The sequence below is a fragment of the Demequina ureilytica genome (assembly GCF_048553575.1).
Lineage (GTDB): Bacteria > Actinomycetota > Actinomycetes > Actinomycetales > Demequinaceae > Demequina.
Genome location: NZ_JBLZIE010000002.1, coordinates 54962 through 112632 on the forward strand (window position 1 = coordinate 54962; position 57671 = coordinate 112632).

A 57671-nucleotide genomic window follows, 5' to 3' on the forward strand; every position below is an offset into this window, starting at 1 on the left:
CCGCCCTGCAGGGCGAGTTCGACGTGATCCACGACGCACTGTTCGCCGACGGCATGGCCCGCGCGTCCACGCAGCTGTCCGACGACGCGCTCGTCTCGCTCGCCCAGGAGATCGGCCTGGACGCCGAGCGCTTCGAGGCGGACTACCTCTCGGATGCCACGGCGCAGGCGGTCGCCGTCAATCAGCAGTTGGGCCTCGACCTCGGGGCGTTCTCGACGCCGAGCTTCGTCCTCGCTGGACAGCCGCTCGTGGGCGCGCAGCCCACCGAGGTGTTCACCGAGATCATGGAATCGGCGCTCGCCGGCGCTCCGAACGGGGGCTGACCAGTGGAGATCGGTCTCGTCGCCGCGTTCTTGGGCGGAGTCTTGGCACTCCTCAGCCCGTGCGGAGCGCTCCTGCTGCCCGCGTACTTCGCGTCGCAGGTGGGGAGCGGCTCCCGCCGCCTGATCCATGGGCTCGTGTTCTACCTCGGGATCGCCACGGTGCTGGTGCCGCTTGGCGCCGGGGCAGGCGCTCTCGGCCGGATCTTCGCGACCTACCGCGACGTCATCGTCGTCGGCGCCGCGGTCCTGCTCGTAGCAGCGGGCGTCGCCCAGGCCATGGGCTGGGGCTTCGACATGTCCAGGCTGGTTCCCGGTACTCGCTCGGTGCAGGCCCGCGCGTCGCGCAGCGTCGGAATCGTGCGCACCTATCTCCTCGGCGCGGTGGGCGGCGTCGCGGGATTCTGCACCGGGCCCATCCTCGGCGCGGTGCTCACGGTCGCGGCGGCGCAGAACAACGTGGTGGCGTCGAGCGGCTTGCTCGCCGCCTACGGCGCCGGCATCGTCGCGCCGATGCTCGGGCTGGCTACCGCGTGGGATCGCCTGGGCACCAGGGGGCGCACACTGATACGTGGTCGCACGTTCGAGGCGCTGGGCCGGACCTGGCACTCCATGTCCCTGCTGACGGGCCTGTTGATGGTCACCCTCGGGATCATGTTCTGGACGACCAACGGGCTCGTGAGCGCGCCGTCCCTGGTACCCGCCAGCGCACAGGCGTCGTTGCAGTCGGCGGCTTCGTCCATGACCGGCATCGGTGCCGACATCGCGCTCGTCGTGATCGTCATGGCGGTGGCGCTATTCACCTGGCACCGCATTCAGCGCCGACGCGCCGCACGCCGGGCCCGGGCCGAGACGCCACAGCCGACCGCCCCGGCACTCGAGGACAGCCCGTGAGCCGGCCCGCTCGGCGCACGCTCCTCGCGGCGGCGACCGCCGCCGTGGCGGCGCTCGTGCTCGCCGCATGTGCCCCAGGGGAACCGTCCGTAGAGGACGGGTCGCGGGGCTCCGCTCCGCTGAGTCGCGAGCCCGCACCGGGCGCCGACCCCCCAGCCTTCGACACCGCGGGACTGCGTCTTCCCCTGCAGCTGGACGGATCCGACTTCGTCGACCCGGGATGGGAGGTGGAGCCTCAGTACCTTGACGGGATCTTCCTGGCACCTATCGAGACCGGCGGGCACCTCTCCTTCACCGCAGTGAACTCCGAGGGCACGGCCCTGTGGGCTGCCGAGAGGCCGCTCGCGTGTGCCGGGTTCACGCTCGCTCAGCGCCAGGACGGCGTCCCGCTGGCCGTGCTCAACGATTCGGCCCCAACCGACGATGCGATCGCGCAGACCACCGCGACCGCCTACGACCTCAGGACAGGCGCACGGGTGTGGGGACCCGTGGACGTGCCCGGGCCGTATCAGGGCCCTGGGCTCGTCTACGCGTCGCCACCGCCCGAGGCCATGGGAGCCACCGGGCCGCGGGTCGCTCTCGACTCCGCGACCGGCGAGGTCGTCGTCGACGAGAGCGACGGTGCCGCACGCGTCGTCGCAGAGCGCCACGGCATCGTGGTCACCCACGACGGCGCGAGCGTGCGCGGCACGGACGCGACGGGAGCAGTGGCGTGGGAGACGGAACTGCCCGTCGGCGCCGACCAGGCGCAGGCCACGCCGGGCACGGCTCTCGCGGGCACGATGCTGTTGCTCAGCACTGGTGCCGACCGCTCCGCGGTCATCGATCTCGCCACCGGCGAGGCCGTCGCCACAGACGTCACGAGCGCGGCGTTCGACGAGGCCACCGGTTTGCTAATCGCAACCGACGGGGACCGCGCGTGGGCCACGGACGCCGCGACGGGCGACGCCACGTGGGAGATCGAGGCGTCTCCCGAGGCTCGCATCGAGTCGGCCGGCGGAGCGCAGGTCTATCTGCGGGACGGCGACTCCGTCTGGGTGCACAACTCGCTCACGGGCGCGGCGATGCCCGGCTACAAGGCAGAACTGGCGGGGGCCATCACCGTTCCGCTTGCGATCGCCTCGAGCGGCGCCGCGACCCTCGAGCACGAGGGAGGGGTGTTCCTCGCGACGACCCCCACCATTCGCTGAGGCACTCGCGCCCCCGCCGCGGCCTCAGCCCGTACTGACGGCTGCCACCGCAGGCGCGAGGCAGCTCGGCCCGAACGCCGCCTTGAGGTCCCCGAACAGGGCGCTGGACCTGTCGACCCGGAACTCGTCTCCCAGGCGCATGGTGATGGATTCCCCGCTGCCCGTCAGCACCATCCGGACCTCGACGGACCCCGGGTGCGAGCGCAGGATCGCCTTGATCTCCTCGACCATCGCAGGATTGACCCGAGTGGCGGGCAGCGTGATGGACACGGGCGAGTTGTCGACGACAGTGAGGTTCGGCACGCGCAGCTCGACCGCACTGAACTGGAGCCCGCCGTCCCCGCGCTCGCGGGCACGCGCCTTGATGGTGAGCACCGCATCGTCCGCAAGGTCGCGGGCGTACGTCTCGTATGTGCGGCCAAAGAAGGAGATCTCCGCCTCGCCAGTGAGGTCCTCGAGAGTGACGATCGCGTACGCGTTGCCGGACTTGGCCACGCGCCGGTCCACTCGCGTCACAAGGCCCGCGAACACCACCTGCTGACCGTCGCCCACGCCGTTGGCTGGGGTGGCGGCGAGGATCTGGTGCGAGGCCTCCGAGCGAATGATGTGGTCGAGCCCCGCCAGCGGGTGGTCCGAGACGTACAGCCCCAGCATGTCCCGCTCGAGGTTCAGCAGCGTCTTCTTGTCCCACTCCTCGAGCGTGGGGACGATCACCGTCACTCCCCCGCCTAGGTCGATGTCGCCGCCGAACAGGTCGAACTGACCGGTGGCCTCCTGGCGCTTGACCCCCACCACCGAGTCGATGGCCTGCTCGTGGACCGCGTTCAGCGACCGGCGGGTGTAACCCATGGAGTCGAACGCGCCGGCCTTGATGAGCGAGTCGATGGTGCGCTTGTTGCACACCGTCGCGGGCACCTTGTCGAGGAAGTCCTGGAAGGTCTCGAAGGCGCCCTTGGTCTCGCGCGCCTTGATGATCTCCGCCACCACGTTGGAGCCCACGTTACGGACCGCGGTGAGGCCGAACCGCACGTCGGTGCCGACGGCGGAGAAGTACGCGATGGACTCGTTGACGTCCGGCGGCAGCACCGTGATGCCCATGCGGCGGCACTCGCCCAGGTACATCGCGGACTTGTCCTTGTCGGTTCCCACCGAGGTGAGCAGCGCTGCCATGAACTCGGTCGGGTAATGCGCCTTGAGGTAGGCGGTCCAGAACGACAGCACGCCGTACGCGGCCGTGTGCGCCTTGTTGAAGGCGTAGTCCGCGAACGGGACCATCGTCTTCCAGAGCTTGTCGATCGCCTCTTCGGAGAACCCGTTGGCGCGCATGCCGGCGCTGAAGGGCTCGAACTCCTTGGCCAGCACCTCGGGCTTCTTCTTGCCCATCGCGCGGCGCAGCAGGTCGGCGGCGCCCAACGTGTAGCCGGCGACGATCTGGGCGATCTTCTGGACCTGCTCCTGGTACACGATCAGGCCGTGGGTGACCTCGAGGACCTCCTTGAGGGGCTCCTCGAGCTCCGGGTGGATGTAGTCCACCGCCTGGCGACCGTTCTTGCGCTCGGCATAGTTGGTGTGCGAGTTCACGCCCATGGGGCCCGGGCGATACAGCGCCAGGACGGCGGAGATGTCCTCGAAGGAGTCGGGCCGCAGCTGGCGCAGCAGCTGGCGCATCGCCACGCCGTCGAGCTGGAACACCCCCAGGGTGTCGCCGCGGCCCAGCAGTTCGAACGTGGCCTCGTCCGCGAGCTCCAGGTCCTCGAGCACCAGCGGATCCTTGCCGTTGTGCTCGATGTTGTACAGCGCATCGTCCAGGATCGTGAGGTTGCGCAGCCCCAGGAAGTCCATCTTGACCAGCCCCAGCGCCTCGCACGTGGGGTAGTCGAACTGGGTGATGACGGCGCCGTCCTGCTCGCGCCGCATGATGGGGATGATGTCGATGAGCGGGTCGCTCGACATGATCACGCCGGCCGCGTGCACGCCCCACTGCCGCTTGAGCCCCTCGAGGCCCTGGGCCAGCTCGAGGACCTGTTGCGCGTCGGGGTCCGCTTCCAGGATGGCGCGCAAGTCACCGCCCTCGTTGTAGCGCGGGTGCTTGGTGTCGAACAGCCCGGACAGCGGCATGTCGCGGCCCTGCTGCGGCTCGGGGTACGCCTTGGTGAGCTGCTCGCCCAGGCTGAACGGCTTGCCCAGCACGCGCGACGCGTCTTTGAGTGCCTGCTTGGCCTTGATGGTGCCGTAGGTCGCGATCATCGCGACCTTGTCCTCCCCGTACTTGTCGGAGACGTAGCGAATCACCTCGCCGCGCCTGCGCTCGTCGAAGTCGATGTCGAAGTCGGGCTTGGACTCGCGCTCGGGGTTGAGGAATCGCTCGAAGTACAGCTGGTGCGTGAGCGGGTCGATGTCGGTGATCCGCATCGCGTACGCCGCCATGGAGCCTGCACCGGACCCGCGCCCCGGGCCCACACGGATGCCCTGCTCCTTGGCCCACTTGATGAAGTCGGCCACGACCAGGAAGTACCCCGGGTAGCCCTTGTCGGTGATGACCTCGATCTCGGTGTTGGCGCGCTCCTGGACCTCGACCGGCACCGCCTCGCCGAACCGCTCGACGAGCCCGCGCTGGACCTCCTTGACGAACCACGAGTTCTCGTCCTCGCCCGCGGGCACGTCGTAAACCGGCATGTAGTCGGCCTTGGTGTTGAACTCGACCTCGCACCGCTCGGCGATCTCGAGAGTCGAATCGCACGCCTCGGGCAGCTCGCGCCACAGCTCACGCATCTCCGCGGCGCTCTTGAGGTAGTAGCCGTCGCCGTTGAAGGCGAACCGCTTGCCGCCCTGGTCGTACGTGGGCTCGCTGAGATTGGACCCGGACTGGACGCACAGCAGCCCCTCGTGCGCCTTCGAGTCTTCCTTCTTGACGTAGTGGGAGTCGTTGGTCGCCACGAGCGGCGCGCCGATCTGGTGCGCGAGCCGGAGCAGGTCCTCGCGCACGCGCTTCTCGAGGTCGAGACCGTGGTCCATCAGCTCGACGTAGAAGTTCTCCGCGCCAAAGAGGTCCTGGAACTCTCCTGCGGCCCGCAGCGCCTCGTCGTACTGGCCGAGCCGCAGCCGCGTCTGGACCTCTCCCGACGGGCAGCCAGTGGTGGCGATGATCCCCTTGCCGTACCGCTGCAGCAGGTCGCGGTCCATGCGGGGCTTGTGGAACTGCCCCTCGAGGGACGCGTACGAGGACATCCGGAACAGGTTGTGCATGCCCTCGGTGTTCTGCGCCCACATGGTCATGTGCGTGTACGCGCCGCCCGCAGAGACGTCGTCCGACTCCTGGCCGCGTTCGCCCCACTTCACGCGCGATCGGTCCTGTCGCGCGGTCCCGGGAGTCAGGTACGCCTCGACGCCGATGATGGGCTTGACCCCGTGGGCCTTGCCTTTGGCCCAGAAGTCGTACGCCCCGAAGATGAACCCGTGGTCCGTGGTCGCGATGGCCGTCTGGCCCAGCTCCTTGGCGTGCGAGAACAGGTCATCCAGCCGCGCCGCGCCGTCCAGCATCGAGTATTCGGTATGGACGTGGAGGTGGACGAAATCACTGCCGGGCATGGGCCCGATTCTAGGCGTCCCGGCCGACATCAACCCCCACCGCCCCGACAGTGTGAGGCAACTAGTGCGCGACACGCGGCGCGATCTCGGGCGATGGCCTTGAGGGCCCGCGTGTCGGGTCCAGTACTCTCAGGAACGAATGAAGAGGCGCCCGAAGATCTCGCGCAGTTCCGTGCTAACCGTGCTTGAGTGCTCACCTAGCGACTCGCTTGCAGTGTCCCAATCGGGTGTGTTGTCCCGCCAGTCGACAGCAGCTCGCACCTTTTCCGACGTTCTATCGTCTTCGCCGATGTACGACTCAATGGCACCACGAGAGAGCACGTAGATGCCTTCTTCACGCAGTTGTCGCAGCAGTGCGTCACGCCGATCACGGAGTTGGGCGTCCCCGGCTTCCGCGAGCACCCCTAGCCGCTCGTCGCGACGGGTGAAGCGGAAGAAGTCAGCGAGAGCGACTTTTAATGCGTCGTAGTTCTGCACGGCCGAGTCGCCAGCGAACTGCTCCACGATCGATTCCCACTGAGCACGGGCGTTACCGCTCTTGGCTAAGTCACCAGCGTTCGGGCCGGTCTTCGGCGCTGGCTCGCTCGTCTCGGATGCGACCTCGTTGAGGCGATCAATCATCTTGACCCGGAGTTCATCCGCTTGCTCGGATGCCCCGAGCTTGTCAAAGTCCTTGAGGAGAGCATCAAGGTCACAGCAGATTTCCACATCCGTCTTGAAAGCGGTGAAGAACTGTCGGTAGCCCTCGAAGTTCGACTTACCACCGACTCGCGCTATCGCGATCTTCGCCGCGTCGAAGTCCCACTCCGGATCTAGGATGTGAGCAAGATGCTCGATACACACGGCGTCAGAGTCACCTTCGACGAGCAGTACCTTCCGCGCGAAGAAGCCAATACCGTTGTGATCTGTGTTGATCATTTGGAAGTTCTTGCGCAGCGGCAAGTGTTGCAGATCGACAGGAGTCAAGACGCTCTCGGGTGGTCCTTCTTCGAGAACTTGTCTCTTGGAGATCTTCGAGAACACTGCGAGCGACCTCGTATCCAGGAACGCGGGCGTGTGAGTCGTCATCAGGACAAGATGCTGCGAGGAAAACTGAGCCAAGGCAGCCACAAGTTGGCGTTGAGCCCAGGGGTGCAGGTAAAGTTCCGGCTCCTCGAAGAGCAGCCAGTAGGTCGTCGAGGCCTTGCCGGGACTTGGGGAGCCCAGCCCGTCGTTGAGAAGTGCCGAGTACGCTCGAATCAGCGAAAAGATGACCATTCGCTTGAGCCCGTCGCCCTTGCCCTCGAGCGGCCCTTGCACACCGTCATCAACCACGAACCGCGAGCCGCCCAGCACCGTTCGCACCTCAGGAACTGGGACGTCGAGCTGCATTGAGACATCCGGGAAGTTCTCGCGCACGAAGCCCTGCACCAGATCCTCAACAGCTTTGACGGCTCCAAGTCGTTCATCCACGACCGTGCCGTCCGGCCCTGCGACGCGAGACAACTTCTTGCGCAGCGCATCAAAACTCGATGCATAGCCGTCGAGCTCCTGAGTTATCTCCTCCAGGAGAAGTCCCAGCATCTTTCCTAATGTTGCGGTGTCCGTGGTCTTCAGGTCGTCACGAACGTCACGTACAGCTTCCACGTACAGAGGCTCCGGGAGAAACCCGTCGATTGAGTTGTCGATCCCCGAACCAAGGGCGACGTCTTGGTTCTCAAACTCGTCGGGACCGAGTGTCGCGAGCAACTGTTCCAAGGCGCGACCCACCTCGTCGTTGGTGGGCTTCTCCCCCAGGAAAGGATCGAGACCGTCTACCGCTTCGACGAGTGCCTTTCGCTTATCCGCTCCACGTAGTCCCTTCCCAACATCGGCGAGTGCGCTGACGGACAGTCGGGTATCGCGTGGTTGCCGCTGCACGACCTTGAGTTGTTCCTTCTTCGTACTGCCCGGTTCGAACACACGCACGAGCGTCAAGGTTCCGTCCTTGACAGCCTGCTCGAGCCGCGTGCGGTGACCCTCGTTCTCAATCCTTGCAAGATCCTGCTCGTCGATATTGGAGATCGCGAGGGCGATCCGAATCGGCTCACTGAGGTCATAGAAGTCGTGTCGTGAGACCTGGCGCCTCGGGCCGGTCTGGAAGAACACCTGTACTGCGTGTAGGAGGGCAGACTTGCCTGCGTTGTTCTCACCAACGACGCACCCGAATTTGCTAAGTGGTAGATCGACTGCTCGCAGACTCTTGAAGTTCTCGACAGTGAGCTTATCTAGGCGCATAGCTTTCCCCTCATGTTGCACCATCACTTGTTGAAATACTCCCACCATTGGGGGAACCGTGGAACGGCCCCATGGGTGAGGCCGCGCGGATCGGTCACAGATACTGCGACTCCTTGGGACAATGGCTCTCGTGAGCGACCAGTCCCCCCGCAGCACGCCCGGTCGTGAGCCGGCCGATGCGGGTGCAAGTAGCGAGGCGCGTTCCGGTTCCGCGCGCCGGCGGTCGGGACGGCGCCGCGGGCGCGGCGGCGGCAAGCCCACGCCCGAGGTAGCCGCGGCGCCCGCTAAGAGCAATCGGGACCAGGCCGCCAAGTCGAGTGGCCGCAGCGACCCGAGCCGAAGAAGCCAAGGAGCACGCCGCAAGGGCGGGGACCCGCATGCGAAGGTGAGCCGGGCCGCGCTCGACAAGGCCGCCCGCGCCCGCGAGGCCGCCGAGCTCGCCCCCGTCGTCTACCCCGAACAGCTGCCGGTCAGCGCGAGTCGCGAGGAGATCGCGAACGCAATCCGCGACCACCAGGTGGTGATCGTCGCGGGCGAGACCGGATCGGGCAAGACCACGCAGTTGCCCAAGATCGTGCTGGACCTGGGGCGCGGCCGGGCCGGACAGATCGGCCACACGCAGCCGCGGCGCATCGCAGCGCGGACCGTCGCGGAGCGCATCGCCGAGGAGCTGGGCACGACCCTCGGCGAGATCGTGGGCTACCAGGTGCGCTTCACCGACGAGTCGTCGGAGCGCACCCTGGTCAAGGTCATGACCGACGGCATCCTGCTCGCGCAGATCCAGCGCGACCCAGAGCTGCTCGCCTACGACACCCTCATCATCGACGAGGCTCACGAGCGCAGCCTGAACATCGACTTCCTGCTCGGCTACCTCACCAACCTGCTGCCGCGCCGCCCGGATCTCAAGGTCATCATCACCTCGGCGACCATCGACTCGGACCGCTTTGCCAGGCACTTCGCCCCCGGTGGCCCGCTGCCGCCACCGAGCCTGGACGAGGCGGAAGACCCGACCCGCGCATCGGCCCCCTCCCCCGCATCGGCCGAAGTCACGACCGCACCCGTGATCGAGGTGACGGGGCGCACCTACCCCGTCGAGATCCGCTACAGCCCGCTCGAGGGCGCCACACGCGGCGAGGAACGGGATCTCATGACCGGGATCGTCGACGCGTGCGACGAGCTGATGCGCGAAGGACCGGGCGACATCCTGGTCTTCCTCTCGGGCGAGCGCGAGATCCGCGACGCGGCCGATGCCCTTGCGGGGAGCCTCGGGCCCCGCGCCCGCGACGCGCGGCACCCACAGGCGGTCGAGATCATCCCGCTGTACTCGCGCCTCAGCTCCGCGGAGCAGCACCGCGTGTTCGAAAGCCACGGCACCAGGCGCATCGTGCTCGCCACCAACGTGGCCGAGACCTCGCTGACGGTGCCGGGCATTCACTACGTCGTCGACCCGGGCACCGCGCGCATCTCCCGGTACTCGAAGGCCACCAAGGTGCAGCGCCTGCCGATCGAGCCGATCAGCCAAGCCAGCGCCAATCAGCGTGCCGGCCGCGCGGGACGCCTCGCGGACGGCATCGCGATCCGGCTCTACGCCGAGGAGGACTTCGAGGGCCGCCCCGAGTTCACCGAACCGGAGATCCTGCGCACGTCGCTGGCCTCGGTGCTGCTGCAGATGATCGCGGTGGGCGTCGTCACCGGACCCGAGGACATGGCGCGCTTCCCCTTCGTCGAACCCCCTGACACGCGCGCGATTCGCGACGGGGTGCAGCTCTTGACCGAGCTCGGGGCGCTCGATACCAGCGACGACGGCCGTACTCGGCTGACGCCGACCGGCCGCAACCTGTCCCGCCTGCCGATGGACCCGCGCCAGGCCCGCATGATCGTGGAGGCGCAGCGGCACGGAGTGGCGCGCGAGGTGGCGATCATCGCCGCGGGCCTCAGCATCCAGGATCCCCGCGAGCGCCCGGCCGAGGATCGAGAAAAGGCCGACCAGTTGCATCGCAGGTTCGCGGAGCCGGGCTCAGACCTGCTGTCTTATCTGAACCTCTGGGAGTACCTGCGCGAGCAGCGTCACGAGCTGTCGGGCAGCGCCTTCCGCCGCCAGTGCCGCGCCGAGTACCTGAACTTCCTGCGCGTGCGCGAGTGGCAAGACGTGGTGGAGCAGATCGGCCAGACCGCCAAGCCGCTCGGGATCGAGATGGCGCGAAAGGAGCCCCGTGCAGTGGCGCCCGCCGCGGACGACGCGGAGGGCGGCAAGGCCACCGATGCCAGTCAGTCCCATCGCTATGTGTGGAACGCCGATGCGATCCATCGCTCGATACTGGCGGGCCTGCTGTCTCAGCTCGGCATGCAGGAGACGGGCGAGCCCAAGGCCTCGCAGTTCGCGCACCTGCGCGGCGGGGCGCGCGAGGCCGCGATCAGGCGCGCGAAGAAGCAGTCGCGCAACGACTACCTGGGCGCCCGGGGCGCGCGGTTCGCGATCTTCCCCGGCTCGCCCCTGGCCAAGAAGCCGCCCGCATTCGTGATGGCGGCCGAGCTCGTCGAGACCAGCCGCCTGTGGGCGCGCGACGTCGCCGCCATCAAGCCTGAGTGGGCGGAAGAGCTCGCCGGCGACCTCGCCAAGCACACCTATGCGGATCCGCACTGGTCGAAGAAGCGCGGCGCGGCCGTCGCCACCGAGAAGGTGCTGCTGTACGGCATGCCGATCGTGGCCGACCGCGAGGTGCTGTGGGGCCGCATCCAGCCCGCCGAGGCACGGGATCTCTTCATCCGCCATGCGCTCGTGCAGGGCGAATGGGAGACCCACCACAGCTTCTGGAAGGACAACCAGCGCCTGCTCGCCGAGGCGGAGGAGCTCGAGGCCCGCTCGCGCACCCGCGGCCTGCTCGCGGACGACGATGCGCTGTTCGACTTCTACGACGAGCGCGTCCCCGATTCCGTGATCTCAGCACGTCACTTCGACCGGTGGTGGAAGGACGAGCGCGAGCGGCATCCCGATCTGCTCACCCTCACGCTCGACACGGTGGCTCCCGAGCATGAGGACGTGGACACCGACGCCTTCCCGACTGTGTGGCCCCAGGGAGATCTCGAGCTGCCTCTCACCTACCAGTTCGAGCCGGGCTCCGACGCGGACGGCGTGACGGTGCACGTCCCCGTCGCCGTGCTGCCGCGCGTCTCGCCCGAAGGTTTCGACTGGATGGTCCCCGGCCTGGCCGACGAGCTCGCCACCGCCACGATCCGCGCGCTGCCCAAGCCGGTGCGACGGCTGCTCGTGCCCGCGCCCGACACGGCCCGCCACGTGGCGACGTGGATGGAGCGCGAGACGCCGGCGTGGGAGGACATGGCTCGCGCGGGAGACATGGCGGAGCCCTACCGCGAGGCGTTCACGCGCGCGGTGCGCGACACCCGAGGCGTCGATGTCCCTGCCGACGCGTGGGACGGACTCGAGGACCGGCTGCCCCCTCACCTGCGGATGACGTTCCGCGTCGAGGACGCCGCTGGCAAAGTCCTGGACGAATCCACCGACCTGGTTCGGCTCCAGCGCACCCTGGCCCCGCAGTCGCAGAGCGCTGTCAGCTCGGCAATGCGGCGGGCGGCCGGTGCGGCGGCCAAGTCGGCCTCGCGCCGCTCCGCAGCAGCGGACGAGGGCGCGGACGCGGGCAAGCAAGACCAGGCGGGTGGCGACCTCGCCGCTTCACGCGGCGGCGATCCCGCATCGGCGGGGCTGGGGCGGCCCGAATCCGCCGCGCTGCCCGAGCGGTCCGGCCTGACCACGTGGCCCGACCTCCCCGGTGGCGCCCTGCCCGATGAGGTCACCGGCGAGGTGGGCGGCGCCACGGTGCGGGGATACCCTGCCATCGTCGACGAGGGCCAGGCGGCGCTCCGGGTACTCGCGGATGCCGCGACGCGCAGAGCGGCCCACGCCGCGGGCGTGAGACGGCTGCTCGCGACCGAGTGCGGGCTGCCGGTCAAGCGCATCACCACGCGCTGGAGCGCGCAGATGTCGCTCGCGCTCGGCTCCTCTCCCTACCGCAGCACCGAGTCGCTGGTCGCTTCGCTGCAGGACGCGGCGGTGAGGTCGCTGACGGCAGGTCCGCCCGTCGATGCGGCCACCGTGCGGGACGTGGAGACCTACGCGCGCGCCCGAGACCGCGTGCGCACGGGCCTCGAGGACGAGACCTACCGGATCGCGGAGCTCGCAGCCAGTGCTCTCGACGCCTACCGGAACCTCGACGCGGCCTTGACGGATGCCACCAGCATGGCGCTGCTCGCCGTGGTCTCGGACATCCGGGCGCAGTCCCGCGAGCTCGTGGGCGAAGGATTCGTGGAACGCACGCCGGTGGACCGATTGGCGCACCTGCCCCGCTATCTCAAAGCCGCGTCCATGCGGCTCGAGAAGGCGCAGACGGACCCCCAGCGCGACGCCGCAACGATGTGGAAGGTGCGCGAGGTTGCGAACGAGGTGACGAGCGTCCAGGAGGCGTACGCGAACGCACGCCCCGATCTGGAGCGGGCGGATCGTCTCGATCACGCGCGTTGGATGCTTGAGGAGCTGCGGGTGTCGCTGTTCGCGCAGACGTTGGGGACCAGCGAGCCGGTGAGCGAGAAGCGCATCCGCGCGCTGCTGGCCTAGCCTCCCGCACGCGGCCACCTGCAGACGTCAGGGTTAGGCGGTGAGGTCCTTGTAGGCGTCGTGATGCCAGATGCCCTCGTCGAGGTACCGCTCGCCGTGCGCGGTGTAGCCGAGCCGCTCATAGAACGCCATCGCCTGATCCTGCGCCGACAGCTCGACGCGGACGTGACCGTGAGCGCCGTGACGCTCGAGGGCGGCCGCCTCGAGGAATTCCATGAGCGCGCGCCCTGCGCCCGTTCCTCGCGCGCCCGACGTCACCGCGAGCCTGCCGATGTGCGGATGGGCAGGATCCATGTTGCCGTGGGGCGTGCCCTGGCCGTGGGCGATGTCGGTGTGCGGCGCCAGCAGCCGGCCCGCGCCCACCGGGGATCCATCGCCCGCGTACGCGACGGCGTGAAAGGTCCTGGGATCGTCGTCGAGCTCGTCACGCTCCCCCTCGGGCGGCACGCCCTGCTCGTGCACGAACACGGCGAACCGCACCTCAAGCGCATCCGCGAACTGGCGCTCGGTGGTGACGGCCTCGACTCGCATGCTCACGCTCGCAGGACCTCGAGAGCAGCCAGCAGGTCCGCGGGGTAGTCGCTCACGGCGCGGAAGGCATCGCCGCGCGTGGGGTGCTCGAACGCGAGCTCGCGCGCGTGCAACCACTGACGACCAAGCCCCAACCGCTGCGCGAGCGTGGGATCGGCACCGTACGTCAGGTCGCCCGCCAGCGGATGGCGCATCGCCGCCATGTGGACGCGGATCTGGTGCGTGCGGCCCGTCTCCAGGTGCACCTCCACCAGCGACGCGGCAGGGAACATCTCGAGCACGGCGTAGTGCGTGATCGAGGCCTTGCCTCCCTGGACCACGGCGAACCGGTAATCAGAGGTCGGGTGCCGACCAATCGGCGCGTCGATCGTGCCCTCGGTGGGGTCGGGGTGTCCTTGCACGACAGCGTGATAGACCTTCTCGACGTCCCGCTCCTTGAAGGCCCGCTTCAGCGCCGTATAGGCGGCATCGGACTTGGCCACCACCATGAGGCCGGAGGTCCCGACGTCAAGGCGGTGCACGATCCCCTGACGCTCGGGCGGACCGGACCGGGACAGCTGCACGCCGGCCGATGCGAGGGCACCCACGACCGTCGGCCCCACCCAGCCTGGGGACGGGTGGGCGGCTACGCCCACGGGCTTGTCGACTACCGCCAGGTCCTCGTCCTCGTAGACCAGGACCAGGCCGCCCGGGACGGAGGGCTCGGCGACCTTCTCCCGCTCGTCGGGGATATCGACCGCGAGAATCCCGTCGGCCAGGCGGTCGGACTTGCCGAGCGTGTGACCATCGAGGGCCACCGATCCGGTAGAGAGCAGCTCGGCGGACTTGGTCCGGCTGAGGCCCAGCATGCGGGCCAGGCCCGCATCCACGCGTTCCCCCACCAGAGACTCGGGCACGGGCAGGTAACGGGTCTCAGCCACGGGGCTCCTCGCGAGCGGAATCGGTCGATGCGTCAGCCGGCTGAGCGGGTGACGACGCCTCGGATGGGTGCTCCGCAGACGCGGCGCCGTCGCGCGCGCCCCCGGAGGGGGCCAGCAGAGGCCTGTTGGTGAGGCTCATGACGAGCACCACAGCCGCAACGCCGACGATGGCGAGATCGGCCACGTTGCCCACGAACCAACCGTTGTAGTTGATCATGTCGACCACGTGGCCCTGGCCGAAGCCCGGGTCGCGCAGCAGCCGGTCGATGAGGTTGCCGATGGCGCCCCCGAGCCCGATGCCGAACAGCGACACAGCAAGCCGCGACTGCGCGCGGCGGGCGAACACCACGAGACCCACCGTCACAGCGGCGGCGATGATGGTCATCACCCAGGTGTAGCCGTCACCGAGGGAGAAGGCTGCTCCCGAGTTGAAGACCAATTGGAAGGACAGCAGATCGCCGAGGACGGGCTGCTTCTGACCCGGCTCGAGAGCGCTGAGCGCCCACTGCTTGGTGATCTGGTCCAGAGCGATGACGGCGAGGGCGACCAACCAGAGGGTTGGTCGCCAGGTCAACGACGCTCCTCGCGCTGCTTGCAGGTGACGCAGTGAGTCGCACGTGGGAACGCCTGGAGGCGGGCCTTGCCGATCCCCTGGCCGCACACCTGGCATGCACCGTACGTTCCGCTCTTCACGCGGCGCAGGGCGTCGACGCTCTGCTCGAGCATGTCGCGGGTGTTGTTCACGATCGACATCTCCTGCTCGCGCTCGAGAGCGGTCGACCCCGCATCGGCCTGGTCGTCACCAGCACCCTCCGAGGTGTGGAGCAGATCGTCGAGGTCGTGCTCGGCGCCGTGATACTCGGCGACCAGCCTCTCCACGTCGGAGTTGAGCGTCTTGACGATGCCGCGGAGCTCGGCTACCTTCCACGGCTCCTCGTTCTCTCGAACGGCAAGCTTCTTGGCGTCGGCTGCCTTCAGCTCGGCCGGGTCTACGACGACAATCGTCACGTCAGTGCTGGTCATCACACATCCTCAGAAATGGTCAGTGTCGTGAGAGTAGTCCGGTTTGCCCCGCATCGCAAAGCGCCACGCCATCTGCGGATGGCGTGGCGCTTTGCGTGGTGCCGCGACTGCGGCCCGGATCAGGAGTTCTGGTTGTCGCGGTCCTCATCGGCGGTGGACCCGAATGGCTTCGAGGCGTCGCTGTTCGGGGGACCGGCGAGCGGCTGATAAGCCGAGGCGCCCCAAGGATTAGGCTGCTCGTTCGGTGCGGAGGAGTCAGACTGCTCGCCGCCATCGGACTGGCCCGAGTCCCCGTCTCCAGACCGCACATGAGCCCAGGGGCTCGACGGCGCAGATGGCGCTGACACGCTGCTCGACGGGGTGGAGGAGCGGAAGGAATCCCCGGTCTGTGGGGTGTTGTCGGACTGCTCCCCGCCATCCCACTGCGCGGACTCCTCTGAGTGCGCGGTGCCGTCAGACTGCGCGGTGCCGTCGGACTGCTCGCCCTCATCCGCCTGCGCCGCGTCGTCAGACGCGTTCACCCCGGCGCCGAATCCGGCACCGAACGCAGGCGCGGAGCTCGAGGGCTCGGCCTTGCCGCCGTGATCGAGGTCGCCCAGCAGGTTCTCGAGGTAGCTCTTGAGGCGGGCGCGGTAGTCGCGCTCGAAGCGACGCAGATCGTCGATCTTGCGCTCCAACTCGCCGCGCTCCGACACGAGCTCGTCCATGCGAGCCTTGGCATCGGTCTCTGCCTGCTCGACGATCGACTCTGCCTTGGACTTGGCGTCGTCGATGAGGCGTTCACGCTCGGTCTCGCCAGCCTGCACGTACTCGTCGTGCAACTTCTGAGCCATCGCAAGCATCCCGGTCGCGCTGGGGGGCGTCGGGTCCGTCGCGGCAGCCAGCAGGCCGCCCTCGGTCGACGGCTCCGGAGAGGACTCGGCCTCACGCGACGCGGGTGCTCCGGCCTGGGCCTGAGCAAGACGCTTCGCGAGGTCATCGCGCTCGGCGGTCAGCGACTGGACCGTGTGCGCGACCTCGTCGAGGAAATCGTCCACCTCGTCCTGGTCGAAGCCCTCGCGGTACTTCGTCTTGGAGAACGCCTTGTTCAGCACGTCCTCTGCTGTGAGCAGTGCCATGTGCAAACCACCTTGTGTCTAGTCGTGGCCGGTCGTGCCGGCCAGCGCGTCGATATTCGTCACTGTACTCATCAATAGGTATCGGCACCCACCTGAATCCGGATGAACCGGGATCCCGGCGACGAGCCGAACTCCTGCGTCAGACGAACAACAGTACGTTGTACAGGATCGAACAGCCGAAGAACAGCACGAGGAACGCGATATCAAGGCGCACCTGGCCGAACTGCAGCGGAGGGATGAACCGCCTCAGGAATCTGAGCGGTGGGTCCGTGACGGTGAACACCGCCTCGGTCGCGACTAGCATCGGCCCTTGCGGGCGCCACTCACGGGAGAAGGACATCACGAAGCCCAAGATCATGCGTGCGAACAGCACCAGCATGAAGAGGAACAGCGCGAAGCGAAGGGCCTGAGCAACGAGTTCCACCCGGAGAGCCTAACCGACGTCAGCGCTCGTTGAAGAACTCGCTCTCCTGCGGCGCGGGGGGCTCGGCGTCCATGCCGATCTCCACGTGTGCGGGCGAGAGCAGGAACACGGAGGTGGTCACGCGCTCGATCGAGCCGTGCAGACCGAAGGACAGCCCCGCAGAGAAGTCCACCAGGCGCTTCGCGTCCGCGTCCGTCATCTCCGTGAGGTTCATGATGACCGGCACCCCCTGACGGAAGGCCTCGCCGATGAGGCGGGCGTCGTTGTAGGTGCGCGGCTTGATGGTCTGGATGCGACGCAGGTCGCCCGCTGCCACGTGGCTGCCGGGAGTGCGCTGCCTGTCGGCGCGATTGCCGTTCTTGTCGCGGACCTCGGACACGTCGTGGAGGTTCGTCACGGGCGCCAGCTCCTCGTCGGCGTAGTCATACTCCTCGTGCTGGCTCACGTCGAAGCCGAGATACTGGATCGCCTTGCGCATTGCGCTCATGGATGGCTCCTTCAATGGTGAACACGCTATTGCTAGAACGGTAGGCCGGGCCAGGCGGCCAGGGCCGGAGCGACACGCCGCGCGATCATTCGCAGACCGCCACACCTGCGAAACGGCCCGTCACGCCGTCACGCCGGTGGGAGAACAGTCGAGACGACTCCGCCGTGCATTCGTCAGAGCGCACGACCCGCTCGGCACCGAGGTCGGACAGTCTCGTCTCGATCGCGCGCGGAAGGTCGAGCGCGGGTGTGCCGGCTCTGGTGCTCGCGAACGCCACCGGGTGGCGCGACGCGACTCGCGCCCTCATGTCCTCCGGAACTTCGTAGCAGAGGCCGCAGATGGCCGGGCCGATGCTTGCGCGCATGCGCCCCTGAGCCCGCCGCCCCCGTCGCAGGTCGAGCATCTCAGCGATGGCGGCATCGATCACTCCCGCGAAGAGGCCCTCGCGCCCGGCGTGGACAGCGGCGACCGCGCCAGTCGCCTCATCGAGGATGAGGACAGGTACGCAGTCCGCCGCGATCGCCGCCACGGCAGCGCCGGGGACGGCGGTGACGAGAGCATCGGCCGTCGACGGCACCTGGCCTGGAGCGTCCACACGGGCGACCGCGATGCCGTGCGCGGCCGTGAGGTACGAGACGGGCGCCCCTGCCGCGTCCGCCACCCGAGCCCGGTTGGTCGCGACGGCGTGCGGCTCGTCGCCGACGTGGACCGCCAGGTTCAGAGAGTCGTACGGAGGCGCGCTGACGCCTCCGTCACGCGTGGTGAAGAAGGCACGAATGGGCAGACCCGCATCGATCACGGCACGTCCCTCGTCGAATGGCTAGCGGAGGAACTCGGGAACGTCGAGCGACTCGGCCTCCCGGCGCACGGGCTTCACATCGATGGTGTCGGTGCTCGCGGGCGGCTCGTCGACATCCGCCTCGATGGCCTGCGGGACCGAAGACTCCTCAACAGGGGCGTCCACGGGATCTGCCTCGGCGGAGGAACGCATGGGGCGAGCGCCGTCCACCATGCCCAGGGCACCGGAGGCGTGGCTCACCGTCGGGGAACCACCGTCGAACCCTGCCGCGATCACCGTGATGCGCAGCTCGTCACCGAGCGAGTCGTCGATGACCGTACCGAAGATGATGTTGGCCTCGGGGTGGGCCGCCTCGCGCACCAGTCGGGCCGCGATCTCGACCTCCTTGATGCCCAGGTTCGTGCCGCCCGCGATCGACAGCAGCACGCCGTGTGCGCCCTCGATGGACGCCTCGAGCAGGGGCGACGAGATCGCACCCTCTGCGGCTGCCAGCGCGCGGCCCTCGCCACGAGAGGAGCTGACGCCCATGAGCGCCGTGCCCGCCCCCTGCATCACGGACTTCACGTCGTTGAAGTCCACATTGATCAGGCCGGGGGTCGTGATGAGGTCGGTGATGCCCTGGACTCCGCCCTGGAGCACCTGGTCGGCAGCGGCGAACGCGCCGAGCACGGACAGGTCGTTGTCCGAGATGTCGAGAAGGCGATCGTTGGGGATCACGATGAGCGTGTCGACCTCTTCGCGCAGTCGCTGGATCCCCGCATCGGCCTGGTCAGCGCGCCTGCGCCCCTCGAAGCCGAACGGCCGGGTCACCACGCCCACGGTGAGGGCACCCAGGTCGCGGGCAATCTTGGCGACGACGGGAGCGCCGCCGGTGCCGGTGCCGCCACCCTCGCCTGCGGTGACGAAGACCATGTCGGCGCCCTTGAGCGCCTCGGCGATCTCCGCCTCGTGGTCGTCGGCGGCCTGGCGACCCACCTCGGGGTCGGCGCCCGCGCCGAGCCCACGGGTGAGCTCGCGACCGATGTCGAGTTTGACGTCGGCATCCGACATCAGGAGCGCCTGTGCGTCCGTGTTGATGGCGATGAACTCGGCGCCCTTGAGGCCGACGTCGATCATGCGGTTGACGGCGTTCACGCCGCCACCGCCCACGCCGACGACCTTGATGGCTGTGATGTAGTTCTGCGGTGCGGCCATGAGACCCTCCCAACCTTAACCCTCTACTTGAGGGTTATAGTTATGTCAACTGCTTCCTCGACGAAGGTACGTGGCGCACACGCGAAAACCCCACAGGCTCGCGCGTGTCGCGCGGATAATCGCGGCAACCTATTCGGCGCGGGTGATCGGCAGCGACGGCGCCGAGACGTCGATGACGTGCGCGCTCGACGCCTCTGGGGACTCGAGCAACGCCTGGAGCACCTCGGCCTTGAGCGCGGACTGCTCGCCACTGCCCCATTCCACGCGGGGCCCGTCACGCAGTACGAAGTGGATCGAGTCCTCGGTGTCCGCCTCGATCCCCTCGACGCGGTCCCGAAGGTTCACCGGGAGATCGTCGATGACGTCGAGCACTCCGTCGAGGATGCGGGTCTCGCCGGTCGCGAGCGGGATGGTCACCACCGGAAGCCGCGCGGGCACGTCCTTGGCAGAGTCCACCTGCTCTCCCCTGTCGTCCACCAGCACGAACGAGCCATCGGCCTGCGGGATCGCGGCGACGGGCTCCGACGAGGTGATCTCGACCCGCAACCCTGCGGGCCATACGCGCGTGATCGAGACCTCGCGCACACCGACGAGCTGCTCGAGCTCGGCTGCGATGTCGCCGGTGTCCAGCATCGCGAGCGCCTTCCCGTCGTGCGCCGAGACCACCGCCTCGACCTGTTCCGGGTCCACGACGCTGCCGAAGCCGGCGGACTCCAGCTTCTCCGCATCGAACGCGAAGACCGGCGACAGCAGCACGAGCCACACTGCCGCGAAGGCGCCGAGCGCGATCACGGCCCGCTTGCCCCATCGCAGCGCGAGGAGCCGGGTGTGCGCCGTGCGGCGCTCCCGCAGTCTCTCCTGCATGCGCGTGGTGACCTTCGCGGCCGAGCCGGCGGTGACCTTGGCCCACGGTGTGGGCACGGGCGCGGTGCCCGGCTCCGGCCGATGCGCGGACAGGGTCGAGCTCGACCGTGACGTGGATTGGCGTGCGTCTGCACGGGCCGATGCGCCGGCCGCGCGCGCCGCGCGCCCGGCCGAGCGGCCTGCGTCGCGCGCCCGCTGCGTAAACCGGCCCGCCTGTCCGACGACGCGGCTGGCGCCGGCGGCCTCTCCCGAGTGGCGGGATGCGGCGCTGGTCGCCCGCTTGGCGGAGACCGTCGACTTGGTGGCCGACTTCGTGGTCGTGGCGGTGCCTTTCGCGGCACCGCGCTTCACAGGCGCGGTGGGTCGAGCCGGGGCCTGGGGGCGACGGGGCTCAGCCATGGCTGCCCGCGCCGGCAGCATCGCCCTCGCTGCCAGATCGCAGTGCGTCCAGGATCCATCCGGCCGCCAAGGTCACCGTGCCGGAACCCACGGTCATCAGCTGGGTGCCGGGGCGTGCCAGCGACGCGGCCACGGCGGCAGCATCCTCCAGGTCCTCGACCACCTGCGCGGTCGAGTCCTCGGCAACGGCCATTCGGTCGAGGATGGTCTGGGACGTCACTCCCGGGATCGGGTCCTCGCGGTCGCCGTGCACGCTCGCGATCACCACGTCGGCATCGGCGATGGACAGCGCGTCCGCGAACGCCTGGGCATGGAGCTGGGTGCGGGTGAACAGCGCCGGTTGGAAGAGCACCACGAGGTGGCCTGCCCCGGCCGCTCGTGCGGCCGTCAGCACCGCGTCCACCTCGGTCGGATGGTGCGCGTAGTCATCGATCACGCGCACCCCCGCGACCTCGCCGCGGAGCTGGTATCTGCGTCCCGTGCCCGCGAAGCTCGCAAGAGCGCCCACGGCGCGCGCGGGATCCGCACCGACGGCCACGGCCGCCGCCCACGCCGCCGCAGCATTGAGGCGCTGGTGCTCGCCCGGGATTGGAACGTTCAGGGGGTGCGCTGCGCCGTCGCGCACGATCGCCTTCGACGTCACCGTCACGTCAGCATCCGAGCGTCCGTACGTGATCACCTGGACGCCCGTCTCGGCTGCCGCGCGCGCCACTCGCATCACCGTGTCGTCCTCGGCGCACGCGACGAGCACCCGGCAGTCGCTGGCGAACTGCGCGAAGGCCTGCTCGAGAGCCTCGACGCTCCCGTAGTGGTCGAGGTGGTCGGGCTCGATGTTCAGCAGAATCGCAATCTCGGGGTGGTAGCGCAGGAACGAGCCGTCGGACTCGTCCGCCTCGACCACGGCGACATCGGAGTCGCCCGCATAGCCCCCGGCCACCGCACCCTCGACGCCGAACACGCGGGCGCCCACGGCGAACGACGCGTCGATGCCCGCACCGTGCAAAGCATGAGCGACCATCGCCGACGTGGTGGTCTTGCCGTGAGAGCCCGCCACAGCGATCAGCCGCTTTCCTTCGAGAGCATGCGCGAGCGCCTCGGACCGGTGCAGCACCCGGATGCCACGCTCGCGAGCGCGGGCCAGCTCGGGGTTGGTCTCACGCACCGCGGTCGAGATCACCACCGCATCGGCCCCGTCGACCCACTGAGCGTCGTGGCCCACTCGCACGTCCATGCCGGCCTCGCGCAGCGCCACGAAGTATGCGCTCTCGCCGCGGTCCGACCCGGACACGTCGATGCCGCGCGCGGCGGTGAGCCGTGCGACTGCGGACATCCCCGAGCCGCCCACGCCGATGAAATGGAACCTCGTCACCGGAGTGCCCCCTCGATCATGTCGGCAAGCCGCTGTGCGCCGTCACGGATGCCGATGCCGCTGGCGGCCTCGCGCATCCCCGTCGCGGTCCGCTCGTCCAGCAGCATTCGCTCGGCGCGCTGCTCGAGGGTCACGGGAGTGAGGTCGGCGTCGGCGACCATGATTGCTGCTCCGGCCTCAACGGCTGGCCGCGCGTTGTCCGCCTGCTCCCCGTTCCCGTGCGGAAGGGGGACATACATCGCAGGCAAACTCAGCGCGGTGAGCTCGGAGACCGTCGCGGCGCCCGCACGGCACACCACGGCGCCCGCGGCGGCAAGCACGGTGGTCATGTCGTGCGAGTACTCCTCGACGCGGTACATCTCACGGTGGGCGGCGCTCAGGTCACCGTACGCCCGGGTCGCCTCCTCGGACTTGCCGCGCCCCGTGAGGTGCCAGACATAGACGCCGTGGGCGACGAGGCTCGGCACCGCCGCGACCGTGGCCGCGTTGAGGCTCGCCGCGCCCAGGGACCCCCCGGTGATGACGAGCACGGGGGCGTCCACGGGCCACCGCACGACGTCGCGGGCGGCTTCGCGTGCATCGGATGCGGCACGCGGGTCCGCCAGCAGCTCCGCGAGGTCGCGGATCGAGGCGCGCAGCGGGAGGCCGGTGAGCTGCGCATGCCTGAGGGGAGTGCCCGGGAACGTGACGGCCACGTGATCGGTCATCCGGGAACCCAGCTTGTTCGCCATGCCGGGACGAGCGTTGGCCTCGTGGACGATGATCGGCACGCCAGCGCGCCTGGCTGCGAGATACGCAGGCGTGGAGACGTAGCCGCCGAACCCCACGACCGCATCGGCGCCGGACTCTCGAATAGCGCGCCCTGCCGCGCTCACAGCGGCCGCGAACCGGCCCGGAAAGCGCACCAGGTCGCCGGAGGGTCGGCGCGGCATCGGCGCCTTGGGAACCTCGTGCAGGGTCACGCCCGCACGCGGCACCAGATCCTGCTCGAGCCCCTCGGGGGTGCCGAGCGCCTCGACCCGGTGCCCGCGAAGTTGCAGCTCCTCGGCCGTGGCCAGGAGCGGATTGACATGGCCGGCGGTGCCCCCGCCGGCGAGCAGCACGCTAGCCACGGCGCCCCCTGGCGATGACGGCGAAGGACCTCTTCACGACGGAAGGCCGGGCGGCGAAGGCCTCGGGCGCTCCGGGCTCGCGGCGTGCGAAGGACATCAGCACGCCGATGGCTGCGAGCGACACGATGAGCGAAGAGCCGCCAGAGGACACCAGCGGGAGCGGCACACCGGTCACCGGCGCCAGCCCCACGACGACCGCGATGTTGATGCAGGCCTGACCCACGATCCACGCGCCGAGCCCTGCGGCGGCGATCTGCACGAAAGGGTCGCGGTGACGTCGCACCAGGCGGTTGACGGCGATCGCCACCATGCCGAAGGCGACCAGCATGAGCAGCGTGCCGACGAGCCCGTACTCCTCGCCGATGATCGCGAAGATGAAGTCGGAGTCCGCGACCGGCAGGTAGCCCCACTTCTCGCGGCTCATGCCAGGTCCCAGTCCCCACAAGCCCCCCGAGGCAAGAGCCCAGGTGCCGTGCAGCGTCTGCATGCAGGCGCCCTGCGGGTCGCAGTTCTCCGAGTTGAGCCACACGTCGATGCGCGATCCGCGCGACTCGCCGTCGTTCAGGAGCGCGAAGACACCGACGAGCCCCACTGCACCCGCTGCCGCGAAGTAGCGGATCGGCATCCCAGCGACCCAGTACGCGGCAGCCACCATGAGGACGATCACGAGCGCGGTGCCCATGTCGCGCCCCCACAGCACCAGCGCGAGCACGATGACGGCGGCGATGCTGGCCGGCGCGATCAGGCTCTTGAGGGTGGTGAGCTGACGGCGGCTCACGGACAGCGCGACCCCCAGGAACAGCGCGAGCCCGAGCTTGGAGACCTCGGAGGGCTGGAACGTCACGGGCCCCACGCGAATCCAGTTCTTGTTGCCGCCCGAGGCCTCGCCGACGAGCACCACCGCGACGAGCAGCACCATCGACACGAGCAACAGTGGCGCCGCGACCCGTTTCCAGAACGTCACGGGCATGCGCGAGCCGACCACGAGCGCCGTGGTGCCGATGCCGAGCGCGACGGCCTGGATCATGAACAGTGTGAAGGGGTTGCCTCCCGAACGCTGCAGCGACAGGTTCGCGGTGCTCGACAGGACAACCGCGAGACCCACCACCACCAGCAGCGCGCTCGCCACCGCCAGCAAGTAGTACGTGGTGACCGGAGACCCGGGGGGTGCGCTGCTCGCGGTGCGTCGCGACGCAGTGGCCGTCATGACGCCTCCTTAAGCGCTCGCCCTCACCGCATGAGCGAAGGCTTCTCCCCTGTCCGCGTAGCTGCGGAACTGATCGAACGACGCGCAGGCGGGTGACAGGAGCACCGTGTCGCCCTCTTGGGCGAGCCCACGGGCCTCGCGCACCGCCTGCTGCATCACAGTGTCGCCCGGCGCGATGCGCGTCACGGGGATATCGGCCGCGTGTCCCGCCAGCGCCGATGCGAGCGGCTCGGGATCGACGCCTATCAGGACCACGGCGCGCAGCCGGGTCCGCAGGGCCGCGACCAGCCCGTCGAACTCCTGGCCCTTGGCCTGGCCGCCGGCGATCCACACCACGGATCCCGGCGCGCGGCCGCCGAAGGCTGCCAGTGCCGCGTGCGCGTTCGTAGCCTTCGAATCGTCGACGTACGTCACTCCCTCCAGGGTCGCGACGTGCGCGGTGCGGTGTGCGTCGAGGGAGAAGGCTCGCAGCCCCTGCGCCACCGCATCGGGCGCGACGCCCACCGCGCGGGCGAGGGCGGCGGCCGCGAGCGCGTTGAAGACCAGGTACGGCGGCACGTCTCCTGCGACGAGGTGAGACAGGTCGTCGACGTGGCCGATCTCGACGGCCTCCGAGCGGCGAGAATCGTGGAAGGCGCGGTCCAGAAGCACGCCGTCGACCACCCCCAGTTGCGACACCGTCGGTGCTCCGCGGGTGATGCCGATCGCCCGGGCTCCCTCGACCACGTCCGCGTCCGCCACCATCGACTCGACCAGCGCGTCGTGAGCTCCGTAGACGCATGCGACCTGCACATGGCGGTAGACCCGGGCCTTGTCCGCCCGGTACTCGTCGACGGAGCCGTGCCAGTCCAGATGATCCTCGTCCGCATTGAGGCACACGGCGGCGTGGGGCGACAGCGTGGAGGTGAAGTGCAGCTGCAGGCTCGCGATCTCCACCGCGATCAGGTCGTGGGGCTCCCGGGCGGCCGCGATGACAGGCACGCCCATGTTGCCGCACACAGCCGCGTCAAGACCGCCTGCAGCCGCGATCGCGCCCACCATCTGCGTGGTGGTGGTCTTGCCATTGGTGCCCGTCACGAGCACCCACGGGACGCCCGCGTGGCGCACGCGCCACGCGAACTCCATCTCGGACCAGATCTCGATGCCCGCGGCCTGCACGGCGCGCACCTCGGGCGTGTGCGGAGCGAAGCCGGGCGAGGACATGCACACGTCGATGCGTCCGAGCTCGACCTGGTCGACGCTCGCGTGGTCAGCATCGGGAGCGCCCGGGTCGACCGTCACGGCGTGCGCACCGAGCTCGCGGCACGCGACCAGCGCGGAGCGGCCTGCGACGCCGAGCCCGAGGATCAGGACGGCGAGGCCGGCGATGGGGGACGTTGCCATGGTCACTCTCCCGGTGGCAGCGCGGCGATCCACTCGGCGTAGAAGATGCCGATGCCCGCCGCGGCAGCCAGCCCCGCGAGGATCCAGAAGCGGATGACGATGGTCACCTCGCCCCAGCCGATCATCTCGAAGTGATGATGCAGGGGCGCCATCTTGAACACCCGTTTACCGCCCGACAGCTTGAACCAGCCGATCTGGATCACCGAGCTCGCCACGATGATGACGAACAGCCCACCGATGATGACGCCCAGCAGTTCGGTGCGCGACATGATGGTGACGCCGGCGATCGCGCCGCCCAGGGCGAGCGAGCCGGTGTCTCCCATGAAGATCTTCGCGGGAGAAGCGTTCCACCACAGGAAGCCGAAGCAGGCGCCGGCGATGGCGGCTCCGAGGATGGCAAGGTCACGCGGGTCTCGCACCTCGTAGCAGAGGCTGTCGTACGACGTGAAGCCGCACCACTGGTTGTACTGCCAGATACCGATCACGGTGTAGGCACCGAAGAAGATCAGCGCCGCACCGGTGGCGAGACCGTCGAGCCCATCGGTGAGGTTGACGGCGTTGGACCAGGCGGCGATGAGGAAGTTCGCCCACACGATGAACAGGATGATCCCGATCGCTGGACCCCAGTAGGCCAGGTCGAGAGCGGTGTCGCGCAGGAACGAGATGGAGGTGGACGCGGGCGTGTCGTCGTAGCTGTTGGGGAACTGCAGGGCGAGCACCGCGAAGGTGATGCCGACCACCGCTTGACCCAGGATCTTGTAGCGCGCTTTGAGGCCCAGCGACCGCTCTTGGCGGATCTTGATGTAGTCGTCCAGGAACCCCACCAGCCCCAGCCCGACGATGAGCAGCACCACGAGCATGGACGAGGCGTACGGCGTGCGGCCGGTGAGGAGGTTCGCACCCAGCCACCCGAGCACGGTGGCGAGGATGATGACCACGCCGCCCATGGTGGGGGTGCCGCGCTTCACCAGGTGGGTCGCGGGCCCGTCGTGGCGGATGAACTGCCCGTACTGGTGACGGGTGAGGAAGCGGATGAACAGCGGGGTGCCGAGCAGCGCGATGAAGAGCGAGATTCCGCCCGCGAAGACCACCGCTCTCATGAGTCAACTCCCAGCAGATCGTCGGCCAGCTTCCACAGCCCGGCTCCGTGGGACGCCTTGATCAGCACGGTGTCGCCGCGCGTGAGGCGCCCGTCCAGGAACGCGCGGGCCTCGTCAATGGTAGCGACGTAAGCGGCCTCGTCTCCCCACGAGCCTTCGCGGACGGCCGATGCGTGGGCGGGCTTGGCGCCCTCCCCCACCACCAGCAGGTGGTCGATTCTGAGCCGCACGACGTCCAGACCGATCTCCTCGTGCCCGGCCCGCGAGGAGTCGCCCATCTCCCTCATCTCGCCGATCACGGCGAAGGACCGGCCGGTGGTGGCGACCTCCCTGAGCGCCCGTAGCGCGGCGCGCATCGACTCCGGTGACGCGTTGTAGCTGTCGTCGAGGATCCACACGCCGTCGCTGCGCTCGGTCAGTGCCATGCGGTGGGGGCTGAGGGGCAGCGCTTCGCTCAGGCGCGCCAGGGCCTCGTCTAGGTCCGTGCCGCACTCGAGGGCCACTGCGAGAGCGGCCAGCGCGTTGGTCACGTGGTGCTCGCCGACCAGCCGGAGCTGGGCGCGGGGCCGGCCCGCACTCGAGATGCCCTCTCCGGCAATGGTGAATGACGGGCGTCCGCGTTCGAGGGCGATGTCGGTGGCGACGAGGGCGGAGCCGGGGGTGGTGCCGTACATGCGCACCCGCCGACCATCCGTCTGCAGCGAGGGCCGCGCGGCCATCGCCACCACCCTGTCGTCGTCGGCGTTCAGCAGCGCCAAGCCGCCGGGTACCAGCCCGTCGAGCAGCGTCGCCTTCTCCGCGGCTAGAGCCTCCGGGGAGCCGTAGCCTCCCAGGTGAGCAGTGCCGACCGTGAGCACGACCGCGATGTCCAGGGGCGCGATCCGCGTGAGGTAGGCGAGGTCTCCGGGAGCGGAGGCGCCCATCTCGAGCACGAGGTGGCGCGTGGAGGCGTCGGCTCGCAGGACGGTGAGCGGCAGGCCGATCTCGTTGTTGAAGCTGCCGACCGGCGCCACCACGTCATCGAGCACCTGAGCCAGCAGGTCCTTGGCGGTGGTCTTGCCATTGGAACCCGTGATGCCGATCACCGTGAGGTCGCCCTCGGTGCGCAGCAGGGCCAGGTACGCGCTGGCGAGGCGGCCGAGCGCTGCAGTCACGTCCTCGACGAGCACGTGGGGGCCGGCGACGGGCTGGGAGACCAGTGCGAGCGTCGCTCCCGCCTCGAAGGCGCGGGGCGCGTACTCGTGGCCGTCGACACGCTCGCCCACGAAGGCCGCGTACAGCGCACCCGGCCGGACGTCGCGGGAGTCCTTCTCCACCGACGTGACGCGGGTGTCCACCTCGGCCGCGAGCTCGCCGGCCACGGCGTTTGCCACCCACTGGGCCGTCAGCGGCCTCATGCGTGGTTCCCGGTGCCCGTTTGTGCCGATGTCACGGGGCCGTGGACGGTCACGTGCGCCTCGGGTCCCGCGTCCGCCGTCCGTCCCTGGCGCTCCGCGATGATCCGGGCGTGCGCCGCGAGGTACGCGTCGCGATCGTTGTAGCGGTGGAACACTCCGGCGATCTCCTGGGTGGGCTCGTGGCCCTTGCCCGTGACGATCACGGTGTCCTCGGGGCGTGCGAGCCGCAGCGCGTACTCGACCGCGGCCACGCGTGGTTCGACCTCGTGCACGTCGTGCAGGTCGGGTCGCACCTGCTCGATTCCCGCCCGGATCGCGGAACGCACCGCGGCCGGCTCCTCGGATCGGGGATTCTCGTCGGTGAGCACGATGACGTCTGCGAGCTCGGCGGCGATGCCGCCCATCACCGGGCGCTTGCCCTGGTCGCGGTCGCCGTCCGAACCGAAGATCAGGATGAGCCGGCCGGGCGTGATCGGGCGCACGCCCTGAAGTGCGAGCGTGAGCGCATCGGGCGTGTGCGCGTAGTCGACGATCGCGAGCGGGTCAGTCTCTGTGCGCTCGACGACGCGCTCCATCCGTCCCGGCACGGCGTGCGCGGTCGCCACGCCAGCGATGGCCTGCGGCAGGGGCACCCCGGCGGCGTGCGCGGTCGCGATGGCCACCATGGCGTTCGAGACGTTGACGAGGCCCGGCAGCGGCGACTCGGCGGTGTGCTCGGCTCCCCGCGGGTCGGTGAAGGTGAAGCGCGAGCCCACGCCGTCGAGACCCACGTCCGCCCACGTCACGGTCCAATCGGCGGCCTGCGGGTCGTCGACGTGCGTCGATACGGTCTCGACCGGGACTTCGACGCGCGCCGCGAGAGCGCGACCCCACTTGTCGTCGACGTTGATGATGCCGCGAGCGGCGCGGCCTGGCTCGAACAGCCGGGCCTTGGCGTCGAGATAGTCCTCCATGGTGCCGTGGAAGTCCAGGTGGTCCCACTGCAGGTTGGTGAACACCGCGACGGAGAACTCGACCCCGCTGATGCGCTCCAGGGCCGCCGCGTGCGAGCTGACCTCGGTGACGGCGGCCGTGACGCCTTGATCGCGCATGCGGGCGAGCAGTCCGTGCAGCACCGGGGACTCGACCGTCGTGCGCGGCGACTCGACGGTCTCGTCGAGGATCCGCAGCTCGACGGTGCCCATGATGCCGCGGCGCTCATGCACCTGCGCGAGGGCGTTGTCGACGAAGTACGCCGTGGTGGTCTTGCCGTTGGTGCCCGTGATGCCGACGAACACGAGCTCGCGGCTCGGGTCGCCGTAGACCAGCGCGGCCGCCTCGCCCATCGCGCGCCGAGCATCGGCGACGATCAGCACGGGGACGTCGACGCCGGAGGCGGCGAGCAGCGCCTCGCCCTCCCCGTCGGTCAGGACAGCGACCGCCCCCGCCGCGACCGCATCGGCCGCGAACCGCGCACCGTGGACCTTGAGCCCCGGGAAGGCGCCAAAGAGGTCGCCGGGAAAGACGGAGTGCGAGTCCACCGTCGCGCCCGTCACCAGCACGGATCCGGGGTCTTCGCCCACCGGCTCGGACTCCCGCTCGGCGCGCGCACGCAGGCGCGCACCCGCACGGTCAGCCAGTTCGGCGAGCGTGCGGGGCACCGCTCTCGAAGGACGCAGCGCCATCTCCTGCACGTTCACTCCCAGGTCGTTGGATACATCTCTTCGCGGGGGCCCGAGGGCGGGACCCGGAGAGCCTGCAGGGCAAAGGTCGTCACGTCCTTGAACACCGGGGCCGCGACCTCGCCGCCCCAGATCGAGGACTTGGGGTCCCACACGATCACGGAGACGACGATACGCGGATCATCGGCCGGAGCCACTCCGACGAACGACGACACCAAGCGATTCAACGCCCCCGTCTCGTCAGCGGCCTCCGCGGTGCCGGTCTTGCCCGCCACGCGATAGCCGTCGATCTTCGCAAGACCACCGGTGCCGGACTCCGTCACGTCCTCGAGCATCAGCATCAACTGATCCGCGGTCTCCTCGGACACCACCCGCCGAGGCTCATCAGTATCGCGGACGATGAAGACGTCCTCCGCGGTCTCGTACCCCTTGACGACCGAGGGCTGCAGCCGCACGCCGCCGTTGGCGATGGTCTGGTAAACCTGGCTGGTCTGCAGCGCGGTGGTCGCCACGCCCTGGCCGTACAGCACGGCCCACTTGGTGCGGCCGTCCCACTGCTGCCACGGGTGGAGGATGCCGCCCACCTCGGTGGGGAGGCCGACGTTCGTCGGAGAGCCGAAGCCGAACGCCTCCAGGTACTGATGGCGTTGGGCCTCCGTGAGGTCCTCGCCCACCTGAATGGTGCCGGTGTTCGACGACGTCACCAGCACGCCCGACAGCGTGAGCTTCTGGTCCTCGTGCGCGTGCGAGTCCTTGAATGTCTGGTTGTTGTCGGTCGTGTACTGGTACGGCGCGATGTAGCGGCTGGTCGGCGTTGCGATGCCCTCCTCGAGGGCGGCCGCCATGGTGATGACCTTCGCTGTCGAGCCGGGCTCGAAGATGTCCTCGACGGCGCGAGAGCCACGCGCTGCGGCGTCCGTCGCACCGGGGTCGTTGGGGTCCACGGCGCCGGAATCCGCGACCGCCAAGAACTCTCCGGTCTCGACGTCCTGGACCAGCACGATGCCCTGGGAGCCGCCGTTGACCTCCAGCGCGTCCTCGAGCGCCTGCTGCGCGTAGAACTGGATGTCGCGGTCGAGGGTGAGCTGCACGGTCGAACCGGGCACCGCGGCCTCCTCCTCGAGCACGCCGGTGGGGATCACGGTGCCGCCGCGAGCGTCGGACTCGTAGGTGAGAGATCCGGGCGTCCCCAGCAGCTCGTCCTCGAAGGCGGCCTCGACGCCCGCCAGACCCCAGTCGACTCCCTGCCTGTCGTCGCGCCCGCCCACGAAACCCACGACGTTGCCGCCCACGTCCCCGTTGGGGTACATGCGCTCGGTCACCGGCTCTCGGTCGATGCCGGTGATGCGCTCGGCATCGATCAGCGCCCACACCTCCGGAGTCACGTACTTGGCGATGTACTGAAAGGTCTTGTCGCCCACGAGGTCGGCGGCGAGCTCGGACTCTTCGACGCCCAGGATGGGTGCCAGGATCTCGGCGGCGTCCAGCGGACCCTCGGCGATCACCTGCTTGTTCTCGATGCGCTGGAAGCCCTTGAGCTCCGTCTGGTCGACGAACACGTGATATCGCTGAGCCGAGGTGGCCATCACCACGCCGTTGCGGTCGACGATGTCGGCGCGCACGGGCTCGATGGTCGACGTGGCCAAGCGGTTCTCGAGCGCCGCGCTGGACAGCTCGGAGGAGTTGACCCCCTGGATCACCACCAGCCGTGCGGCGAACACGGCCAGGATCACGAGGGTCACGAGGGTCACGATGCGCTGGCGGGTCTGCGGGTCGCCGATCCGCACGGGGCGCGATCCGCTCGCCGACGTGGCGACCCGCACGGTCGCGGGGCGGCGGGTCGCTCCTGCACTGCCGGAACGCGAGGGGCGCGCGGCGGAGCCGCGGGGGCCTGCCGAGCGCTGACGATAGCCGCGCCCACGGGGATCGCGCCGGTCACCATCGGTCATGGTTGATCCCCCTGGTCACGGTTCGCACTGTCGGCATCGGCGAGCGAGACGAAGCCGTACGTCTCGGCGGGCCTCATCCCGAGCTCAGTGGCGGCATTCGCCAGGCGCGTCGGCGCCGAGTTGGCCTCGATCGCGGTGACCAGCGAAGAGCGCTCCTGGTGCAGGTTCGCGATTTCGATCTTGAGGTCGCGCCGTTCGTATGCGCCCTGCGCCATGGCGGTGTTGAGCAGCAGCACGGTCGAGAGGGCTCCCAGGATGATCAGCACGCAGCCCCACGCGAATGGGGCGAGGGAGCGCGCCTGCTCGGGCGTGCCCACGGCGCGCAGGCGCGGCCTGGACTCGGTTGCGGGCCGGGTGACGGGGTTGGCACGGGCGGCGGCCGATGCGGCGCCTCCGGCGGGTCGCGGACGCGCCGGCGCCTCCTGGAGCCGGCGCAGCGGGGCGGCACTCATGAGGTTCTCCGCAGACGCTTGGGCGGGGTGAGTCGGGTGCGCTCGGCGGCGCGCAGCCGTACCGAGGTGGCGCGCGGGTTTCCGTCGGCCTCCTCGGCCGAGGCCTTCTCGGCGCCCCTGGTCAGCAGGCGCAGGTACGGCTGGTCCTCGTCGGGCACCACGGGCAGGCCGGGAGGTGAGGCGTTGGTCGCTCCGGCGGTCAAAGCCGTCTTGACGATCCGGTCCTCGAGGGAGTGGTACGCCATCACGACCACACGGCCGCCTACTCGGGTGCCCTCGATCACGGCAGGCATGGTGCGCTCGAGCACCTCGAGCTCCCGGTTGACGGCGATGCGCAGCGCCTGGAACGTGCGCTTGGCGGGGTTGGAGCCCGGCTGCCGCGATGCCGCGGGTATGCAGGCGCGCACGATGTCCGCGAGCTCGGCGCTGCGCGTCACGGGCGACTCCTCACGCCGCTTGACGATCGACTCGGCGATGCGGGCTGCGAACCGCTCCTCGCCGTACTCGCGCAGGATCCGCGCGATTTCGCGCTGGTCCCAGTCGCGCAGGATGTCCGCGGCCGTGACCGGGTCCTCGCGGTTCATGCGCATGTCCAACGGGGCGTCCTGCGCGTACGAGAAGCCGCGATCGGCCTCGTCGATCTGCAGAGAGCTGACACCGAGGTCGAGCAGGATCCCGTCAGCTGCGTCGGCGCCCACCTGGGTGAGTGCGCCGTCGACGTCGTCGTACTCGGCGTGGTGGGCGACAAACCGGTCGCCGAACCGAGCGAGACGCTCCGACGCAATCTCGATCGCCTGGCGGTCCCGGTCGATTCCCACGACGGTCGCCCGCGGGCACTGCTCGAGCAGTGCCTCGGTGTGGCCGCCCATGCCGAGAGTGCCGTCGATCGCCACGGCGCCGTCGCGGTCGAGGGACGGGGAGAGCAGGTCGATGCAACGCTGCAGCAGCACCGGCTGGTGCCGCGAGGCCGCATCGGTCATCGCTCGTCCCTCCCTCTCGTTCGTCCTTGTCGCCGTGGCCCGTGGTCTCCCTCCGGCTCTCTGTCGGGGGGAAGTCCGTCAGAGCAGCTCGGGAGGAGACCGCGGGCCACGGTGATTCACATGTCGTCAAATACCTCTGCGGCTGTGGCCGCGTAGTCCTCTTCGCCGTCCACCAAGTACTGCTCCCAGGTGGCGGCATCCCAGATCTCCACACGCGATCCCATCCCCACGACCGCGACCTCGCGATCGATCCCGGCATAGCCGCGCAGCGCGCCACTCAGCAGGATCCGGCCCTGCTTGTCGGGGATGTCGTCCTGGGCGTGCCCGAGGAAGTTCCGCAGGTAGTCGCGAGCGCGCTTGTTCTCGAGCGGGGCCTTCCGCAGGCGATCGTGCACAGATGCGAACTCGTCCAACGGAAACAGGAACACGCACCGGTCCAGGCCGCGGGTGGCGACCAGTCCGGAGGCGAGCCGACCCCTGAACTTCGCCGGCAGGATCAGCCGCCCTTTGTCGTCGAGTCGCGGCGTGAACGTGCCGAGGAAGACCCCGGTGGGGCCAAGACCGTGCGCTAAGGGCTCGGACACCTGGGTCACCTCCTCAAGCCACGACTCGCCAGTGCGCCCCACATTACTCCACTTCACTCCACTTTCAATCGGAACTCATGAGAAGTTCGCCACAGTTGACGCAAACTCCCAGGTAAGTAGGAGTGGAGCAGAGTGGGGGCCTTTGTGTGCGCCGCGAGTGTCACGGCTGGCAGCGGAGATGTCGTCGACCGCGGCATCGCCTAGGCTCGAACGCAGGCTGCAAAGGAGCGTTCATGACCCAGAATCTGCCCACCGAGAGTGAGCTTGACGAGGTCGCCGACCTCACGTCGCGCATCCGTGCGTCGATCTCGTCAGTGCTCTCCGGACTCGATCACGCGATCTCCGGGACCCTGTCGACGGTGCTGGCGCAGGGCCACCTCCTCATGGAGGACGTCCCCGGGGTCGGCAAGACCACCCTGGCGCGCGCGTTCGCGAAGAGCATCGACTGCAGCGTGGGCCGCATCCAATTCACGCCGGACCTGCTGCCGTCGGACGTCACCGGGGTCAGCATCTACCGCGCCGACGAGCACCGTTTCGAGTTCCGGCCGGGCCCCGTCTTCGCGAACGTCGTGATCGCGGACGAGATCAACCGGGCCTCGCCCAAGACACAGTCGGCCCTTCTCGAGAGCATGCAGGAACGCGCGGTGACGATCGATGGACTCACGCGCGAACTGCCCAGCCCGTTCCTCGTGGTCGCGACCCAGAACCCTATCGAGATGGAAGGCACCTATCCCCTCCCGGAGGCGCAACGCGACCGGTTCATGGCGCAGGTCTCCGTGGGCTACCCGCTCCCCCGTGACGAGATGGCGATGCTCGACAGCCACGACGGCGTCGACCCATTGACTCTCGTCAAGCCCGTCGCGGACGCGGCCGCGCTGGCGAGGGCCATCGACATCGCCCGGCGCATCTACGTGGCTCCGGCCATCAAGCAGTACATCGTGGACCTCGTCGGCGCGACTCGCGAAGAGCCGGGGCTGCGGCTTGGCGCCTCGCCGCGCGCCGCTCTCCAACTGCTCGCGGCGTCGAAGGCGCGCGCCGCGATGGCAGGCCGCAACCACGTCCTGCCCGACGACGTGAAGGCGCTCGCCGTGCCGGTGCTCGCGCATCGGCTCATCCCGTCCACCGAGTCTCGCCTGGCGGGCCGTACCCCCCAGCAGACCACGCGCGACATCGTGGACCGCACCGACGTGCCGGTGTCCGCTCGAGACGCAGCGCCCCGGCGCGAGACGGCGGCGGATCGCTCCCGACACCAGGCGGCGCCCACGGCATGACCGCCACCGCGACCCCTCGTGCGGCGCCTCCGCGACAGGCCGGGCGCCCGCGCTCGGACGCGCAGATGACGAGCCGGGGCGTAGGGGTGCTGGCTGCCGGGGTGGTCATCGCAGCGCTCGGGGTCGGGCTGTCGACGCCCATCCTCGTCTACGTGGGCGTGGCCATGACATGTGCGGTGGCGGTCGGGTGGATCTGGCTCGTCCTTGCCGTCGACGCGTTCCTGCGCGCTATCCCCGCAACGCGCAGGGATGTCGTGCCTCACCCACTCACGGCGGGGGTGCCCGGAACGGTGAGCGTGACGATCGACTCGCGAGGCAGCTCTCGCCACCCGCGGCTACGTCGCTCGGTGACGGAGCACCTTGACCTGCGTGAGCAGGCTGCCGCCGAGCTCACCGGCGGAGTCGGCACCAAGGCCACCGTGACGCGCGGCGAGGGCATCCTGACGCTGCGGTACTCGCTGCACCCCACACGTCGAGGGCGCTGGCCGCTAGGGCCCGCGCTGGTGCACTCCGGCGATCCCTTTGGCATGATGCGCGCTGACACCCCCGTGGGCGAGGCTGAGCTGGTGCCGGTGTGGCCCGCCGTCGTGGACCTGTCGGGAACGGCGGGCGCCCTGATGGGGCACGCCGACCGAGTGGTGATGGGGGCGCGCACGCCTTCGCCGGACGATGCGTCGCTACGCGACTACCGCGAGGGAGACGACCTGCGCCGAGTACATTGGGCCAGCTCGGCTCGACTCGGCACCATGCTGGTGCGCTCGGACGAGCGGGCCGGTCGTCGCCCGGCCACAGTGATCCTGGATGCTCCCCGCGAGCCGCTCGCACTCGAGTGGGCCATCTCGGCAGCTGCCTCGATCGCCCTGTCCGTGCTCGACTCGGGACATCCCGTGCGCATGATCGGCCCGGGAATGGATGCCGAGGCGATGCGCCACCTCGGCGAACGCGGCGGCGAGCTTGCGCGGTTCGAGCTGCTGAATCAGACGATCGACCTTCGCTCGCCCGTGTCCCGCGCCGATTCCACCGCCCAGCTGGTCCGCTCAGCCGCGCTCGCTGCCGACGATTCCCGTCATGGCGAGGTGACCGTCGGCGTGCTCGAACCGCTGTCCGAGCGGGCGCTCGATGCCCTGGTCCCCATCGGCGAGGCGGGGCGGGCGTGGGCGATCGTCCGCGTGAGTCCGAGCACGGAGGCCGACGCCGGTCGCACGGTGCGCGGACTGCGGCGCGCGGGATGGCGCGCGACGACCGCCTCCCCCTCCGACGACCTGGCAGAGCTGTGGACCCGCATGCTGCGGGCCGGGGAGATCGAATGACCGCCAGGGACCGCTCCCCGTGGATCGCGACGCCGCTGGTCGCGGTGGCGACCTTCCTGGGAATCTACGGACTTGGCGTGATGATCGAGATCGGCGCGTGGCTGACGGACGTGGCGCTGGTGCTCGCCGTCGCGGTCGTGGCCTCGGCGCTCACGCGGCTGGCGAGCCGGTCGCGCGCGCTACCCACGCTGATCGCCGCGATCGCCTCCGTCGTGGCCATGGTGCCGCTGTTCGCGGTCACGGAGGACGGTGAGGCACGCCTGCTGCCCACCCCCGATGCCCTGCGTGACCTGGGTGCCGCCATCCGCGGAGGCGTGGACTACGCAGCGCAGACGGTGGCACCGGCTCCTCCAGACCCCTCGTTCACGGCTCTGATCGCAGCGGGCGTGCTGGCCCTGTTCCTGGTGGCTGACCACCTCGCGGTGTCCTGGCGAGCAGCCGCCACCGCGGGCCTGCTGCTGCTCGTGCCGTGGATGCCAGCCGTCATCTTTCAGCACCGCGTGTCAGCGACCGCCCTCATCTGCGCGATAGCCGCGTGGCTCGCCACGCTGGCGCTCACCCGCCGCCCGTCCGGGGTCGAGGGCCGGCCGGGCCTCGGCGGAGCGGTGACCGCCACCACCGCCGCACTCGCAGGCGTGCTGCTCGTGGCGCCGACCGCCCTGGGAGGCCTGGGCTGGGGGATGATCCCGCGGATCGACGCCCCTTCCGGACTCGACACCTCCACTCGGCTCAACCTCGCGCTGGACCTGCGCACCTCGCTCACCGCCAACTCAACCTCGCCCGTGCTGGTGTACGAGACGACGGGCGACCGGCCCGATTCCTTCCGGCTCTACACACTCACCGACTTCGACGGCGTGCAGTGGGCGCGGGAGGCGACCGAGACGCCGGTGCAGCCTGCAGCGGGCAGACCGCTGTGGACGGCGCCCATCGACGACTGGGACGGGCGCGAGCGCAGCCGCATCGAGATGCAGGTGCTCGACCTGACGGAGACCAACCTGCCGCTGCCTCCCACTCCCCGGAGCGTGGAGATCGAAGGCGACTGGTTCTACGACGCCGAGCGCGACGAGGTGGTGGGCGAAGGCGTGACGGCGCGCGACGTGCGCTACTCGATGGTGACGGACACGCAGTTCCACCAGGAGGAGGAGCTCGAGGCCGCGCAGGCGCAGATCGACGAGGGTGCGGCGCCAGAGGACCCTCGCTATCTCGACATCTCGCCCGCGATCGACTCCGGCCGTGTGCAGACTCTCGCGCGGGAGGTGACCGCCGGCACATCGTCCCGGTACGAGCAGGCGCTCGCACTGCAGGGATATCTGCGCAACGCCTCGGAGTTCACCTACGACACGTCGGTGGATCCGACGGGCGGCGACGCCATCAGCACATTCCTCGACGACCGCGAGGGCTATTGCGTGCAGTTCGCGACGACCATGGTGATGATGGCGCGCTCGCTCGGAATTCCCGCTCGCATGGCCGTGGGATTCCTGTCCGGTTCTGCTACCGATCAGGGCACCTGGGTGGTTCAGGGCGGCGACGCGCACGCGTGGCCTGAGGTGTGGTTCCCGGGCGAAGGATGGGTGCGGTTCGAGCCGACCCCGGCGATCCAGTCCGGGATGCCGCCCGCGTACGCGGACCCCTACGCGAATGGCTCGTCGACTCCGCAGGACCTCACACCTGGAATGATCCCTGACGCGGTGCCGGGCGAGCCTGTCGCCCCGGACGGCTCCCCCGCCGGCCCGGGCATGCCGGCGCCGACCGAGACGGCGGAAGAGCCATTCCCCGTGTGGGCGTGGGCGGGGATCGGTGCGGTGCTGGTGATCGCCGTCGCGGCCGCCATTTGGTGGTGGAGCCGCCGGGGCGCGGTCCGGGTATCGCGACTGCACGGAACTGAGGCGGAGTGGGAATCGCTCCGACGCCGGCTGCCCCCCTCGGTGCGATGGTCGGCGGCGCTGACCCCGCACGAGGCAGCCGAACACGTCGTCGAGACCATGAGATCAGCGGGTCCCGGGCTCACCGGGCACGCGACCGAGTCGATGACACGGTTGGCTCACGCCGTCGCCGACCATCGCTACGCCCCTGCGGGCAGCGCGAGCGAGGTGCAACACTTGCGGACCTGGGCCGATGCGGTCCTCACCGAGGCCACGGCCGATTCCCAGCCCGCGGGTCAAGGAAAGGCCACCCGAGGCAAGGCGATGGCCGAGCAGGACTCGAGACGTTCAGGTTCCACATGGGACGGCCGCTAGGCCTCACTCACGCGGTGGCCACAGTGAGACGACCGGGACGTCAGGTCACCCTGCGGCGCACGTCAAGCACCAGTGCAATTCAGAAGACGGAGCAGTCCAGACGACCGAGCAGTTCAGACAGGACCGGCCGATGCCCAGCGGGCCGGCTGCTACAGCTCGCCCTGCTCGCGGCGGCGGTCGAACCGCTCCTCCATGCGCTGCATGAAGTCCTTGTTGTCCTTGGGGGAGGACGCCTTGCGTCGACCACCCGCGGCGCCGGCCTCCTTGGATGAGGGGACGGCCGACTTGCGAGGGCCGAGGAGCGCCCACAGCGCGACCCCCGCCATCACTGCGAAGCCAGCCACGCCCACCAGCGGCAACTCGGCCATGACCCCGACGAGGACGATGCCGAGGCCGATCAGCACGCCGATCGCGGCCCCGATCACCCTCACGGGCGTGCGCGGACCGCGGTTCATTGCGCGGTGGAGAGAAGCGTCTTGCCCGAGATCTTGCTCGAGCTGCGAGAGCACGCGCTGCTCATATTCCGACAGCGGCATGGTCGACCTCCTTCATTGCGGTCCGCGATTATCTCTAGTGTAGTTCCACGAGTCGTCATTCACTAGTCAGCCGAACGGAGCCCGCGCAATGGCCAGACGCACCCGCGCGACGCGCGTGGCTGAGGGTGTCCCTCGCGATGTATCGCTGCCCATCTCCACCGGCTCCGTCCATCTCACTGACGATCCTGATGGTTCAACGACCGTATGGGTCAATGGTGTTCCCAGTTCTTCGATGCACGCAGATGCGAGCGTGCTCGACTTCGAGTACATGCGCCACCTTTCGGCCGCTGTCGCCGCCTGGGGGCCGCCCCCGCGCATGCTCGCGCTGCATGTGGGTGCGGGTGTGTGCACCATGGCACGCCACCTCGTGGACGCGTACCCGGACTCAAGGCACATCGCCGTCGACGTCGACGCGACGCTGCCCGACCTCGCACGCGAGTGGTGGGACCTGCCACGATCCCCGCAGCTGCGAGTGCGTCAGCAGGACGGGCTCGATGCGGTCCGCTCGCGCCACCCCGACAGCCTGGACCTGCTGATCCGCGACGCGTTCGCTGGAGATGCCACTCCGCCGGAGCTCGCGAACGCGGACTGGTGGCATCACGCTCGCCAGGCCGTGCGTCCCCATGGTCTGGTCGTGGCCAACGTCAGTGTGGTGCCGGGCTCGGTCACGCACCGGCTCGACGTCTCCGCGGCTCGCACCGCTTTCACGGCGGTGGTCGCGGTGGCGGAGCCCGCCGTCCTCAAGGGCAAGCGGCGGGGCAACGTGGTGCTGGTGGCGGCGACCTCCGTCGGCGCGGATGCGCTGCGCCGCTACGCCGCCTCGGCCCCGCTTCCCACCGGGGTGGACCCCGGCTGGACGGGATAGCGGCGCCCCGCGAGAGTCACGCAGCCTGCGTCGCGTCTCGCCCTGCCTGAGTGCCCCGCGCCGGGCCCCGAAGTCGGGGTCCGGACATGACAGAAGGCCGCCGCCCCTTGCGGGACGACGGCCTTCTGAAGAAAGTTAGCGGATGCTTAGATCGCGCGAACTGCCTCGGCCTGGGGGCCCTTGGGGCCCTCGGTCACCTCGAACTCGACGCGCTGCGCCTCTTCGAGCGACTTGTAGCCGTCGGTCTCAATCGCGGAGTAGTGCACGAAGACGTCGGCGCCGCCGCCGTCCTGTGCAATGAAGCCGTAGCCCTTTTCAGCGTTGAACCACTTAACAGATCCCTGTGCCATGCGTATTTCCTATCTGTACTGCCCGGGTGACGGGAAGCCTGGACACTGTGTCCGAGCTCGTCGCCGCAATGTCTCGCCCCGGGTCTGAACAGACCGGTTCTTGCACACTACGTTCTTGCAACCACCACTAGCATGACACGGATTACGGCCCAGGGGGAGGATCTTGGCGATGTTGCTCAAGAAATTTTTCAAACTCGGCACCGATCTCCTCCGCTGAAGGCAGCGGACCGTCCATCGCGATGCCGGTGTCGCGCTGCTCCAGATAGGCGTCGTACTGTTCCTCCAGCTGCTGCACGAGCGCCTGCACCTCCTCCGATTCGGAGGTCTGACGAGAGATCTCCTCGGCCGCTCTCGCGGCGCCTTCGTCGAGGGAATCCGACTCGAGCGCGAGGCCAGAGATCCCCTCGATCTCCTCGATCGCCTTCTGCGCGGCCTGCGGGAAGGACGACTGCGCGAGGTAGTGCGGCACGTGCACGGCGACGTTGATCGCCGCGAGCCCCCACTGGCCGAACCGGTACTCCATGAGGTTCTGCGCGCTCGCGGGCACCGTCACTGTGCCGAACACGCTCGGCGTGCCGGGCAGTAGATCTTGACGCGTGCCGTGCACGGTCGCCGTCAGCGGCCGCGTGTGCGGCACGGCCATGGGGATGCCGTGGGTGCCGAGCGTGAGCTCCACACCCAAGCGCTCCACTATTTCCCGCACGGCACGAATGTAGTGCTCCCAGCGAATGTCCGGCTCGAAGCCATGCAGCAGCAGGAACGGCCGGCCTTCGGCGTCATGGACCATGTCCACGTCCAAGTGCGGCTCGTCGTATTCCGTCCACTGATTCAGCGAGAAGGTCATCTCGGGACGGCGCGACCGGTAGTCGAGAAGCTGATCGATGTCGAAGCTCGCGACCCTCACCGGTTCCGACTCGTCGAGGATGTGCTGCGACACAAGGGCGCCCGCGCGCCCGGCGTCGATGAAGCCGCGCAGCGAGTGTACGAGCACCGCACCCTCGGTGGGCGCGGTGGTCGTCCATGCGTCGACGCCGTCGGGGTTCCAGCTGACGAGTGGGGTATCCATGATTCATCCAGTGTCCCACGCGTGCAGGCGCGCACCCCTCGTCTCGCCCGTCTTCACGCTGACCGCGAAACCGCGGTCAGTGGCCGATGCGAGGGCTGGGGAGAGTTCCGACATCGCGGCCTGTAGGTGGTAGCGAGCAGACGCGGTGGCGGGGATAATGGATGACTGCCTCGGGCAGGGAGCCCCGGAGCGACGAGAGGTATGCCGATGCACGACGACCGCACCCTTGCCGCGGAGCGCCGCGGACTGGATGCAGAGCAGCACGTGGTGGACACGCTGTATGCGCGCCTCGACGAGGTGAGGGACGAGGCGGGACGTCGGCTCGCGGGCATCCGCCGCGAGGGCCCTTCAGGGTCCCCGCAGAACCGTTCCGAGCGGGACTCCTTCGCGACTCTGTACGAGGACCGCATCATGCAGCTCGACGCGGTCGAGGACCGACTGTGCTTTGGCCGGCTCGACCTCCACAATGGGGAGCGCTTCTACGTGGGCCGCATCGGGCTCTCGGACGCCGACCACGCGCCGTTGCTGACCGACTGGCGGGCGCCGGCTGCGCAGGCGTTCTACGCCGCGACCGCCGCGAACCCCGGCGGCGTCGTCAATCGTCGCCACCTCACCACCCGCGGCCGGACCGTCGTGGCGGTCGAGGACGACGTTCTCGATGTGGCCCGCCTGCACGAGGCGGGCCTCGACGAGGGACTCGCCGGCGAGGGCGCGCTGCTGGCCGCGCTGGGCGCGCGCCGCACGGGCCGGATGGGCGACATCGTCGCGACGATTCAGACCGAGCAGGACGAGGTCATCCGCGCCCCGCTCACGGGCGCTCTCGTGGTCCAGGGCGGACCCGGCACCGGCAAGACCGCCGTCGCCCTGCACCGTGCCGCCTTCCTCATGTACCACCACCGCGAGCAGCTCGAGAAGCGCGGCGTGCTGATGATCGGGCCCTCGCGTCAGTTCCTGCGCTACATCGATCACGTGCTCCCCTCGCTCGGCGAGACCGGAGCCGTGTCGACCACCCTCGCGGGGCTGGTCCGCGGGGTGCCGATCACGGGCATCGAGCCCGATGCCACCGCCGCGATCAAGGGGCGGACCGAGATGTCGACCGTCATCAGGCAAGCGGTGCGCGAGCGCCAGCGCGTCCCGAAGTCAGACCAAGAGGTCCGCATCGATGGGCGCACCATCGTGATCCGCCGGTCCGACGTCAAGGAGGCCCAGTCGCGCGCCAGGCGCGAGGGCCGCCCCCACAACGATGCCCGCGCCGCGTTCGCGAAGGACATGATCTCGCGCCTGACGACGCAGCTGATGGAGCAGCTCGAGTCCCACCTCGACGCCGATGACAGGCTCGATCTCCAGCGCGACGTGCTGGATTCGAAGGCGGTCCGGGTCGCACTCAACCTGTGCTGGTTGCCCGTCTCCCCCGCCCAGCTGCTGCGCGACCTGTTCTCGAAGCCGCACCTCCTCGACTACGCCGCCCGCGCCTTCGACCAGGACGAGCGAGACCTCCTGCTCCGGCCCGCATCGGCCCCCTTCACGGAGGCCGACATCCCGCTGCTCGACGAGGCGGCCGAGCTGCTGGGTGACCTGCCCGGAGACGCGCCCCGTGCCGCGCGCGCCGAGGCGAGCGAGGAGGAGCTCGATTACGCGCGCTCCGTGCTCGACACGTTCGGCGGAGACGGCATGGTCACGGCGGAGTCCCTCGCGGCGCGGATGAAGGGCGGCGAGGCGCGCATGTCCGTCGCCGAACGGGCCATCAGGGACCGCACCTGGACCTACGGGCACGTGGTCGTCGACGAGGCTCAGGAGCTGTCGCCGATGGCGTGGCGCATGCTGCTGCGGCGTTGCCCCACGCGTTCCTTCACCATTGTGGGAGACGTGGCGCAGGTCGCCTCGGCCGCCGGCACCCGCTGGTGGCCCGAGACGATGGACCCGCTGTTCGGCGAGTCCTGGCAGATGCGCGAGCTCACCATCTCCTACCGGATCCCCGCCGCCGTCGCGGACGCCGCTCAACGCTTCGCGGCCGCCGCGCGACTGCCCGTGAGCGAGCTGCGAGCCGCCCGCGAGCTGGATGATGCGATGGCTACCACACGTGTCGACGACGCCAGCGAGGTGGTCGCCGCTGCGACACGGCTCGCCGCGCAGCACGCGGAGTCGATGGCGGAAGGCGAGGGTGGACTCGTCGCCATGATCGTGCCCGACGCGATGGCGCGCGAGGTCCGCGAGGCCGTGGCGGCGACTCAGGTCGACAGCTCGGTCGAGGTCGAGGTGCACACGGCCCGCCAGACCAAGGGCCTCGAGTTCGACGTGGCCGTGGTCGTCGAGCCCGCCGCGATCGCACCGCGGCCCGGCGACCTGTATGTGGCGCTCACCCGCCCGACGCGCCGCCTCGAGATCGTCCATGCCGAGGAGCTGCCCGCCGGACTGAGCTGAGGCCGGCCTGCGCGCATCGGCCGTCTGGCAGGCCGGAACGCTACTGGCAGGGACCCGATCCGGCGATGGCCAGCCCCGCCCGATCGCCCGGGCCCCAGGTGATCAGCATGCTGTTCTCATCGTTCATGAGCTCGGTCGGGTCCTCGACGTGGGCGAGGCCGATCACGTGCGCGAGCTCGTGCATGATGACGGCCGTCGCGAGCGCGGTTCCGCGGCGCGACTCCATCAGGTCCGCGACATCCTCGGTGTCGAGCACGACGACGCCGGCGGCAAGGAACCGCTGCTCGCCGAACGCGCCGTTGACCGAGCTCGACCCACCCAGGCCGGTGACGGAACCAGCCAGGTCCGGTGTCTGCTCCTCGGTCGACCACCCGACGATGATGGGCGCGAATCCCTCTCCGTAGCGCTCCTGGAACAGCGGGCGGTCGAAACCGGCGACCTCATCCGTCTGGCCGACATACTCGAACGCGAGGCCCGAGTTCCGCGCGACGTCGGCGACGGCATCCTGCACGAGCTGCTCGGCGCCCTCGGGCATCCCCTCAGGGTTGTGCGTCCACTCGAGCATGCGGCAGGGGTCGTAGCGTGTGGGACCTTGCTCGCTCTCCTCGAACATGAAGGCATGGGCTCCGTCGGTGGTGACCGGCAGGCTTGCGGCCCTCCGCTCCGACGGCCCGTCCGGAACCGGGATACGGATCTGCTCGCCGTCGACGACGAGCACGTTGCGCGCCTTGCCAATGTGCTGCCACTGCGCCAGATCGAAACCCGTCGCATACGCGGTGCCCACGATCGCCACGCCGCCTACCAGCCCGATAACCGCTAGGCGACCAAGAGTTCTCATGGCGATAGCCTGCCATGACGAGGGCCGTTCCCACCCTCCGAGAGCCGCGCCGCGGTATGGAGTTGGTAACACCGCCGCGAGTGCGAGATACTTCGGCACGTGCGCGCACTTCTCCTAGAAAACTTGTCTCCCCGAGCCACCGAGATCCTCGAGGCTGCCGACGTGTCCGTCGAGTCCCATGGCGGTGCCATGGACGAGGACGAGCTGATCGACGCCCTCGCGGGCGTCGACATCCTCGGGATCCGTTCCAAGACCCAGCTCACCGAGCGGGTGATCGCGGCGTCACCGTCGCTGTGCGCGGTGGGAGCCTTCTCGATCGGCACCAACCAGATCGACCTCGCTGCGGCCGCACGCAGGGGCATCGCCGCGTTCAACGCGCCGTTCTCCAACACCCGGTCCGTCGTGGAAATGGCCGTCGCCGAGATGATCTCGCTGACCCGCCGCCTGCCGGTGCACAACCGACTGATGCACGAGGGGGTGTGGAACAAGAGCGCCGACGGCGCTCACGAGATCCGCACCCGTACGCTCGGCATCGTCGGCTACGGCAACATCGGCTCTCAGTTGTCCGTGGTGGCCGAGGCGCTGGGCATGAACGTCATCTTCTACGACGCCGCGGAGAAGCTCGCTCTCGGCAACGCGACCCGGATGCCGACCCTCGAGTCGCTCCTGCAGGCAGCGGACGTGGTCACGCTGCACGTGGATGGGCGGGCAGGAAACCAGGGATTCTTCGGCCGTGCGCAGTTCGAGGCGATGAAGCCCGGCGCACTGTTCCTCAACCTCTCGCGCGGATTCATCGTCGACGTGGACGCTCTCAAGGAGGGCCTCGAGTCCGGCGCCATCGGCGGCGCGGCGATCGACGTGTTCCCGGAGGAGCCCAAGAAGAAGGGCGACCCGTTCACCTCTCCCCTTCAGGACATCCCCAACGTCATCCTCACTCCCCACATCGGCGGCTCCACCGAGGAGGCGCAGCGCGACATCGGCATCTTCGTCGCCACACGGCTCCGTGACTACCTCGAGACGGGTTCGACGTCGCTGAGCGTCAACCTTCCCAACCTCCAGCTCGAGCTGCCCCAGGGCGCGCACCGGATCGCCCACCTGCACGAGAACATCCCTGGCGTGCTCGCGGCCGTGAACCGCGAGCTCGCGGAGCACGACGTGAACATCGAGGGACAGCTGCTCGCCACCCGTGGCGAGCTCGGCTACGTCGTCACCGACGTCGCGGCCGGATTGACGGACGATGCGGTCGCTGCGCTGGGCGCCATGCCCGGCACTGTGCGGCTGCGGGTGCTCTCATAGCCGCCGCCGGCGTCCCGTTCCGCAGCCTCGGTCTCCCCGAGGCCCTGGTCTCCGCGCTCGAGAGCGCGGGCCTTGAGACGGCTTTCCCCATTCAGTCGGCCACGATCGCCGATGCGCTGGCCGGGCGAGACGTCCTCGCTCGCGCCCGCACGGGATCGGGCAAGACCTTGGGCTTTGGGCTCCCCGCTATCGCGCAGCTCGCCGAATCTGGCAGGGCCACGCCGCACCGGCCGCGCGCCGTGGTGCTGGTTCCCACCCGCGAGCTCGCCATGCAGGTCAATGACGCGCTCGAGCCTTATGCGCATTCGATGCACGTGTCGCTGCGCTTGGTGGCCGGCGGACTGTCGATGTCCAAGCAGATCCTCGCGATCGAGCGTGGCGTCCACCTCGTGATCGCCACCCCCGGCCGGCTCGCCGACCTGGTGCGACGCGGGCACGCTGACCTGTCCGAGACGCGGATCGTGGTGCTGGACGAGGCCGATCACATGGCGCAGATGGGCTTCATGGACGAGATCGAGGAGATCCTGGAGCGGGTGCCCCATGGTGCTCAGCGACTGTTCTTCTCCGCCACCCTCGACGGCGACGTCGACCGCTTGGTCTCCACCTCGATGACCGACCCCGCGCGACACGACGTCACGGGCGGCGACGACGATGCCTCCGAGATGAGTCACATCGTGCTCCACGTGCCCCCGCACGCGAAGTACCAGCTCGCGACCCGCGTGGCTGCGCGCGACGGTCGCACCATCGTGTTCGTGCGCTCCAAGCTAGGTTGCGACCGCATCGCCGCTCAGATGCGTGATGCGGGAGTGACCGCCGTTGCGCTGCACGGCGACAAGTCTCAAGCCGAGCGCAACCACGCGATCACGGGATTCCGGGCGGGCACCATTCCGGTGCTCGTCGCGACGGACGTCGCCGCGCGGGGTATCCACGTCGACCACGTGGACCTCGTCATGCAGATGGACCCGCCCGCGGACCACAAGGACTACACGCATCGCGCCGGACGCACCGCACGCGCAGGCGAACGGGGCATGGTCGTCACCCTTGCCCTTCCCCACCAGCGGCGCACCGTCGAGGGACTGATGGACAGTGCAGGGGTCGACGCGACCATCACCTCGCTGCGCGGCGACGACGCCGCTTCGCTGACCACGCTCGCTCAGCTCACCGGCGCACAGGAGCCCTCCGGGGTGCCCGTGCCGGAACCGGTGATCAGCGGCGGTAAGCGTGACTCTCGGCCCGAACGCGGCGCGCGCTCAGCACGTCCCTCGCGAGGCGACCGGGGACGGCGCCCCACCCACGGGCGCGCCGCAGACACCGCACCCACGCCCCAGCACGAGAGTGCGAAGGCACGCCACGAGCTGGAGCGGCGCGAGCGTGAACTTCAGGCCCGCGAGCGTGAGCTGGCACTGCGCGAGCAGCGCCTGGGCGACCGCGGCTCTAGCACGCCGGCACAGGCAGCGGCAGAGGCCAGCGAGAAGAGCGGACGCCCGGCTCGCAAGCCCGAGGGATGGGCCAAGCGCTCTCCCAAGAGCAGGGACAGCTGGGCACGCAAGTCAGGCGGGACCTCCGGCAAGCGCAAGCGCGACGAGCGCCTCGAAGAGCCCGGCCGCGCCCGAGACGAGCGATTCACGCGCGGTCGCGGTGAGAGCACCGGGCGTGCCCGCGACGATCGTGCACGAGACGACCGTCCGAGCCGGGGCCGCGACGAGCGGCCCAATCGCACGCGCGACGAGCGCCCCAGCCGGGGCCGCGACGAGCGGCCCAATCGCACGCGCGACGAGCGCCCCAGCCGGGGCCGCGATGAGCGCACTCCCGACCGGGGCGACAAGCAGCCCGACAAGCGTGGTCGTAGCGCTCCCTCGCAGGGGAGGGCCACTGGGCGAGGTGCCGACTCCCGCACGGCTGGGCGCGACGGCGGCGAACGCTCGTCACGCGCTCAGGGACAGCGCTCGGGTGCTGGACCACGCTCCGACGGCGAGCGGTTGGCACCGCGTGCCGAGCGCCGTCGCGCGCTCCAAGACCCCGAGGGAACTCAGCGGCCCGGGCGTCCGGATGCCAAGCCGTCGGCGAAGAAGGCGGGCAAGAAGGGCAAGGGAGCTCCGGCGACTGGCCGCAGCGGCAAGCCCCGACCCAAGAAGAAGCGCTGAGGTACGGCCTCAGGAGTCCGAGGCGTCCTCGGTGCGCAGGCGAGCGATCGCGGCCTCGAAGTCGTCGAGGCTGTTGAAGTCCTGGTAGACGCTCGCGAAGCGCAGGTACGCGATCTCGTCAAGCTCGCGCAGTGGCGGCAGGATCGCGAGACCGATGTCGGTCGCATCGATCTCCGCCTGGCCCGAGGCACGGATCGCCTCTTCGACCTTGTGCGCGAGGTGCGCGAGGTCGTCGTCGCTCACCGGCCGACCTTGGCAGGCCTTGCGCACGCCGCCCACCACCTTGTCGCGGCTGAAGGGCTCGGCCACCCCGCTGCGCTTGAGCACAGTGAGGCTGGCGATCTCAAGCGTCGAGAACCGCTTGCCGCAGTTGGGGCACTCGCGCCGGCGTCGGATCGAGGAACCATCGTCCGAGGTGCGCGAGTCGACGACTCGCGAGTCGGGGTTGCGGCAGAAGGGGCAGTGCATGGCACTACTCTCCCACGGAAGCCACACCCGACCACGACCGCGCGGGTAGGTGCCGCTGCGCCAGCCATCGTGACCTAGCGCGCGAGAGTCAGCTCTCGAGCGCGGGGATGTAAATCTGCTCGCCCGCGCGCAGCGAGGAGTCGCCCATCGCGTTCAGGGTCTGCAGCTCGGCCACGGTGTCGCGGACGTCCTCGCCCGGGCCGGTCATCGTGGTCGCGATCGACCACAGGCTGTCGCCCTGAGCGACCGTGTAGGTGTCGAAGGCCACGTTCCCCGATGCCGTCATTTCGGACACCTCATCGCCGGCGAACGCCCGGGGGGCGAGCAGCGCCACCAGCGCCGCGACGGCTAGCACGAGCACCGCAGCCAGCACTGTCCGGCGCGCGCGGCCCGCAGCGGTGGGAAGAGGGCGGACGCTCACAACCCGCCGCACGCTCACTCCAGTAGTCGCAGGAGCGGAAATCGCATATGCAGTCATGTCATCCTCCATTCGAACACCTGTTCGTCGAACACTTGTTCTATTTGTAGCACCTGGGGTCCTGTCAAGCAAGACACGCTCGAACATATGTTTGATTTCGGCGCCGGGGTGGCCTAGCGTCATAGGTGTCACCTCATCACCGAGGTCTGACAAAGGAGACGGGCCAGGCCCGCGAGGAGGAGTCATGGACGAGCGCACCGGCGAGGGCGGAGCCACCATCCACCAGTTCCCGGGCGGCGCATCGGGCGGACTCACCGACCGGCAGCGGCGGATCCTCGAGACCATCAAGGACTCGGTGGAGTCTCGCGGCTACCCGCCCTCGATGCGGGAGATCGGCGAGTCAGTGGGACTGACCTCCACCTCCTCCGTGAAGCACCAGCTCTCCGCCCTCGAGACCAAGGGGTTCCTGCGCAGGGATCCTCACCGGCCGCGCGCCATCGAGGTGGTGCTGCCCGGCGCCGACGGCACGCCGTCGACCGAGACGGTCGTCACGCCGGTCCCCGCCGCCCCGATCGAGGACGAGCGCATGACGATGGTGCCCCTCGTCGGACGCATCGCCGCCGGTGGCCCCGTGCTCGCGGATCAGGCGGTCGAGGATGTCTTCGCGCTGCCCAAGCAGCTCACCGGCGACGGCGAGCTGTTCATGCTCAACGTGGTGGGCGACTCGATGGTGGACGCGGCGATCTGCGACGGCGACTGGGTCGTCGTGCGCCGTCAGCCCACGGCGGACAATGGCGACATCGTGGCGGCGCTGCTGGACGACGAGGCCACCGTCAAGACCTTCCGACGCAAGGACGGCCAGGTGTGGCTGATGCCGCATAACCCGAGCTACACCCCGATCGACGGCACGCACGCCCGCATCATGGGCAAGGTCGTGTCGGTAATGCGGCGCGTCTAGCGCCGCTGGCCCCACCACGCAGACGGCGGACGGGCCGGTGCCCCCCGCGCATCGGCGCTATTTTTCGCGCCAGCCGTCCTGCCAGTGGAAGCCGCCCTTGATCGCGCGGCGCATCGCGTTCATCGAGTTCGCGATCGTGGTCTGGTAGACCCGCGACTCCTCCGATTCCGCCTCGTCCGCCATGCGGCGCGAGCCTGCCTCGAAGTGAGCGAGGTACTCCGCGAAGCGCTCACGCTCGGCTTCCTGGCCGCGAACGAACTCCTCGGACGGGCTCGTGTCGGTCATCGTGGCTCCACCTCCGGTGAGTGCTGCGGTCATGCCGTCGTTCGATGTTGCAATGGTGCGAACCCAGCGTACGGCCACCCGCGCCTGGGGGCCGCGCACGCCACCCTATTCACCGCGGTCGCGCGCCGCGGCGTCGAGCCGACGCAGCGCCTCCAGCACGGTGCCGCGGTCAGTGGTCCCCCACAGCGCGGGCATCGAGCGTGCGAGGAATCCGCCGTAGCGGGCGGACGCGAGCCTCGAATCCAGCACGGCGACCACTCCGCGGTCTCCCGAGGACCGGATCAGCCGCCCGGCGCCCTGCGCGAGCAGCAGCGCGGCGTGGGTCGCCGCGACCGCCATGAACCCGTTCCCGCCTCGCCGCGCCACGGCCTCCGTGCGCGCCTGCGAGATCGGCTCGTCGGGCCGCGGGAACGGGATACGGTCAATGACCACCAAGGATGCCGTGGGTCCGGGCACGTCGATCCCCTGCCACAGGGACGTCGACCCGAACAGGCACGCGCGTGGATCCTCCCGGAATCGTTCCACCAGCGTGGGCAGCTGGTCGTCGAGCTGGTACATGACCGGGACGTCGAGCCGCTCCCGCATCGCCTCCGCCGCCGCCTGTCCGGCGCGGTGAGACGAGAACAGCCCGAGGGTTCGCCCTCCCGCCGCCTCGATGAGTGCCGCCAGCTCGTCGAGGGCCTCGTCGGAGATGCCGCCCATTCCCGGCTTGGGCAAGTGAGACGCGACGTACAGCATGCCTTGGCGCCCGTAGTCGAACGGGCTGCCCGCATCCATCGAGATCGGGTCGTCGACCCCCAGATGCCGCGCCATGGCGTCGAAGTTGCCGCCGAGCGCGAGCGTCGCCGACGTGAAGACCGAGGCCTTGTCGGCGATGAGCTTCTCCCTGATCAGCCCAGCCACGTCGAGCGGTGCGGCCACGATCCGCACCGCTTGCCTGGACTCGTAGTCGCCTTCTGGAGGAGCGAGCCACACCACGTATCGCCCGTGCTCGCCCAGCAGCTCCTCGCACACATCGAAGACCTCGGTGAGCGCCGCGGTCGCCATCTTGGCGGTCGCCGATGCGCTGTCGCCTGCCCGGGGCGCCTCGCCGGAGTCCTTGGTGGTCTTCTGCACCGCCGTCATCCCCGCGCGGGCGGCGGCCCGCAGCAGGTCGACCGCCTCCGCGAGCTCATCGGGCAGCCCGAGCCGCAGGCGACCCGGCTCGCAATCGCCCAGCGCGCCGTCGAGCGCACGCGCGGCCCGGTCCAGGTCGTCGGACGCCACCCCACACCGTCGTGCGGCGCGGCCCGCGCGGTCGACCCGCTGCAGCGTGAGCTCGTGAGTCGCGGCCGAGGTGATGCGGCCCACCAACTCGTGCGCCTCGTCGACGATGAGCGCGTGGTGCTCACCGAGCATGTCGTGGCTCGCCGCCTGCACGCCGAGCACGGCGTGGTTGGTGACCACGATCTTCGACGTGGCGGCGTGCTCGCGCACCGACTGCGAGAAGCACTGGTCGTGCATGGGGCACTTGGACTCCAAGCACTCCCGGCCGCTCACGCTCACCTGCGACCAGGCCCGGTGCGAGACGCCGGGGACCAGATCGTCGCGGTCGCCGGTCTCGGTGACGTCCGCCCATTCGTGCAGCCGTGCCACCTCCTTGCCCAGGTCGCTCGTGGGGCCCGCGGAGACCGGCAGCATGTCCTCGTCGGGCTCGCCGTAGCCCCCGGCCATCTTGTGCACGCACAGGTAGTTGCTGCGACCCTTGAACAGCGCCACGTCGGGGCGCTCCCCCAGCTCGGGCTCCAGGGCGTCGAGCACCAGCGGCAGGTCCTTGGTGAAGACCTGGCGCTGCAGCGCCAGCGTCGCCGTCGAGATGACGATGCGCTTCTTGGCCCGCACAGCGTGCGTCACCGCGGGAACCAGGTACGCGAGAGACTTTCCCGTGCCGGTGCCCGCCTGGACCAGGGCGTGTGAGCGGTTGTCGAGCGAGTGCTCGACGGCCGCGGCCATCGCCGTCTGTCCATCCCGCTCGACTCCGCCAAGTGCCGCGACGGCCGTCCCGAGCAGGCGCGTGACCTCGGTGACAGTCGCAACGGGCGCGGACCGGTCCGGTTCGGCCGTCGCCGCCGACGCCTCGGCCGCCGACTGCGCCGAGGGATCCGTCGCGCTCAAGGGAAGGCGCTCACGCGGCTTCGGAGGCGGCCTGGAGGCGCGCGGCCAAGGACTCGTCGACCATCGCGATGAGCCGCGTGCCCTCGGGCTCGTGCGACTCCTCGATCACCTCGCCGTGCAGGTGCGCCTCGTGGATGAGCTCCCCGCGCGTGTACGGGACGACGATGTCGATCCGCACCTCCGGGCGCGGCAGCTCCGCCGCGATCAGATCCCGCAGCTCCGCCATCCCGTCGCCTGTGAGGGCGGACACCTCGATGGTGATCTCGGGGCGAGCACGCAGGCGCAGCAGCGTCTCCGGGTCAGCGATGTCGGCCTTGTTGAGCACGAGCACCTCCTTGACCGATTTCGCACCCGGGACATCGGCCAGCACCGTGCGCACGGCGCTCACCTGCCCCTCGGGGTCGGGGTGGGACGCGTCCACCACGTGAAGCATGAGGTCAGCGTGCGCCACCTCCTCGAGCGTCGAGGAGAAGGCCGCCACCAGCTGGTGCGGCAGGTTGCGAACAAAGCCCACGGTGTCGGAGACGGTGAACTCGCGGCCGTCCGGCGTCTGCGAGCGACGCACGGTCGGGTCGAGCGTCGCGAACAGCGAGTTTTCGACCAGGGCGCCCGCACCGGTGATGCGGTTCAGCAGCGAGGACTTGCCTGCGTTCGTGTAGCCGACGATCGCCACGTTCGGCAGCGCGAGCCGGCGGTCCCGGCGCACGTTTCGGGCCGGCTCCATCGCCTTGATCTCGCGGCGCAACTGCGCCATGCGGGTGTGAATGCGGCGGCGGTCCAGCTCGATCTTGGTCTCGCCCGGCCCGCGCGATCCCATACCTGCGGCGGCGCCGCCCACCTGGCCACCAGCCTGGCGGGACATCGAGTCGCCCCAGCCGCGCAGTCGCGGCAGCAAGTACTCGAGCTGTGCGAGCTCCACCTGCGCCTTGCCCTCCTTGGACTTCGCATGCTGCGCGAAGATGTCGAGGATCAGCGCGGTGCGGTCGATGACCTTGACCTTCACCACGTCCTCCAGCGCACGGCGCTGGCTGGGCGCGAGGTCGTCGTTGACGATCACGGTGTCGGCCCCGACGGCCGCGACGATCTCCTTGACCTCGACCGCCTTGCCCTTGCCGATGTACGTGGCCGGGTCAGGGTTGGGCCGGCGCTGCAGCACGCCGTCGAGCACCTCGGAACCCGCGGTCTCTGCCAAGGCGGCGAGTTCTTGCAGGCTCACCTCGGCATCGGCCGCGGTGCCGTGCGACCACTGGCCTACGAGCACCACCTTTTCGAGCCGCAACTGGCGGTACTCGACCTCGGTGATGTCCTCGAGTTCAGTCGACAGGTTGGCCACGCGTCTGAGCGCTGCGCGGTCCTCACGGTCGAACTGGTCGCCGTCGTAGTCGGTCTGGGAGGCGGCGCCCTTACCCAACACGTTGCTGGTGCGCGACAGCACCCGCTCGATCACCGCATCGGCGCGGGAGGGGGCGGTGTCCTGGTGGTCGTCTTCGTGAGAGTCGCTCATACTCCCCCTATTGTCGCACCGGCCGCCGACAGGCACCACCAGCGGCGGTACGCTCGCATGCGTGAGCGAGGACCACTACTTCACCGCGGAGCCTGCCTCCGCCGCCGAGCGACGCTCGCTGCAGGTGCGCCTCGCCGGCCGCGACGTCACCGTCGAGACCGCCCGCGGCATCTTCTCCCCCGGCCACATCGACCTCGGCACCGAGGTGCTGCTGCGCCACCTGCCACCCGCCCCCGCGGGAAACGTCCTGGACCTTGGGTGCGGGTGGGGTCCGCTCGCTCTCGCCGCAGCCCTCGGCACGGCCGAGGCCCGGGTCACCGCCGTGGACGTCAATCGGCGCGCGCTCGACCTGGTCGTGCGCAACGCGGAGCGCCTCGGCGTCGCGGACCGGGTGAGCGCCATCGAGCCCGGGGACGTCGATCACGACGCGACGTATGCCGCCATCTGGTCGAACCCGCCGATCCGCATTGGCAAGGAAGCGCTGCACGAACTGCTCGCCACGTGGCTGCCGCGTCTCGCGCCCGGCGGGGAGGCGTGGCTCGTCGTGCAGAAGAACCTCGGCGCCGACTCCCTCGCTCGGTGGATCGCGGACCAGCGAGACGCCGCGGGAGTGCCGTGGGGCGAGGTGGAAAGGCAAGGCAGCGCGAAGGGCTTCCGCGTGCTCAAGGTCACCAGCAGCGCCACCTAGCCCCGGCATCGGCCGTCTGGCGCGCTCGGAACCCGAGCGCTACGGATAGCCGCGCTCTCCCCTAGCCGCGGCATCGGCAATCCGGCCGATGCGGGCCGCACGCGTCTCCGGACGCTTGGCAAGCACGATTTGGGAGAGCATGAACTTGCGCGCCGACGGCGGGAAGGAATCCCAGGTCTCGCGCGCCCCTGGATGCTTGTCGAGGGCTGTCACCAGGTCGGCGGGGACCAGGAGGGCCTCGACCTCGTCGAAGAGCGTCCACGAACCATCGGCCTTCGCGGCCGCGATGACCGCGGCGCCGGGCGGAGCGATGCGCCCCTGCGCCTCCAGTTCCGCAATGCGCGCCTTGTTGGTGCGCGCCCAACCGGAGCCGCGCTTGCGCGGAGCGCAGTACTGCAGCGTGCGGTCGGCGTCGAGTTTGCGGGCGGTGGCATCGATCCAGCCGAAGCACAGCACCTCGCGCACGAGTTCGTCGTAGGTGAGCCCGGTGCGGCCCGCGGCCTTGCGCCACAGCACGACCCACACTCCCGACTCGGTGTCGTGGTGGACCGCCAGCCAGGAGCGCCATTCCTCCGCGCTCTCCGGGTGGATGCGGGGCGCGCCGTCGGGGGCCGGTTCGACAGGGTGCATTTGGTCAGACCCAGCGCATGTCATCAAACCCAGCGCATGCGATCAGCCTGCGGTCATCGTCGCGGGCACCGCCGATACGTCGACCTCGCCGTCAGCCACCAGCGTCGCCGGACCCTCGAGCACCGTGCGCGAGCCGTGGACCCGGACGGTGACCATGCCGCCCGGCACCTCGATGTCCCACACGTCGGGTGCGCCCTCACCGGCCCATGCGCGTACCGCGATCGCGACGGCACATGCGCCGGTGCCGCACGATCGGGTCTCGCCGGAGCCCCGCTCGTGCACGCGCATCCGCACACGGCCGCGTTCGACCCCGTCGCGGATCTCGCCCCCGCGCGTGACGACGAACTCGACATTGGTCCCGTGCGGCGGCTTGGGGCTCACCTGCGGGGCCCGCGTGAGGTCGAGCGACTCGAGCTCCTCCATCGACGCGAGAGCCACGACGTGATGCGGGTTGCCGACGTCCACGGACAGCGCGGGTCGCGCCGGAGTGAGACCCTCTGCCTCCACCTCGGCGTCGAATCCGCCAGTGGCGTCGCCCAGGTGGAACTCGCCCATGCCCACTGCGTAGCGGCCGTCCCCGAGCGAGGTCAGGGTGCGTGTGCCGCCACGGGTAGCGATGGTCAGTCCGCCTGCCAGGTCGGTGCCCGCCTCGCGCTCGAGGAACGCCGCGAACACCCGCGCCCCGTTGCCGCACATCTCGGACGTGGAGCCGTCCGCGTTCCAGTAGTCCATGAACCACGTGCGCGCGTCGACGCCCGCCCCGGCGGGGAGCGACCCTGACCGCACCGCACGGATGACGCCGTCGCCGCCGATTCCGGCCCGCCGGTCGCACAGGTAGCGCACCAGCGCGGGCGTCAGATCGATCTCGCCGTGCTCGTCGAAGAGCAGCACGAAGTCGTTCTCTGTGCCATGCCCTTTCGTGAAGCGCAGTCCTGGGTTTGAGCGCGGTGTCGCCATGCCCTCAGGCTACCGGTGCCGCCTGACGTCGACGGTGGACGGGGGGGTCAGTCCCCGAGCAAGAGAAGAATCTCGTCCGCCGCGCGCTCGACATCCGCAGAGTCCGCAGGCGCCGCGACCCATCGGACCCGCGGATCGGGGCGGAACCACTTGCGCTGGCGGCGCGCCAGCCGCCGCGTGTGGACCTTGACGAGATCGCGTGCCTGGTCCGCTTCGAGCTCCCCGTCGAGGTGGCGCAGCGTCTCCGCGTATCCCACCGCGCGGCGGGCGGTGACGCCTTCGCGCAGGCCCTGCTCTGCGAGCACTCGGACCTCGTCGACCAGCCCCGCGTCCCACATCTGATTCACCCGCTCGTCGATGCGCGGGTCGAGCGACTCGTTGTCGAGCTCGAGGCCGATCTGCACCGCGGGAATCTCGTACTGGTGCGTGGGCAGAGTCGAGCTGAAGGGCCGTCCGGTCAGCTCGATGACCTCGAGCGCCCGCACGATCCGCTTGGCGTTCTGCGCGGGGATGCGCGCGGCCGCCGCGGGATCGACCGCCGCGAGCTCGCGATGCAGCATGCCCGGGCCCTCCCTCACCGCGCGCTCCTCGAGCCGCGCTCGCGCCGCAGGGTCCGTGGGCGGGAACTCGAACTGGTCGAGCAGGGCTCGCACATACAGGCCCGAGCCACCGGTCACGATCGCCCGGCGTCCGCGGGCGTGGATCGCGTCGATGTCGGCTCGCGCCGCGGCCTGGAAGCCCGCTACGGAGGCATCCTCGGTGACGTCCAGCGTGTCGAGCTGATGATGCGGGATGCCCCGTCGGTCTCCCGCCGGCAGCTTCGCGGTGCCAATGTCCATTCCCCGGTAGAACTGCATCGCGTCGGCGTTGACGATCTCGCCGCCGAGTCGATCAGCGAGCGCGAGCGACACCGCCGACTTCCCCGTCGCCGTGGAGCCCACCAGCGCGATCACGGCGGGCGCGTCGTCGCGCAGCTCCCCGTGCGTGAGCGCGGCCGATGCGGGGGTGGGGTCAGGCGTCACCGGCGCCTCAGGCTCGCGCGGCGCGCAGCGACGGCATGCCGAGGCCGACGGGGCCAGCGGGGCCGCCCGTGCCAGTGCCGCAGGCGGATCCACACCCACCAGCCGCGTGGTCGTGCCCCTCGCCGCTTGCCGCGTCCCACGCATCGCCCGCGCGGGTCGCTCGCACCGCGTACGTTCCACCGGTGAGGGCGCTGTCCGAGATCAAGTGGTGAGGCGCGGCGCGGGTGACCTCGACAGTCACCATGTCCCCGGGGCGCGGCGCGTCTGCAGTCGCGTCCGGAAGCGAGAAGTGCACGAGCCTGCCATCCGGTGCGCGGCCACTCAGGCGGGCGGAGGCGCCGTCCTTGCGGCCGGCTCCGTCGAGCACCATGAGCTCCACTGTGCGTCCCACCACGCCCTGGTTCTCCGCCAGCGACACTCTT

49 protein-coding genes (2 of these 49 running past the window's edge) are annotated in these 57671 nt (G+C 69.6%); 13 read left to right on the forward strand and 36 right to left on the reverse strand.

Going from position 1 to position 57671, the window contains the following annotated elements:
* The 3 genes in view from ACNI3K_RS07030 to ACNI3K_RS07040 are tightly spaced (at most 3 nt apart) and all read left to right on the forward strand, a layout consistent with a single transcriptional unit that may run on beyond the window.
* Positions 1-323, forward strand: partial view of a DsbA family protein gene (locus tag ACNI3K_RS07030; RefSeq protein WP_419391174.1) — the 3' end only. It extends 469 nt beyond the left edge of the window; the window shows 323 of its 792 coding nt (coding positions 470-792); its start codon lies off the left edge, out of view; the stop codon is at positions 321-323.
* 3 nt (positions 324-326) lie between these two features.
* Positions 327-1214, forward strand: a complete 888-nt coding sequence (locus ACNI3K_RS07035) for a cytochrome c biogenesis CcdA family protein (RefSeq protein WP_419391175.1) — start codon at positions 327-329, stop codon at positions 1212-1214.
* Positions 1211-2404 carry an outer membrane protein assembly factor BamB family protein gene (locus tag ACNI3K_RS07040; RefSeq protein WP_419391176.1) on the forward strand — a complete coding sequence of 398 codons (1194 nt, stop codon included), beginning with the start codon at positions 1211-1213 and terminating at the stop codon, positions 2402-2404. The genes ACNI3K_RS07035 and ACNI3K_RS07040 overlap by 4 nt, the downstream gene beginning before the upstream one ends.
* Before the next feature lie 24 nt (positions 2405-2428).
* Here ACNI3K_RS07040 and dnaE read toward each other — a convergent pair whose 3' ends face one another.
* Both dnaE and ACNI3K_RS07050 read right to left on the reverse strand, forming a co-directional pair.
* Complete coding sequence (gene dnaE, locus ACNI3K_RS07045; protein ID WP_419391177.1) at positions 2429-5992, reverse strand: DNA polymerase III subunit alpha; 3564 nt, start codon at positions 5990-5992, stop codon at positions 2429-2431.
* Between the two features lie 129 nt (positions 5993-6121).
* Positions 6122-8296 carry an ATP-dependent nuclease gene (locus tag ACNI3K_RS07050; RefSeq protein ID WP_419391178.1) on the reverse strand — a complete coding sequence of 725 codons (2175 nt, stop codon included), beginning with the start codon at positions 8294-8296 and terminating at the stop codon, positions 6122-6124.
* A 73-nt stretch (positions 8297-8369) separates the two neighbouring features.
* On the opposite strand from ACNI3K_RS07050, the gene hrpA reads away from it, so the two are divergent.
* On the forward strand, positions 8370-12878 hold the full coding sequence (hrpA, locus tag ACNI3K_RS07055; protein WP_419391179.1) for an ATP-dependent RNA helicase HrpA: 4509 nt from the start codon (positions 8370-8372) through the stop codon (positions 12876-12878).
* A gap of 33 nt (positions 12879-12911) precedes the next feature.
* Here the strand turns inward: hrpA and ACNI3K_RS07060 are convergent, their stop codons facing one another.
* The 21 genes from ACNI3K_RS07060 to mraZ all read right to left on the reverse strand — a co-directional run bounded on the left by ACNI3K_RS07060 (position 12912) and on the right by mraZ (position 33831).
* The gene (locus tag ACNI3K_RS07060) at positions 12912-13409 is read right to left on the reverse strand and encodes a GNAT family N-acetyltransferase (protein ID WP_419391624.1); all 498 of its coding nucleotides are present in this window, start codon (positions 13407-13409) and stop codon (positions 12912-12914) included.
* Between the two features lie 2 nt (positions 13410-13411).
* The gene (locus ACNI3K_RS07065) at positions 13412-14329 is read right to left on the reverse strand and encodes an RluA family pseudouridine synthase (RefSeq protein ID WP_419391180.1); all 918 of its coding nucleotides are present in this window, start codon (positions 14327-14329) and stop codon (positions 13412-13414) included.
* Positions 14322-14903: a signal peptidase II gene (gene lspA / locus ACNI3K_RS07070; RefSeq protein WP_419391181.1), complete on the reverse strand. Its 582-nt coding sequence runs from the start codon at positions 14901-14903 to the stop codon at positions 14322-14324. Before lspA ends, ACNI3K_RS07065 begins: the two co-directional genes overlap by 8 nt.
* Positions 14900-15352, reverse strand: a complete 453-nt coding sequence (locus ACNI3K_RS07075; protein WP_419391182.1) for a TraR/DksA family transcriptional regulator — start codon at positions 15350-15352, stop codon at positions 14900-14902. The genes lspA and ACNI3K_RS07075 overlap by 4 nt, the downstream gene beginning before the upstream one ends.
* 119 nt (positions 15353-15471) lie before the next feature.
* Positions 15472-16470: a DivIVA domain-containing protein gene (locus tag ACNI3K_RS07080; RefSeq protein ID WP_419391183.1), complete on the reverse strand. Its 999-nt coding sequence runs from the start codon at positions 16468-16470 to the stop codon at positions 15472-15474.
* Between the two features lie 139 nt (positions 16471-16609).
* Positions 16610-16894, reverse strand: a complete 285-nt coding sequence (locus ACNI3K_RS07085; RefSeq protein WP_419391184.1) for a YggT family protein — start codon at positions 16892-16894, stop codon at positions 16610-16612.
* Between the two features lie 19 nt (positions 16895-16913).
* Positions 16914-17381, reverse strand: coding sequence for a cell division protein SepF (locus tag ACNI3K_RS07090; protein ID WP_419391185.1), 468 nt, complete (start codon positions 17379-17381; stop codon positions 16914-16916).
* An 85-nt stretch (positions 17382-17466) separates the two neighbouring features.
* Positions 17467-18180 (reverse strand): peptidoglycan editing factor PgeF, encoded by a 714-nt coding sequence (gene pgeF, locus ACNI3K_RS07095; protein WP_419391186.1) that lies wholly within the window; start codon positions 18178-18180, stop codon positions 17467-17469.
* A 21-nt stretch (positions 18181-18201) separates the two neighbouring features.
* A complete protein-coding gene (gene ftsZ / locus ACNI3K_RS07100) occupies positions 18202-19374 on the reverse strand; it encodes a cell division protein FtsZ (RefSeq protein ID WP_419391187.1) in 1173 nt (390 codons plus the stop codon).
* A gap of 129 nt (positions 19375-19503) precedes the next feature.
* Positions 19504-20637: a cell division protein FtsQ/DivIB gene (locus ACNI3K_RS07105; protein WP_419391188.1), complete on the reverse strand. Its 1134-nt coding sequence runs from the start codon at positions 20635-20637 to the stop codon at positions 19504-19506.
* Positions 20630-22006 carry a UDP-N-acetylmuramate--L-alanine ligase gene (gene murC / locus ACNI3K_RS07110; RefSeq protein ID WP_419391189.1) on the reverse strand — a complete coding sequence of 459 codons (1377 nt, stop codon included), beginning with the start codon at positions 22004-22006 and terminating at the stop codon, positions 20630-20632. Before murC ends, ACNI3K_RS07105 begins: the two co-directional genes overlap by 8 nt.
* A complete protein-coding gene (gene murG, locus ACNI3K_RS07115) occupies positions 22003-23118 on the reverse strand; it encodes an undecaprenyldiphospho-muramoylpentapeptide beta-N-acetylglucosaminyltransferase (RefSeq protein WP_419391190.1) in 1116 nt (371 codons plus the stop codon). The genes murC and murG overlap by 4 nt, the downstream gene beginning before the upstream one ends.
* Entirely contained in the window at positions 23111-24325 is a 1215-nt protein-coding gene (locus ACNI3K_RS07120) for an FtsW/RodA/SpoVE family cell cycle protein (RefSeq protein WP_419391191.1), read from the reverse strand. Before ACNI3K_RS07120 ends, murG begins: the two co-directional genes overlap by 8 nt.
* Positions 24326-24334: 9 nt before the next feature.
* Entirely contained in the window at positions 24335-25708 is a 1374-nt protein-coding gene (murD, locus tag ACNI3K_RS07125) for a UDP-N-acetylmuramoyl-L-alanine--D-glutamate ligase (protein WP_419391192.1), read from the reverse strand.
* Positions 25709-25710: 2 nt separating this feature from the next.
* A complete protein-coding gene (gene mraY / locus ACNI3K_RS07130; protein WP_419391193.1) occupies positions 25711-26808 on the reverse strand; it encodes a phospho-N-acetylmuramoyl-pentapeptide-transferase in 1098 nt (365 codons plus the stop codon).
* Positions 26805-28205: a UDP-N-acetylmuramoyl-tripeptide--D-alanyl-D-alanine ligase gene (locus tag ACNI3K_RS07135; protein WP_419391194.1), complete on the reverse strand. Its 1401-nt coding sequence runs from the start codon at positions 28203-28205 to the stop codon at positions 26805-26807. The genes mraY and ACNI3K_RS07135 overlap by 4 nt, the downstream gene beginning before the upstream one ends.
* Positions 28202-29884 carry a UDP-N-acetylmuramoyl-L-alanyl-D-glutamate--2,6-diaminopimelate ligase gene (locus ACNI3K_RS07140; RefSeq protein WP_419391195.1) on the reverse strand — a complete coding sequence of 561 codons (1683 nt, stop codon included), beginning with the start codon at positions 29882-29884 and terminating at the stop codon, positions 28202-28204. Before ACNI3K_RS07140 ends, ACNI3K_RS07135 begins: the two co-directional genes overlap by 4 nt.
* Positions 29881-31815, reverse strand: coding sequence for a peptidoglycan D,D-transpeptidase FtsI family protein (locus tag ACNI3K_RS07145; protein ID WP_419391196.1), 1935 nt, complete (start codon positions 31813-31815; stop codon positions 29881-29883). The genes ACNI3K_RS07140 and ACNI3K_RS07145 overlap by 4 nt, the downstream gene beginning before the upstream one ends.
* A complete protein-coding gene (ftsL, locus tag ACNI3K_RS07150; protein WP_419391197.1) occupies positions 31812-32267 on the reverse strand; it encodes a cell division protein FtsL in 456 nt (151 codons plus the stop codon). The genes ACNI3K_RS07145 and ftsL overlap by 4 nt, the downstream gene beginning before the upstream one ends.
* A complete protein-coding gene (rsmH, locus tag ACNI3K_RS07155; protein WP_419391198.1) occupies positions 32264-33247 on the reverse strand; it encodes a 16S rRNA (cytosine(1402)-N(4))-methyltransferase RsmH in 984 nt (327 codons plus the stop codon). Before rsmH ends, ftsL begins: the two co-directional genes overlap by 4 nt.
* A gap of 116 nt (positions 33248-33363) precedes the next feature.
* Positions 33364-33831 (reverse strand): division/cell wall cluster transcriptional repressor MraZ, encoded by a 468-nt coding sequence (gene mraZ / locus ACNI3K_RS07160; protein ID WP_419391199.1) that lies wholly within the window; start codon positions 33829-33831, stop codon positions 33364-33366.
* Positions 33832-34064: 233 nt separating this feature from the next.
* Between mraZ and ACNI3K_RS07165 the strand changes: the two genes are divergently transcribed.
* Genes ACNI3K_RS07165 through ACNI3K_RS07175 form a run of 3 tightly spaced genes read left to right on the forward strand, consistent with a single transcriptional unit; the run spans position 34065 to position 38649 of the window.
* Positions 34065-35102: an AAA family ATPase gene (locus tag ACNI3K_RS07165; RefSeq protein WP_419391200.1), complete on the forward strand. Its 1038-nt coding sequence runs from the start codon at positions 34065-34067 to the stop codon at positions 35100-35102.
* Positions 35099-36412 carry a DUF58 domain-containing protein gene (locus ACNI3K_RS07170; protein WP_419391201.1) on the forward strand — a complete coding sequence of 438 codons (1314 nt, stop codon included), beginning with the start codon at positions 35099-35101 and terminating at the stop codon, positions 36410-36412. The genes ACNI3K_RS07165 and ACNI3K_RS07170 overlap by 4 nt, the downstream gene beginning before the upstream one ends.
* Positions 36409-38649 (forward strand): transglutaminase TgpA family protein, encoded by a 2241-nt coding sequence (locus ACNI3K_RS07175; RefSeq protein WP_419391202.1) that lies wholly within the window; start codon positions 36409-36411, stop codon positions 38647-38649. The genes ACNI3K_RS07170 and ACNI3K_RS07175 overlap by 4 nt, the downstream gene beginning before the upstream one ends.
* Before the next feature lie 149 nt (positions 38650-38798).
* Here the strand turns inward: ACNI3K_RS07175 and ACNI3K_RS07180 are convergent, their stop codons facing one another.
* Positions 38799-39185, reverse strand: coding sequence for an SCO2097 family morphological protein (locus ACNI3K_RS07180; RefSeq protein WP_419391203.1), 387 nt, complete (start codon positions 39183-39185; stop codon positions 38799-38801).
* A gap of 88 nt (positions 39186-39273) precedes the next feature.
* On the opposite strand from ACNI3K_RS07180, the gene ACNI3K_RS07185 reads away from it, so the two are divergent.
* Entirely contained in the window at positions 39274-40050 is a 777-nt protein-coding gene (locus tag ACNI3K_RS07185) for a spermidine synthase (RefSeq protein ID WP_419391204.1), read from the forward strand.
* 146 nt (positions 40051-40196) lie between these two features.
* Here the strand turns inward: ACNI3K_RS07185 and ACNI3K_RS07190 are convergent, their stop codons facing one another.
* Positions 40197-40400 (reverse strand): cold-shock protein, encoded by a 204-nt coding sequence (locus ACNI3K_RS07190; RefSeq protein ID WP_062134680.1) that lies wholly within the window; start codon positions 40398-40400, stop codon positions 40197-40199.
* Between the two features lie 142 nt (positions 40401-40542).
* Entirely contained in the window at positions 40543-41466 is a 924-nt protein-coding gene (locus ACNI3K_RS07195) for a PAC2 family protein (protein WP_419391205.1), read from the reverse strand.
* Positions 41467-41673: 207 nt separating this feature from the next.
* Between ACNI3K_RS07195 and ACNI3K_RS07200 the strand changes: the two genes are divergently transcribed.
* Positions 41674-43887 carry a HelD family protein gene (locus ACNI3K_RS07200; RefSeq protein WP_419391206.1) on the forward strand — a complete coding sequence of 738 codons (2214 nt, stop codon included), beginning with the start codon at positions 41674-41676 and terminating at the stop codon, positions 43885-43887.
* Positions 43888-43927: 40 nt separating this feature from the next.
* Here ACNI3K_RS07200 and ACNI3K_RS07205 read toward each other — a convergent pair whose 3' ends face one another.
* Positions 43928-44725, reverse strand: a complete 798-nt coding sequence (locus tag ACNI3K_RS07205; RefSeq protein WP_419391207.1) for a matrixin family metalloprotease — start codon at positions 44723-44725, stop codon at positions 43928-43930.
* A 99-nt stretch (positions 44726-44824) separates the two neighbouring features.
* On the opposite strand from ACNI3K_RS07205, the gene serA reads away from it, so the two are divergent.
* Both serA and ACNI3K_RS07215 read left to right on the forward strand, forming a co-directional pair.
* Complete coding sequence (serA, locus tag ACNI3K_RS07210) at positions 44825-46021, forward strand: phosphoglycerate dehydrogenase (RefSeq protein ID WP_419391208.1); 1197 nt, start codon at positions 44825-44827, stop codon at positions 46019-46021.
* A gap of 89 nt (positions 46022-46110) precedes the next feature.
* The gene (locus ACNI3K_RS07215; RefSeq protein ID WP_419391625.1) at positions 46111-48165 is read left to right on the forward strand and encodes a DEAD/DEAH box helicase; all 2055 of its coding nucleotides are present in this window, start codon (positions 46111-46113) and stop codon (positions 48163-48165) included.
* A 9-nt stretch (positions 48166-48174) separates the two neighbouring features.
* On the opposite strand, the gene nrdR is transcribed toward ACNI3K_RS07215, so the two are convergent.
* Together nrdR and ACNI3K_RS07225 are read right to left on the reverse strand one after the other, a co-directional pair.
* Positions 48175-48633 carry a transcriptional regulator NrdR gene (gene nrdR, locus ACNI3K_RS07220; protein WP_419391209.1) on the reverse strand — a complete coding sequence of 153 codons (459 nt, stop codon included), beginning with the start codon at positions 48631-48633 and terminating at the stop codon, positions 48175-48177.
* 88 nt (positions 48634-48721) lie between these two features.
* Positions 48722-49111 carry a LysM peptidoglycan-binding domain-containing protein gene (locus tag ACNI3K_RS07225; protein WP_419391210.1) on the reverse strand — a complete coding sequence of 130 codons (390 nt, stop codon included), beginning with the start codon at positions 49109-49111 and terminating at the stop codon, positions 48722-48724.
* Between the two features lie 184 nt (positions 49112-49295).
* Between ACNI3K_RS07225 and lexA the strand changes: the two genes are divergently transcribed.
* The gene (gene lexA / locus ACNI3K_RS07230; protein WP_419391211.1) at positions 49296-50009 is read left to right on the forward strand and encodes a transcriptional repressor LexA; all 714 of its coding nucleotides are present in this window, start codon (positions 49296-49298) and stop codon (positions 50007-50009) included.
* Positions 50010-50066: 57 nt separating this feature from the next.
* Here lexA and ACNI3K_RS07235 read toward each other — a convergent pair whose 3' ends face one another.
* The 3 genes from ACNI3K_RS07235 to hflX all read right to left on the reverse strand — a co-directional run bounded on the left by ACNI3K_RS07235 (position 50067) and on the right by hflX (position 53952).
* Positions 50067-50294, reverse strand: a complete 228-nt coding sequence (locus ACNI3K_RS07235; protein ID WP_419391212.1) for a hypothetical protein — start codon at positions 50292-50294, stop codon at positions 50067-50069.
* 105 nt (positions 50295-50399) lie between these two features.
* The gene (locus ACNI3K_RS07240; RefSeq protein WP_419391213.1) at positions 50400-52448 is read right to left on the reverse strand and encodes an ATP-dependent DNA helicase; all 2049 of its coding nucleotides are present in this window, start codon (positions 52446-52448) and stop codon (positions 50400-50402) included.
* Positions 52449-52458: 10 nt separating this feature from the next.
* On the reverse strand, positions 52459-53952 hold the full coding sequence (gene hflX, locus ACNI3K_RS07245; RefSeq protein WP_419391214.1) for a GTPase HflX: 1494 nt from the start codon (positions 53950-53952) through the stop codon (positions 52459-52461).
* Positions 53953-54013: 61 nt separating this feature from the next.
* On the opposite strand from hflX, the gene ACNI3K_RS07250 reads away from it, so the two are divergent.
* The gene (locus ACNI3K_RS07250) at positions 54014-54640 is read left to right on the forward strand and encodes a class I SAM-dependent methyltransferase (RefSeq protein WP_419391215.1); all 627 of its coding nucleotides are present in this window, start codon (positions 54014-54016) and stop codon (positions 54638-54640) included.
* Between the two features lie 39 nt (positions 54641-54679).
* On the opposite strand, the gene ACNI3K_RS07255 is transcribed toward ACNI3K_RS07250, so the two are convergent.
* From ACNI3K_RS07255 to miaB, 4 genes are all read right to left on the reverse strand, one after another.
* Positions 54680-55270, reverse strand: coding sequence for a YdeI/OmpD-associated family protein (locus ACNI3K_RS07255; RefSeq protein ID WP_419391216.1), 591 nt, complete (start codon positions 55268-55270; stop codon positions 54680-54682).
* Positions 55271-55312: 42 nt separating this feature from the next.
* A complete protein-coding gene (dapF, locus tag ACNI3K_RS07260; protein WP_419391217.1) occupies positions 55313-56227 on the reverse strand; it encodes a diaminopimelate epimerase in 915 nt (304 codons plus the stop codon).
* 47 nt (positions 56228-56274) lie between these two features.
* The gene (gene miaA / locus ACNI3K_RS07265) at positions 56275-57180 is read right to left on the reverse strand and encodes a tRNA (adenosine(37)-N6)-dimethylallyltransferase MiaA (protein ID WP_419391626.1); all 906 of its coding nucleotides are present in this window, start codon (positions 57178-57180) and stop codon (positions 56275-56277) included.
* Between the two features lie 76 nt (positions 57181-57256).
* Positions 57257-57671, reverse strand: the end of a protein-coding gene (gene miaB, locus ACNI3K_RS07270) for a tRNA (N6-isopentenyl adenosine(37)-C2)-methylthiotransferase MiaB (RefSeq protein WP_419391218.1). Its footprint extends 1115 nt past the window's final position; the window shows 415 of its 1530 coding nt (coding positions 1116-1530); its start codon lies off the right edge, out of view; the stop codon is at positions 57257-57259.

Excerpts from the sequence above, each read along its gene's own strand:
- dnaE (WP_419391177.1), bottom strand. The coding sequence starts at position 5,992 with ATGCCCGGCAGTGATTTCGTCCACCTCCACGTCCATACCGAATACTCG.
- ACNI3K_RS07050 (WP_419391178.1), bottom strand. The coding sequence starts at position 8,296 with ATGGTGGGAGTATTTCAACAAGTGATGGTGCAACATGAGGGGAAAGCT.
- hrpA (WP_419391179.1), top strand. The coding sequence starts at position 8,370 with ATGGCTCTCGTGAGCGACCAGTCCCCCCGCAGCACGCCCGGTCGTGAG.
- ACNI3K_RS07060 (WP_419391624.1), bottom strand. The coding sequence starts at position 13,409 with ATGCGAGTCGAGGCCGTCACCACCGAGCGCCAGTTCGCGGATGCGCTT.
- ACNI3K_RS07075 (WP_419391182.1), bottom strand. The coding sequence starts at position 15,352 with ATGACCAGCACTGACGTGACGATTGTCGTCGTAGACCCGGCCGAGCTG.
- ACNI3K_RS07080 (WP_419391183.1), bottom strand. The coding sequence starts at position 16,470 with ATGGCACTGCTCACAGCAGAGGACGTGCTGAACAAGGCGTTCTCCAAG.
- ACNI3K_RS07090 (WP_419391185.1), bottom strand. The coding sequence starts at position 17,381 with ATGAGCGCAATGCGCAAGGCGATCCAGTATCTCGGCTTCGACGTGAGC.
- ftsZ (WP_419391187.1), bottom strand. The coding sequence starts at position 19,374 with ATGGCCGCACCGCAGAACTACATCACAGCCATCAAGGTCGTCGGCGTG.
- ACNI3K_RS07105 (WP_419391188.1), bottom strand. The coding sequence starts at position 20,637 with ATGGCTGAGCCCCGTCGCCCCCAGGCCCCGGCTCGACCCACCGCGCCT.
- ACNI3K_RS07120 (WP_419391191.1), bottom strand. The coding sequence starts at position 24,325 with ATGACGGCCACTGCGTCGCGACGCACCGCGAGCAGCGCACCCCCCGGG.
- murD (WP_419391192.1), bottom strand. The coding sequence starts at position 25,708 with ATGGCAACGTCCCCCATCGCCGGCCTCGCCGTCCTGATCCTCGGGCTC.
- mraY (WP_419391193.1), bottom strand. The coding sequence starts at position 26,808 with ATGAGAGCGGTGGTCTTCGCGGGCGGAATCTCGCTCTTCATCGCGCTG.
- ACNI3K_RS07135 (WP_419391194.1), bottom strand. The coding sequence starts at position 28,205 with ATGAGGCCGCTGACGGCCCAGTGGGTGGCAAACGCCGTGGCCGGCGAG.
- ACNI3K_RS07145 (WP_419391196.1), bottom strand. The coding sequence starts at position 31,815 with ATGACCGATGGTGACCGGCGCGATCCCCGTGGGCGCGGCTATCGTCAG.
- ftsL (WP_419391197.1), bottom strand. The coding sequence starts at position 32,267 with ATGAGTGCCGCCCCGCTGCGCCGGCTCCAGGAGGCGCCGGCGCGTCCG.
- rsmH (WP_419391198.1), bottom strand. The coding sequence starts at position 33,247 with ATGACCGATGCGGCCTCGCGGCACCAGCCGGTGCTGCTGCAGCGTTGC.
- ACNI3K_RS07165 (WP_419391200.1), top strand. The coding sequence starts at position 34,065 with ATGACCCAGAATCTGCCCACCGAGAGTGAGCTTGACGAGGTCGCCGAC.
- ACNI3K_RS07170 (WP_419391201.1), top strand. The coding sequence starts at position 35,099 with ATGACCGCCACCGCGACCCCTCGTGCGGCGCCTCCGCGACAGGCCGGG.
- ACNI3K_RS07175 (WP_419391202.1), top strand. The coding sequence starts at position 36,409 with ATGACCGCCAGGGACCGCTCCCCGTGGATCGCGACGCCGCTGGTCGCG.
- ACNI3K_RS07180 (WP_419391203.1), bottom strand. The coding sequence starts at position 39,185 with ATGCCGCTGTCGGAATATGAGCAGCGCGTGCTCTCGCAGCTCGAGCAA.
- ACNI3K_RS07185 (WP_419391204.1), top strand. The coding sequence starts at position 39,274 with ATGGCCAGACGCACCCGCGCGACGCGCGTGGCTGAGGGTGTCCCTCGC.
- ACNI3K_RS07190 (WP_062134680.1), bottom strand. The coding sequence starts at position 40,400 with ATGGCACAGGGATCTGTTAAGTGGTTCAACGCTGAAAAGGGCTACGGC.
- ACNI3K_RS07195 (WP_419391205.1), bottom strand. The coding sequence starts at position 41,466 with ATGGATACCCCACTCGTCAGCTGGAACCCCGACGGCGTCGACGCATGG.
- ACNI3K_RS07200 (WP_419391206.1), top strand. The coding sequence starts at position 41,674 with ATGCACGACGACCGCACCCTTGCCGCGGAGCGCCGCGGACTGGATGCA.
- ACNI3K_RS07205 (WP_419391207.1), bottom strand. The coding sequence starts at position 44,725 with ATGAGAACTCTTGGTCGCCTAGCGGTTATCGGGCTGGTAGGCGGCGTG.
- nrdR (WP_419391209.1), bottom strand. The coding sequence starts at position 48,633 with ATGCACTGCCCCTTCTGCCGCAACCCCGACTCGCGAGTCGTCGACTCG.
- ACNI3K_RS07225 (WP_419391210.1), bottom strand. The coding sequence starts at position 49,111 with ATGACTGCATATGCGATTTCCGCTCCTGCGACTACTGGAGTGAGCGTG.
- lexA (WP_419391211.1), top strand. The coding sequence starts at position 49,296 with ATGGACGAGCGCACCGGCGAGGGCGGAGCCACCATCCACCAGTTCCCG.
- ACNI3K_RS07235 (WP_419391212.1), bottom strand. The coding sequence starts at position 50,294 with ATGACCGACACGAGCCCGTCCGAGGAGTTCGTTCGCGGCCAGGAAGCC.
- hflX (WP_419391214.1), bottom strand. The coding sequence starts at position 53,952 with ATGAGCGACTCTCACGAAGACGACCACCAGGACACCGCCCCCTCCCGC.
- ACNI3K_RS07255 (WP_419391216.1), bottom strand. The coding sequence starts at position 55,270 with ATGCACCCTGTCGAACCGGCCCCCGACGGCGCGCCCCGCATCCACCCG.
- dapF (WP_419391217.1), bottom strand. The coding sequence starts at position 56,227 with ATGGCGACACCGCGCTCAAACCCAGGACTGCGCTTCACGAAAGGGCAT.